The following is a 56533-nucleotide window of genomic DNA, read 5'->3' as shown; positions in this document are numbered from 1 at the left end:
CTCAGGGTTGTCCGGCGTGAGGGAGAAGGGGTTGGTAATGGGTTCGTTGCGCTTTTTGGATTCAGCAATACGATTGTTAAAACCGGAAAGATTGCGTACCCCCACATGGGACATGAGCCGGTACCGGCGTTCCATCTCAGCAACAGCCCAGTTAAGTGCATGGCCGGCCTGGCGCATGTCGGTAACGACAGGGGCCAGCAGGTGCGGGATGCCCTCGTAAATAGAGAGTTCCAGCATTTTGGGGTCAATCAGGATCAGGCGTACCTGGCTGGGATCGGCTTTGTACAGCAGGGAAAGGATCGTTGCATTGATGGCAACGGATTTACCGGAGCCTGTCGTGCCTGCCACCAGCAGATGCGGCATGCGCGCCAGATCAGCGACGACCGGGTTGCCTGCAATATCTTTGCCCAGCGCAATGGTCAGGCTGGATGATTCATCACTGTATACCTTGGAGCTGATGATTTCTGTGAGGCGGACAATCTGCCGTTTTGGATTGGGCAACTCCAGTGCCATATAGTTTTTGCCGGGGATGGTTTCGATCACCCGGATGGACACAAGAGAGAGCGCGCGGGCGAGATCGCGCTCCAGATTGACGATGGTGCTGCCTTTGACACCGGTGGCCGGGTCAATTTCATAGCGGGTAACCACCGGGCCGGGATGTGCTGTCACTACCCGTGCGCTGACACCAAAGTCGGAAAGTTTTTTCTCAATCAGGCGGCTGGTGAATTCGAGCGTCTCAACCGACACCATGTCCTGGGGGGGAGCCGCTTCATCAAGGAGAGACAGGGGCGGAAGCGCCTGGAGTTCCGAGAAAAGCACAACCTGCCTTTCTTTCTCCGCCCGATCGGATTTGGGAACTTCTGTAACTTGCGGCTCAATGTGAATGGGAGGCGCTTCCACCGCCTTGGCTTTTTCCTGTACGACGACTTCTTCCCGCTTGATGGTCGCTTCCTGCCCGATTTTACGATCCTGGCGGATGCGGTAAGCCTTGATGAAAATGGCAAAGAAGCCTTCCACCACGGTACCGATTCTCTCTGAAAGCTGAAGCCAGGACATCTGGAGAAAAAGGCTTAGCCCCAAGGCAAAGAGGATAAGCAAAATCAGGGTTGCACCGGTAAAACCGAGCTGATGCATGGCCTGAGTCCCCAGCAATTCTCCCAGTACGCCGCCCGGCGCACGCGGAAGCTGTACTTTCATTGAGTACAAGCGCAGGAATTCAATCGAAGCACTAGAGGCGATCAGAATCAGAAAGCCCAGATTGGGCATCAGGCGGTCTCGGAACCAGCCCGGCTTTGGGGTGTCTTTCAGGAGCAAAAGGCTGGCGATACGGCGATAGCCATGAAGGATGGCACGAAGCAGCCACAAGCCCCACCACCATGCAGACAGGCCGAATGTGAAAAGCAGCAGATCGGATATCCAGGCCCCGACCCGTCCGCCCATATTGTTTATTTTGTCGACCTGCACGGCATGGGACCAGCCCGGATCCGCTTTGGAATAGGTATAAAGAATGATGAAAAAGAAAAGGGTAAAGGCAATCAGTACAAACCAGCGTGCTTCAGTCAAAAGACGCACCAGCCTGCTGGGTGGTGCAGGGACCGGTTTGGCGGGTGCCTTGTTTCTTTTGTATACAGAAGAGGTTTTGCTCATGAATCCGGTTATTCGTTATGCTGACAGTATGTGTTGTTGATTCATGCCGGGTCGCCAGCCAAATCGGGTTGCTTTCAGGTTTACCAGCATGGCCTGCGGTCTGATTTATGACAGGAAATATCGTCTTTTATCGGGGCGTCAGGTGAGCTGTTTTGTATTCGTCTATAATCTTAACAAGTTTTGATCCCTGCGTATGAAAATCAGGGAATATTATATTTTGAAATCGCTGATTAACGTGTTTTGCGAACGAATTGCTGCGCTCTTCGGTACTCGCAAGCTTGTCTATCCCTAGATATGCCGCGCTTGCTGCGCTCCGTGCGCCTTGCACGTCATCTCGTAAAACACGTTAATCAGCGATTCCCTGCCTTTTAATGTATTTTGCACAAAATGAGTGCAAGTTTATAATTTTTTAAAGGTTTCCTGCTTATGTCAACAAAATTACATGCACCGGTTCTGATATTGGGTTCCGGACCCGCTGGCTATACTGCTGCAGTTTATGCTGCACGCGCAAACCTCAAGCCGGTACTGATTACCGGTATGCAGCAGGGAGGGCAGCTCATGACGGCATCAGATATTGAAAACTGGCCGGCTGATCCACTGGGCATAAAAGGACCGGATCTCATGCAGCGTTTTTTGGAGCATGCCGAACGTTTTGAGACCCGGATCATTTTTGACCATATCCACACGGCAAAGCTGGATGAAAAGCCGTTTCGCCTGATAGGAGAAATGGAAGAGTACACCTGTGATGCACTGATTATCGCCACAGGCGCTTCAGCCAGATACCTGGGATTGCCTTCAGAAGAGACCTACAGGGGAAGAGGAGTATCCGCCTGTGCTACCTGTGACGGCTTTTTTTATCGTGACCAGGAAGTGGCGGTGGTCGGTGGTGGCAATGCGGCGGTGGAGGAGGCGCTTTATCTTTCCCATATTGCCTCGAGGGTGACGCTGATTCATCGTCGGGACAAATTCAGGGCGGAGCCGATCCTGATTGATCGCCTGATGCATCGTGCAGAGCAGGGTAAGGTAGAAATTCTTTATAATTCAGTGGTTGATGAGGTGTTGGGTGACAGCACAGGGGTGACTGGTGCGCGGATTCGCTCTACAACGGACGGGACGACGAAAGACATCGCCTTGCACGGGCTTTTCATTTCGATCGGGCATTCCCCCAATACCGGCATTTTTCAGGGGCAGCTGGAAATGACGAATGGCTATATTGTCACCCAGGGTGGCCGTGACGGCATGGCAACTGCAACCAGTATACCGGGCGTTTTTGCTGCGGGAGATGTCCAGGATTATATCTACCGGCAGGCGATCACGAGCGCAGGGTCGGGCTGTATGGCAGCGCTGGATGTCCAGCATTATCTTGAGAGTTTTGACTGACAGGGCAGGTGACGATGTCTTCTCCCATCAAGGATTTTTCCGATCTGAAGTCCCTGCATAAAACGCTGAAAAAGAAAAAGGAAGCGGAAAAGCGGGAAGAGGAAGCGCGTCGTCGCAAAGAGCGGGAGGTTGAGCGGGAAGCCAGTCTTTTCCGTGACAGTATTGGCGATGTGGTGCCGCTGGACGCCAGTGACCGGGTGGTGCCGCAATCCCCCAAGCCTGCGCCAATTCCCAACCAGCGAATTGCCGATAACAAGGCAGCGCTTCATGAATCCATTTTCGATGAATTCAATGTGGATACCCTGCTGGAAACCGATGCCGACCTGAGTTACAGAAAAAATGGTATCGCACAGGAAGTGGTGCGCAGGCTCAGGCGCGGCCACTGGATTATCCAGGATGAGCTTGACCTTCATGGACAAAGGCGTGATGAGGCGCGTGAAAGGCTGGTTGAATTTTTGCGACGATGTACCCTCAAGGGGTTTCGCTGTGTGAGGGTAATTCATGGGAAAGGGCTGGGTTCTGTCAACCAGGAGCCGGTCCTTAAAAAACTGGTTCATGGCTGGCTGGTGCAAAGAGAAGAGGTCATCGCTTTTGTGCAGGCAAAGGGGGTTGACGGCGGCTCAGGCGCTCTTCTCGTTCTGCTTAAAGGCAAATAAGCCGTTACACTGGTATCAAATCGCCGTTAAGGCTATACTTTCTTCTTGTTTTTTATCGCGCCTTCTTGTTCTCATCCGGGACGGGAAAAGCCGATGATGTTGACTACAGGAATGAATATGCGTTTATCCGTCAGTAAAATTGTTACTTCGATTGTCATTGCAGTGCTTGCGGTTACCGTTTTGTCCGGTTGTGAAAGCGGGGAGGAAACCATTGCGAAGCTCGTCGTCAAGGCTGAAAAAGGTGATGTGAATGCCATGGTAAAGATTGCCGAGCTTTATTGTGGCGGTGTCAACCTCGAGCAGGATGATCAGGTTTGCGGCATCTGGATGAGGCGCGCAGCGGAAAGCGGCCACATGAGAGCGCAATACATGCTGGGCGGTATGTACGAACTGGGATTGGGTATGCGTACCGATCCGGTACAGGCTTACCGGTGGTACAGCATTTCTTTCGAGCAGGGATATCAGATGTCCGGCACTGCGGCAAAAAAAGTGGAAGCCAATATGGTCGCGTCACAATTGGCCCGGGCGAAGGAACTGATTAAAGAGAGTAACGAAGCCAAGGCGGCAACCGGCCGTTATTTTGTGGCGGATAGCAAATAATTCCCGTTTTACCGGCAAATCAGATTGCTTCCAGCCCGGTTTCCCCGGTACGGATGCGGATGACCTGTTCCACTTCCTGTACAAAAATCTTGCCGTCCCCGATTTTGCCGGTCCGGGCTGATTTCAATATGGCTTCGATTGCCAGTTCCAGCATACTGTCATCCAGCACGATTTCAATTTTGACTTTTGGCAGAAAATCCACGACATATTCTGCGCCGCGGTAGAGCTCGGTATGTCCTTTCTGGCGGCCGAATCCCTTGACTTCTGTAACGGTCAGGCCATTGATGTTGGCGTCTGAAAGGGCTTCGCGCACTTCATCGAGTTTGAATGGCTTGATGATGGCTGTAATTTTCTTCATTCGATCTCCGTAAACTGTCTTTTTCTGGCTGGAAAGGCGTTATATACAGCGATTGTAAATCAATCGCTACCGGTCGCGGTATCTGGATGTGATGGGATGCCGCCAGTCACGTCCGAAACCGCGAGGCGTAATCCGGATGCCGACAGCTGCCTGGCGGCGCTTGTATTCATTTCTCCGGATGAGAAAAAGAATCCGCTCAACCACTGCCGGGTCGTAACCAGCCTCGATAATTTCTGCCAGGCTTTTTTCTTCTTCCATGAACATCTGGACAATGGCATCCAGTATGTCGTAAGGCGGCAGCGAATCCTGGTCACGCTGATCCTGTCTCAGTTCGGCAGAGGGCGCTCTCGTCAGGATGCGATCCGGAATGATGTCCGAAACGCTGTTGCGATAGCGGCACAGGCGGTATACCAGTGTTTTGGGGACATCACGAATAACGGAAAAGCCGCCAGCCATATCACCATAAAGCGTGCTGTAGCCGACGGCCAGCTCACTCTTGTTTCCTGTTGTCAGTACGATGCTGCCGGTTTTATTGGAAAGTGCCATCAGGATCGTGCCCCGGATACGGGCCTGTATATTTTCCTCGGTGGCATCTTCCGCCAGCCCTGCGAACCGGTAGGAAAGGGTACTCAGGAAAGTTGTGAAGCAGTCATTGATGGGGATGACATCGTAAAGAATGTTCAGGCGGGCGGCCATTTCGCCCGCATCCACGATGGATATATCAGCGGTATAGGGAGACGGCATCATGACAGCCCTTGTCCGTTCGCGGCCAAGGGCGTCCACGGCAATCGCAAGTACCAGGGCTGAGTCCACGCCCCCGGAAAGGCCAAGGATAATGCCGGGAAAACCGTTTTTTTCGACGTAGTCGCGGGTGCCCAGCACGAGTGCGCGATAGACTTCTTCTTCTGTTGAAATGGTTTTTTCCTGGCGCGCAGGCTGGAGCTTCCCTCCCTCAAATGAAAGGAGCTCAATGTCTTCATCGCAGTGGCATAAATGGGCGCACAGCTGTCCGGTATGATCCAGCGCAAACGAGTTGCCATCAAATACCAGTTCATCCTGCCCTCCGACCAGATTGGTATAGATGACCGCCATCCCCTGTCTGGAAACGTTTTCCCGCAGGATGTCATAGCGCTTTGACAGCTTGTTCATGTTGTAAGGTGAGGCATTGGGAACCAGCAGCACATCGGCTCCCGCCTGTTTTGCACGTGCAGGCGCTTTTTCAGACCAGACATCCTCGCAGATGTTGATGCCAAAGCATATGCCTTTTACGGTAAAAACAACAGGTTGTTCTCCTGGCGTGAAATAGCGCTTTTCATCAAAGACAGAGTGATTGGGAAGCGCGGCTTTGCAGTAAGTGGCAACAATTTTTCCTTTTGACAGGATGGAACAGGCGTTATACCGCCCGCTGCCGGTGACAAGGTGGTGGCCGACAAGCACATGAAGATCCGGTATGTCAGCCAGATCACTGGCAAGGGCGGCCAGGGCTAAGGCCGTGCTGTCATAAAAACTGCGGTTGAGCAGCAGGTCTTCCGGGGGATAGCCTGTGAGGGACAATTCGGGCGTAACGACGATGTCAGCGCCGGATGCTGCCGCACGTCATGAAAATTCAGCGATACGCATGCGGTTGCCGTCAATGTCGCCGACCGTGCTGTTTATCTGGGCGATTGCTACTTTTGGAGACATGTTTTGCCAGTCCTGTTTGCTCATGGTTTTGTATTATTGCACGGGAGGGTTCTTTCCGGTGGAAAGACAGAATGGATATGCGTGTCCCTGTCAATTTGTCAAATAAAAGCGGTACAATTACCTGTTTGATATATCCGGATTTGATATGCAATACATTTCAACCCGCGCTTTTCGTAAAGAAGCGGAGAAGCGATCATTTTTACAGATTCTGCTGGAGGGGCTTTCCCCTGATGGCGGCCTTTACATGCCTCTAGCCTATCCCCGGGTAACGGATGAGGAACTGACTGCCTGGCGTCGTCTTTCCTATGCGGATCTCGCCTGTGAAGTGTTGAAGAAATTTGCAACCGATATGCCGGAAGCCGATCTCAAGGCACTGATTCACAAAACCTATACTCCGGAGATATACCGGAATGTGCGTCCGGATCAGGATGCGGCAAAAATCACGCCTTTACGGGTACTGGAAGAAAAGGATGGCAAGGTTTTGGCACTGCTTGGCCTTTCCGGTGGCCCCACACTGGCGTTCAAGGATATGGCCATGCAGCTTCTGGGCAATTTCTTTGAATACGAGCTGGCCCGTCAGCATGCCGAACTGAATATCCTGGGAGCCACCTCAGGCGATACAGGCAGTGCTGCCGAGTATGCCATGCGGGGGAAAAAGGGTATCCGTGTTTTCATGCTTTCTCCTCACGGGAAAATGAGTGCTTTCCAGACGGCGCAGATGTTCAGCCTGCCTGATCCCAATATTTTCAATATCGCCATTGAGGGCGTTTTTGATGACTGCCAGGATATCGTCAAGGCAGTCTCGAATGATCTGCCGTTCAAGTCCCGCCAGAAAATCGGAACGGTCAACTCCATCAACTGGGCAAGGGTGGTGGCACAGGTTATCTATTATTTCCGGGGTTATCTGGAGGCAACGGAAAGCAACAGCCAGAAAGTCTCCTTTACGGTGCCCTCGGGCAATTTCGGCAATATCTGCGCCGGCCATATTGCGCGCATGATGGGATTGCCGATTGCCAAACTGGTCGTGGCAACGAATGAAAACGATGTCCTGGATGAGTTTTTCCGCACGGGGGTTTACCGGGTGCGCAAATCAGCCGAAACCCTGCATACGAGCAGCCCATCAATGGATATCTCCAAGGCATCCAATTTCGAGCGCTTTGTCTATGATCTCCTGGGTCAGGATGGCCAGCGGGTCAATGCGCTTTTCCGCCAGATTGAAAGCCGGGGATATTTTGATCTTTCCGGCAGGCCCGGAAGCGATGGCGACGAGTTTCTGAAGGTGCCCGCATTCGGTTTTGAATCCGGCCGCTCCACCCACCAGGATCGGTTGGCTACCATCCGGTTTGTCAAGGAGGCCTATGGCATCGTGATAGATACCCACACCGCCGATGGGGTAAAGGTGGCAAGGGAGCATCAGGAGGCGGGTATACCCATGATTGTGCTTGAGACCGCGCTTGCTGCCAAATTCAATGAAACCATCCGTGAAGCACTGGGAGCAGATGCCGAGCGTCCGGCAGGATTTGAGAACATTGAGGCATTGCCGCAGCGTTTTATCGTCATGCCGGATAAGGCAGACGAGGTCAAGCACTACATAGCGGAACATACCGGCCTGTAGATTTTGTTGTTTTTTTATCATTAAAACAGGGGATATTGATGCCGGGTAAGGCAAAACCCGTGTTTTTGTCTGAAACTGTGTGCTGGTTCGTGATTCTGACAAAAGCCTTTCAGGGAATTCAATGCTATCGACTGACGAAGCCTTAGCGCGTCTTATGGATGCCGTGCCTCCTGCACTGGAGGGGGAAGTGGTGAAAACGCATAATGCCAATGGAAGGGTTCTGGCTGAGGATATCTTTTCCCGTATCAATGTTCCCAATGCCGATAATTCTTCCATGGATGGTTACGCAGTCCGTGCCGAAGACTGCGCAAGCGGGGATGCTTCGCTGAAAATCACCCAGCGTATCCAGGCTGGCACAACCGGCAAGCTCTTGAGAAAAGGGGAGGCCGCACGGATATTTACTGGCGCTCCCGTTCCGGAGGGTGCTGATGCGATTGTGATCCAGGAAAACTGCGAATCCGATGGGAAAACGGTGACGGTCCGGCATATACCGAAGCCGGGCGAGTGGATACGCAAAACCGGGGAGAGCATCAAAAAAGAAGACAGGGTCCTGGAAAAAGGGACACGCCTCAAGGCCCAGCATCTCGGGCTGGCAGGGTCTGTCGGTTATCTTGATCTTCCTGTCGTGCGTCGTCCGCGCGTTGCCTTTTTTTCCACTGGTAATGAAATTGTCATGCCTGGCGAGTTCCTGAGGCCTGGCCATGTTTATAATTCAAACCGCTATCTGCTGCGCGCATTACTGGAAAATTTCGGATGTATTGTCACCGATTACGGCAATGTGCCTGATGAGTTGTTTTCCACCCGAAAAGCGCTTTTGGATACGGTGGATCGGCACGACCTGATTCTGGCTTCAGGCGGGATGTCTGTTGGAGAGGAAGACCATGTCAGGGAAGCGGTTGAGGCGCATGGAAAAATCACGCTTTGGCAGATAGCCGTCAAGCCGGGCAAACCGATGGCGTATGGGGAAATCATCCGCACCAAAAAAAACAAGAGTGCTTACAAACTGACGCCTTTTATCGGTTTGCCGGGCAATCCGGTTTCCAGTTTTGTTACCTTCCTGATTTTTGTCCGGCCTTTTCTTTTGCGCATGATGGGCGTTCAGGATGTAAAACCGCTTGCTGTCAGGATGCGGGCTGATTTTTCAATGGGCAAGGCTGAAGAGCGCAACGAATTTCTCCGGGCAAGGATCAACGATGAAAACGGCCTGGAACTTTTTGAAAATCAGGGGTCCGGCGTGCTGTCATCGGTGACCTGGAGCGATGGACTGATTGATAACCCACCCGGCAATCTCATCAAAAAAGGGGATATGGTGCGGTTTCTTCCTTTAATCGGATTGATGCATTTATGAATATCGAGCTTCGTTTTTTTGCCAGCGTCCGTGTGGCGTTGAATAGCACGGCTGAATCGGCCAGTCTGCCTGATGATGTCAGGACGGTTGGTGATGTGCGGGAGTTCCTGGCCGCAAGAGGAGGCGTCTGGGCGGATGTGCTGGGGCCGGACAAGGTATTGAGGATGGCCTGCGACCATAAAATGACAGGGCCGGATACCCCCATTACCGAAGGGTGTGAGGTGGCTTTTTTTCCACCGGTAACCGGAGGATGAAGCGGAGGTTTAAATGACCCTAGCTGTTTAGTCCCGGCATTTGATGGCTAGGGTTTAGAGTAAAACGATGTGGCTGAGTTGTCCAGATTTTGCAAATAAATTCATAAGGCGTAAGCCCTTTTAAAGACTTCAATCGGCGGGCGAAATTATAGGCATTCATGAAATTCTGGAGATAGTTTTCAAACTGCTTGTGATCGTCATAATGATATCGATTGACAGTCGCTTGCTTGACCGTGCGGTTCATTCGTTCAACCTGGCCGTTGGTCCATGGATGCTTTACCTTGGTCAGTCGGTGCTCAATGCCGTTTTCCCTGCAAACACGATCAAAAATATGCTCAAAGGCAAACCGATCCTTTTCTCTGTTGGTGAATTGAATCCCGTTATCCGTCAGGACAGTATGAATGGCATAAGGCAAAGCCTCCTGCAGGTTGCGTAAAAACTGTGCCGCCTGCATTTTTCCTGCTCGCTGGTGCAATTCCACATAGGCAAACTTGCTGGTTCGGTCTATTGCTGCAAACAGATAAAGCCGACCTTCAGCGGTTCGTACTTCGGCTATGTCGATAGGGAAGCAGCCAATAGGATAAGTCTTGAATTTCTTTGGCACTGGTTTGTCGCCCTGAACTTCTGGCAAGCGGGATATGCCATGACGCTGTAAACAGCGATGTAATGAAGATCGGCTCAGGTGAGCGATAGTGGGTTGCAGGGCATAAAGGCAATCATCAAGGGGAAACAGGGTATGCCGCCGGAAAGCCACAATAATGGCTTCCTCTTCTACGGACAATACGGTTGAAGAAGGATTTTTCGGGCCAGTGGGCAAATCCTTGACGGTTTCCCGCCTGCGCCATTTCGCCACTGTCTTGGGGTTGATGCCATAGCGCTTTGCTAACGCCCTCACGCTCTCTTGACTATTTTGTATTGCTCGACGCACAGCCTCTGTTGTTGTGGCGCTGCTGTGTAAAATCTGTCTCATAATATTTCCTTCCATTCAGATGACATGATTGTGCCATCAAAGGCCGGGACTAAACAGCTAGAGGCTGTTATCAAATATGCCGAGACTATTCCATTCACCGTAAAGAGATGAATAAGCAAATCAGGCAGGCGCAGACAGGGAGGATGGAGGGCAGAGATGCAGAACAGAAGATGGTGCCCGGGACCGGAATCCGAACTCCAGTGTTTACGCGGGTTTCTAGCGTGTCATCCGTGAATTTTCCGTAATAAATTTCATGTTTTTTTCATGCTGGCATCAAATATCTTGGGGGGTGGCGCCATGAAAAGACTTATCCCAATTGTACGTGTCTTGAGCCCGATCGGAAAAGGCTTAGGATGATATCAAAATCGACTTGTTTTTAGCGTATGGGGCATACTCTGAAAGCCGCTCTATACCTGTCTCTCCGGCGCATGTGACAAACATTCGGATAAACATTTCGTCCCCTCTTGACAGCGCGGTATAACAGTAGGGCGCACTGCAAAAACGGTGCTTTTTTACTTTATATCAAGGAGGACACATGTCCAATTTATTTGATGAAAACAGGAATAACCACCTGTTCGACAATGCTGAAGACCATTTCATCAGCAAAACCGGTTTCGATATCACTGGCCATACCAGTGCCTGGCAGCAAAATGCCAGCCAGATTGCTGGCATCACCGCTACTCCCTTCCCAGAACCGCAAACACAGCAAAATCCCGATTACAGCCTTGACGGCAGAGGAAAAAATGGCTTTCAGGCAGACAATACACTGTATCCCGTAAAAATTGATTTCCCTGTACCAGCAACTCCGGTTAAATCCGTTCAAAAGAAACCGGACAGCACCAGCTATAAGTGGGGAGAAAACTGGTTTGAGAGCAACCAGAACAATGCCAATACCGATAATTCCGCCCACAATGCAGAAGTCAAAGCATTCACCAAAATGGAACGGGGTGACGATGATCCGCAATGGTTTGAAGAGGCAGAGCGCCTCGACAAAATACTTTTCGAGCCCGATTACACTCGGCTGACAACTGTACCTTCCGCAGACAGCTGGGGAAACCTGAACCCCGACAACAGCCCCTCCTTTCGTGCCGTGAATTACGGCATGGAAAACCTTGAAAAAGACAATGCCAGAATCAAACGTGCCCGGGAATTGGAACAGATACTGAAATCAACCGCACAACAGGCACGAAACCAGGATGAAAACGCCACAGGATGGGGGAAATACCAGAATGCCTACCACGCAGCCGCGCACGAAGGCGCCTACTCGTATGAACAACTGGAAAACATTGCCCGGCTTTATGGCCAGCCTATCGGCAAGGTTGCAAACCAGTTGGGACTTGGTTTGGCAGCGGGAGTGCTTGGTTCTTTTCCCGCGAAAGGAGTGGATTTCTTTCCGCAGTCACTGAATTATCTTTCAAATTTGAGTGGGGGTGATAAGGTGATGGATACGCTTGCCGACAAGCGCAACGAAATCATGGATATACAAAATGCGGCAGAAAATGATGGCGATCTGTTCAAATCCAATGGCATGTACACTGCAACAGGAGCCCTGACAAAAACGGGTAGTGAAATGATGGAGCGAGCGCCCGATGCGGCCTTTTTTTCCTTGGCAACAAGAGCATGGGGAGGCAAGGCTGTTGCTTCTTTTGCCATTCCTTTTGATGTGGCAAGCAGCTATCTGAAAGAACATCAACGGTTTATTGAGGAACTGGACAGCATGCCTGCTGAAATGCTGGCGAAAAATGAAGAATTGGTCGCAGACTACGAAACGTATAAATCACGCGGCATGAGTAATGCTGAAGCCATGCGGAAGGCAAAGAGTGCAGTTGCCAGTAGCAAAGCAAAAAGAAAGGCGGCCTCAACAGCTGTTGCCAATATGCTGGCCTACGGATTTTCCACCGCAACTGCAGGCCGCAACGATTCTTTGATGTTGAATATCGGGCAGAATGCTGCGCTGTCGAAAATGAGTGAAATTGCTGCTGATTACATTCAGAGGGCGATAGAATTCGGCAACATCGTGCATCGTGGAGATACAGCCTATTAAAAAACCGCTCGTGTTCATTGCAGGGACAAAGGCCGGATAACATTGCCCGGCCTTTGCTTTGGTAATGCAAAAAACTATGGCATGATTTCTTTTTTGCCGTGCCTGCTGCTGCGTGCAGGTATCCCTTAAAACGACACAGGAGATGTTATGGACAGTGCTATCAGAAGGAGCCGTTTTTCGTTGAGTCGTTTGCTTTTTAATATAAGCGCCATCTGTTTTTTGGGAATGGTTGGCATGGTTCATGCAGACAATCTGTCTGAAGGAGTGAAACACTTCCAGGCGGGTGATTACAAAAAAGCCTTTGAATTTCTGCAAAAATCCGCCAATCAAGGTAATCCAAAAGCCCAGATTGGACTTGCCAAGCTCTATCGTGAAGGAAAAGGGGTTAACAAAGACCTGAAAAAGGCCACGTACTGGACAGGAAAAGCTGCTGAGCAAGGTGAAGCCAATGCACAATACAATCTTGGCCTGGCCTACGAAGACGGCAGGGGCATCAAAAAAGATGAGGCAAAAGCTGCTTCCTGGTACCAAAAAGCGGTAGACCAGGGGGATACGAGTGCCATGGTCAACTTGGGGAGCATGACCCGTTTTGGAAGGGGCGTCAAACAGGATTATGCCAAAGCAAAGACCCTGTTCCGCGCGGCAGCCGAAAAGAATAACGCCATGGCCCAGTTCAACCTGGGTTCGATGTATTCCCATGCGCACGGTGTGAAACAGGATTATGTCGAGGCAAACAAGTGGTATGAGCTATCCGCGAAACAGGGATATGCGCCGGCACAATTCAATCTTGGTTTGCATTACATACGAGGGCAAGGGGTAGGCAAGAATCCTGAAACAGCCGCAGCATTGTTCCAGAAAGCGGCAAACCAGGGACTGGCAGATGCACAGGTACTTCTCGGCGAAGCTTATGAACTCGGCAACGGGGTAAAGCAGGATCGCGAGGAGGCTATCAGATGGTACAAGAAAGCTGCTGATCAGGGTGACAAGGATGCCATTGCCAAGCTGAAGAAGTTATAACTTAAAGTAAGACGCTGGCAGTTTGATTCACGCAGGAGACTTTAATTCCGTGATTCTTACGTGATTTTTCCGTGATGAGAGGGCGAGAAATCGCTAAGAGAGAGTTTCCAGCAATCCGGTCGCGCTGCAATCTGTTGATTTTAATTGGCTTTTTTGTCCATGGTGCCCGGGACCGGAATCGAACCGGTACGCCATTACTGGCGAGAGATTTTAAGTCTCTTGTGTCTACCAATTTCACCACCCGGGCACACCGAGCATGGATTGTAGCATCAGCAGGGGACGAAACACAAAAAGTTTGTATTGCCCACTATCTCTTTTCTTGCGAAAGCCAACAGGTCATAATGCGGGTATAGTTGCTTTTATCTGCAACAAGAAAGGGAGACCCTGATGCGTGACCCTTTGCCATTACCATCGCCCGATTTTTCCGTGAGTATGCGGGAAGTCACCTGGCTTGAAGTCGGTGGGCGCACCCTGCGCGCCATCATTTACTATCCGGGCGGAAAAGGCCCGTTTCCTGCGGCTGTCTGCGTTCACGGTGGCGCGTGGGTGTCGGGTGACCGCACGTCAACCCATGGCTTTGCCAATCTTATTGCCTCGCATGGCGTGGTTGTCATGGCCATCGATTTTCGCATGCCGTCCGAATGGCCGTATCCGGCCGCGCTTGAAGATATCAACTATGCCATTCGCTGGCTCAAGCACAATGCCGCCCAGTACCGCATTGTCCCGGAGAAGGTGGGCGGTATTGGTGTTTCCAGTGGCGGACACCTTATTCTCTTGTCTGCCCTGTGTCCGCATGACAGCCATTACAGCGCTATCCCCATGGACAGTGACAAGGATGCCAGCCAGGCATTTGTCATGACATGCTCCGGGGTGCTGGACCCGGTCGCGCGTTTTCGCATGGCGGAAAAAGCGGGCGAACTCGAAATCCTCATGTGCCATCGCGCTTTTTTCGGCGATGCTGCCATGATGGATGAGGGCAATCCGGCAAGGATACTGGAAGCGGGCGAGGCAACCAGCCTGCCGCCTGCCTGTTTTTTCCAGGGCGGCGACGATGTCCGTGTTCCCCCTGGTACGGCTGAGCGTATCGCTGCTCTGTACCAGGCTGCCGGGGGGCAGGCCCAGGCGACAGTCTATCCGGGCATGGAGCACTCCCTTGTCTCCTGGTGCAAGGAAGAGCTTGATGACATGATGGGCAAAACTATGGCGATGATCCGCAGCCTGTCAGGGTAGCACGCGGATACGGCACCGTACCCTGCCAGGAACAAAGGGCGCAACCGTATCGGGCTCGACGGGATGACGCCGGGTGACGGTGTGTCTGCCGAAAGTGGCCTGCTGCAAGGCGGCTTTTTCCTGTCTGCCGTCGTTGCCGGTTCAAAATTGATTTTGGCCGACTCTAAACCGCGAAAATTGCTCTGCGTCAATGGTCAAAACGCATGACAGCGGTTAATCTGGCACTGAGGGGGCTGGACGCTGGTGCCGCAGGCACAACAAGGCAGCGAGCCAGTAAATGATGCCAAACAGCCTGTCTGCCGCATGTCCCGGGCCAGCCTGCTTTTTGGGGAAACCAGTTTCAGGGAGTTACAGTATGGGAACAATGAAAGCGCTCGTTTTTGTCGGACCAGGAAAAATCCGGCTGGAAGAAAAACCTATCCCCAAAGTCGGCCCGACCGATGCGCTGGTGCGTATTACCACGACGACTATTTGCGGTACTGACATCCACATCCTGAAGGGTGAGTATCCGGTAAAACCCGGCCTGACCATTGGTCATGAGCCGATCGGCGTCATTGAAGAGCTGGGTTCGGCTGTCGAGAGTGTATACGAAAAGGGGCAGCGTGTTGTCGTGGGGGCCATCACTCCGTGCGGCCAGTGTTTCACCTGTCTGGATGACCGCAAATCGCAATGCCAGGGCGTTGCAGCCGGTGGCTGGCGTTTTGGCAACACCATTGACGGATCGCAGGCCGAATACCTGCTGGTGCCATACGCCACGGCAAATCTTCAGCATATCCCTGAGGGGGTTTCTGACGAACAGGTGCTCATGTGCCCGGACATCATGTCTACCGGCTTTGCCGGTGCAGAAAACGCCAATGTGAAGATCGGCGACAGCGTGGTCGTCTTCGCGCAGGGCCCGATCGGCCTGTGTGCCACAGCCGGTGCCAAGCTCAAGGGAGCCACGCTGATTATTGCCGTGGACGGCATCAAGGAGCGTCTCGTTATCGCCAAGAAAATGGGCGCGGATATCACTATCAACTACAACCATGTCGATCCGGTGGAAGAAATCATGCGTCTTACCAAGGGGCAGGGGGTTGATGTTGCCATTGAGGCGCTGGGTACGCAAGGCACCTTCGAAAGCTGCATGCGCGTACTGAAACCGGGCGGCACCCTTTCCAGCCTGGGCGTCTACAGCGGCAAGCTGTCCATCCCGGCAGACTCCTTTGCTGCCGGCCTGGGCGACCACAAGATCATCACCTCGCTTTGCCCGGGCGGCAAGGAGCGCATGAGAAGACTTCTCAATGTGGTTCGCAGCGGCCGCGTTGACCTTCAGCACCTGGTCACGCACGAATACAAGCTTGACCAGATCGAGGAAGCATACGATCTTTTCATGAGCCAGCGTGACGGGGTCTTGAAAATCGCGATTAAGCCCTGATATAGCACTTATGCCGCCGGCGGCATAAGGCCGGAGCGAAAAGACAGCAATCCGGTTTGAGCACTTTCAAACCGGATTGCTTGCTTTTATTGCAAGCTGTACAGTGACGGCAAAGCAGATTTATCATGTATTCATACGCCGACTTGAAAAGAAGGCAAAACTATTATTTTATCCCGCTCTTATGGCAGGGAAATCACATCAGAAAAAGGAACAAGCATGTTGGACAGGCCATCTATTACCGTAACAGCCGATGATTTTGACTACCTGGAGCAACTCCTGGATTTGCCAAAATACCGGAATATCCCTGCCAGGAAAGACCTGCTAGAAGAATTGCGGCGTGCCAGCATCGTCGAGCCTGGCGAAATCGGTGCGGATATCGTTACGCTCAATTCGACCATCCGTTTTGTGGACGACAAATCCGGTGAGCAGTACGAAATGACCCTCGTGTCACCCGAAGAAGCCGATAGCGACAAAAACCGCATCTCCGTTTTGGCCCCTGTCGGCATTGCCCTTTTGGGGCTCTCTGTCGGGCAGACCATCCAGTGGCAGATGCCGGGCAGGCAGGAAGCGCTTTTGCGTGTGCTGGAAGTGACAAGACACGCTTGAAAGACGTGTCATTTCCTGCGCAAACTGGCATAAAATACTAAACAGGAAATCAACCATCGCAAAAAGGGGAATACGATGTCAGAGCAAAAGTCAGAACAGAAAGTCGCCCTTGTCACCGGCGGTAACAGGGGCATCGGCTTTGAAATCTGCCGCCAGCTGCTGGATGCCGGCTGCACCGTTATCCTGGGTTCCCGCGTGCCTGTTCGCGGCAAGGAAGCCGTGGCCGAGCTGAAAAATGCCGGTTATACCACTATCCGGCACATGCACCTTGACATGAATGACCCCGAAACCTTCATCGTGACCCGTGATGAGATCGAGAAGGACTATGGCAGGCTCGATATCCTGGTAAACAATGCCGCGATTTCCATTGATGGCAAGCGCAAGATCGATACCGTGCCTGTCAGTGTGATCCGTGACACCTTTGAGGCCAACTTCTTCAATCTTATCGAACTGACCCAGCTGCTTTTGCCATTGCTGAGGAAAAGCCCGGCAGGCAGCATCGTCAACCAGTCCAGCATCCTGGGTTCGCTCACCTACCACAGCATGCCGGACTCCCCCATCAAGGACGCCAAGGCCTTTGCCTACAATGCCAGCAAAACGGCCTTAAACGCCTTTACCGTGCATCTGGCCGATTTGTTGAAAGATACGGCTATCAAGGTCAATTCCGCCCATCCCGGCAATGTCCGCTCCGACATGAACCCGGAAGGCGAGCTCAGTGTGGAAGAGGGGGCAAAGACAGCCGTTGAGCTGGCGCTCTTTGCTGACGACGATCCGACAGGCGGCTACTTCTACCGCGAGCATATCCTGCCCTGGTAAAGGGGCAGGCGCCAATCAGGGCGTTTCAGGCGGAAAAAAATCCCCCAGCCGCCTGATCTGCCTGCCGTCACTGTCAAAATTACCCGCATCCAGCCATGCCATGAAGGCAGCCCGGATGTGAGGCCAGCGCTGATCCGTGATCGTAAACCAATCCGTATCGCGGTTGCGTCCTTTTGTCACGATCGCGTTTTTGAAGGTGCCTTCATAGACAAAGCCAAAACGCATGGCGGCGGCCCGTGAAGGGGCGTTTAAGCCATCACATTTCCACTCGCAGCGGCGATAGCCCAGCGCGTCAAACGCATAGGAGAGCAGCAGGAAAATCACTTCTGTTGAGGCCGATGTCCGCTGCATTCGCGGCGAAAAGTTTACATGCCCGATTTCCAGCACACCGGAGGCCGGATCGATCCGCATGAGCGCAACCGAGCCAACAGGTTTTCCGCTTTGGCTGTCAAGCACGGCAAAATGAACAAAGCCCTCACTTCCGGTGAGTCCTTCCAGAAAAGCCCGCATCGCTTTTAGCGTATCGGGTCTGTCGTAGGGCAGGTAGGTCCAGTTGCGGTCATCCGCAGCAAGCTGGTGCGCAGCAAAAAGCCCCTCGGCATGTTTTTCCGCATCCAGTGGAAGAAGACGGCAAAAACGCCCGGTGAGGGTGTGCGGTACAGGCATGGCTGCCGGTTTCCAGTCAGGCAGGCTTATCCCGATGGGCTGGTTGTATTCGTTGACAGGCATAAAGGCGGGTTTCCCTTCGGTTTGCCTGGGGCAGGCTAACACTAAACAACCTGCTGCAAAGCCGTTATGTCCCACATGGCTGTGTTGCCTCGAAAAATCTGAATTTGATGGTGATTAACTACGCCTGTATCCAGATTTTCCTATGCGCCTTGCCCTTTGAAACAAAACGACTTTTCGCGAGCGGTGGTCTAGCGTTAACATGCCCAAGCTTTGCAAAATACCCATTCTACACATCCATGCACATTTCACCACCCGTGCGGCATCCCGTTTTTTGCGGGAACCTCGAAAAAAGGTGCGTGTCTATCCATCGTAAGAATCCAGCCTGGAAAGGAGGGGACATGACACATACCAGACCGACAGACGAGTATAACCTGTGGGATCACTATCTGCTGGCGCTTCGCTCTGGGGGAAATTTTACTGGGCGTTCCAATCGGCGCGAATACTGGGGGTACCTCTTCTTCTATACGCTGTTTTTTTTGGCCTGGTCCGTGCTGTGCCGGACCATTGGCGGTGTTTACCAGGATACGATGATCGCCTTTTATCAGTTGCTTTTCTTCATTCCCGCCACGGCGCTCCTGTTCAGGCGGCTTCATGACACCGGCCGAAGCGGCTGGTATCTGCTGCCGTTATGGCTGCTTGTCGCCGTTGCCATCCTGTTGCAGGCAAAGGTTTACACACCGTACGATTCCATGACCGTGGCGCTGTATCTCTTTGGCGTGTTTTCCGCCATTGGCAGCCTGTGCCTTTTTATCATTGCCGGTTTTTTCAGGAGCGACCCCGGGCTGAATGAATATGGCCCTGACCCCTGGCGCAGCCGCCATATCGCCAAAAGCCGGAGAATGCATACCGTTGAGATATAAGATGCCGGAAAGGCAGGTACATCCCATCGCTTTTATGGAGCGTCACGGGCAGGATTCGGTATAATCGGTTTTTAGTCGTAACCGAGAGTCAGTCATCCCATGCCAGCAGCACCCGAATTACTCCTTCCCGCAGGCTCCGTCGCCAAGATGCACAAGGCCTATGATTTTGGTGCCGATGCCGTCTACGCCGGACAGCCCCGCTACAGCTTGCGTGCGCGCAACAACGACTTTTCTTCGCTGCAAATGCTCGAGCAGGGCATTACCGAAGCCCATGCCCGCGGCAAGCTGTTCTATGTCGCCAGCAACATCTATGCGCACAATGCCAAGCTCAAGACCTACATGGCCGACATGGAGCCTGTCATCGCGATGAAACCCGACGCCCTCATCATGGCAGACCCCGGCCTCATCATGATGGTGCGTGATAAATGGCCCGATATCCCCATCCACCTTTCCGTGCAGGCCAATGCCATCAATTGGGCCGACGTCAAATTCTGGCAGCGTATCGGCTTGACCCGCATCATCCTCTCACGCGAGCTGTCACTGGATGAAGTCGAGGAAATCCGCCAGCAGTGCCCGGATATGGAGCTGGAGGTATTCGTGCATGGTGCGCTTTGTGTGGCGTACTCCGGGCGCTGCCTGCTTTCCGGCTACTTCAACCACCGTGACTCCAACCAGGGCACCTGCACCAATTCCTGCCGCTGGAACTACACCGTGCACAATGCCGAAGAAAACGAGGAGGGCGATGTGCTGCCTGTCTTCATGGCGCAGATCATGGATGAGGCCAGCACCTCCTTTCCCGCACTCGGAGAAGGGCCGCGACATCCGCTGGCAGACAGGGTCTACCTCATCGAGGAAGGCAAAAGGGCCGGACAGCTCATGCCTGTTATCGAGGACGAACACGGCACCTATATCCTCAATTCCAAAGACCTGCGTGCCGTTGAGCATATCGAGCGGCTGGTCAGAATCGGGGTGAACTCCTTAAAGATCGAAGGCCGCACCAAATCCATCTACTACGTCGCCCGCACGGCACAGGTCTACCGCAAGGCCATTGACGACGCTGTTGCCGGACGCCCCTTTGACACCAGCCTCTTTGGCGCCTTGCAGGGGCTGGCAAACCGCGGTTATACCGATGGCTTTTACAAGCGCCACCACACGCAGGAATACCAGAACTACCTCACCGGCGCTTCCGAACTGCACAACAGCCACTATGTAGGCGACGTGGAAAACGTGGAAAACGGTTGGGCCACCGTTACCGTCAAAAACCGCTTTTCCATCGGAGACAAAATCGAAGTGCTCCATCCGGGCGGTAATGCACTGGTGACACTCGAAAAAATGACGGATGTCGAAGGCGCGCCGCTGACCGTGGCGCCCGGCAGCGGACATATCGTCAAAATTCCTCTTGAACCGCAGTGGGACAAGGCGCTCCTTGCCCGGCTGCTTTAAAAAGAGAAAAACCACCCGACATGCGACAGATCGTACTGGATACCGAAACCACCGGGCTTTCCCACAGCGAAGGCGACCGCATCATCGAGATCGGCGCCATCGAGCTAAAAAGCCGCCAGATGACCCAAAACAATTTTCACCACTACATCAACCCCGAGCGCGATTCCCACCCGGACGCGCTGGCAGTGCACGGCCTGACCACCGATTTTTTAAGGGACAAGCCCAAATTTGCCGAGATAGCCCAGGCCTTTTGCGATTACATCCGCGGGGCAGAACTCATCATCCACAATGCGCCCTTTGACGTCGGCTTTCTCAATGCCGAGCTTGCCCGGCTCAACCTGCCAAAAGTACACGAGCTGGCGACCAATATCATCGATACACTTGCCATGGCGCGGGAAAATTTTCCCGGCAGGCGTAACTCTCTTGACGCCCTGTGCGAGCGCTATGAGATCGACAACACGCACCGCGACCTTCATGGTGCCCTGATCGATTCGGCGCTCCTGTCAGACGTGTATCTCACCATGACGCGCGGACAGGAGTCGCTGGGCATTGACCTGGCTTCCCAGATGGATGAATTTGACAGGAACGACCCGGCCTTTGCCCTTTCGGATGTCATCGTCAGGAAAGCCACCCCCGAAGAAGCCGCCGCACACGAAGCCTACCTCGACGATGTCGGCAAAAAACTCAAGGAACCCGTCGTCTGGCGGCGGCAGGAAACCACCTGAAACCCTTATTGGATTTTCCCCCTGAACGCGCGGGTGCTCTTCTTTTGTGAGAGCCAGTATCCATGAGCCTTACAGGCTGCTCATGACAAACAGCCTCCTACCCCCTTGACAGCGTGTATAACAGAAGGAGCCAAACGGCATGGCAAAAAAAGCATACCGTCCTGCTTAACCCTCATGGCCTGATGCGCCATAACTCCTCTGGAAAAACACAATGGGAAAAGAAAATGAAAACGATCATCTGTACGGGCTGCCGGTCCAGAAAAACGACGACTGGCGCATAACCGACAGTTGGGACGACCACAGCGCCACGTTGCAAAGCCAGCCACTTTATACCCCGGCACCTGCCGCACCGTACAAAGCAGATGCCGCTGCATGGCAAAACATCCATCAACAGCAACGCGACAGCGAAAAACAGGCACGCCAAAACCAGAACGCCTTTTTCGGCGTCCCACGCCCCCACGAAACAGAAGCCGCCGCCGCGCCCTACAAAGCACCCCCGGACAGCGACAAACTCACCTGGGGCTGAAGCGGCAGGCAAATGCAAAAAATTGCCAGCGGTCAGGACAGCACAGGATTCAACGCCGCCCTTGCTGGCATGCAACAACTCGAAGCCGACAACCGGCGTCTCAGCAATACCCATCAGCCGAAAGATATCACGTCATTCAGGGCCATACCCCAGACAAAAATAGAGACATACCCTGCGGGAACAAACGAGGAGGCACCCTCATCCCTGCCGCGCATGGCCGATCTGATACCTGAGACGTATGACAGCGAAGCCCTGAGATACAGCGCGTTCTCAGCGCCGGATCAGACACCTTATCGCGCGATGGGTCAACTGATGCAGCCTGCCAGCGATAAGTTCAGAACAGACGTCGTAGAATCCATAGGCAGACAAATCGTTAGATAGTGTCTACATGAGATATAAGAGATAAAACTCCCTCTGTTTGCCAGATGGCAGATGTTATGAAGCGATGATCATTATAGGAAGACCACCCTTTAACAGGAGATTCCATGAGACCAGCGTACAGACGCCACGACATATCCGACCAGGCCTGGGCTTTACTTGAGCCCCACCTTCCAGGACAGCCTGGTCAATGGGGCAGGATAGCCAAAGATAACCGCACCTTCATTAATGCTGTATTCTGGATATTACGCACAGGCGCCCCCTGGCGTGATCTTTTGCCGGAGTACGGAAAATGGGGGAGCGTTCACCAGCGCTTCATCCGCTGGCGCGACAAGGGCATATGGGAGCGCCTGCTGGAAATCCTGATAGATGAGCCTGATTTTGAATGGCTTCTGATAGATGCAAGTCACATCAAGATTCACCCGCACGCGGCGGGGGCAAGAGGAGGCAACCAGGGCATGGGGCGCACAAAAGGGGGCTCAACTCAAAAATACATCTGGCCGTGGATGCGAATGGTATGCCGGTCAGATGTCTTGTCACATCGGGTACCGTTGCAGATTGTACGCAGGCTTCACGGTTAATGGATGGGATATCCCCTCGCCATCTGGTGGCGGATCGGGGTTATGATTCAAACGCCATTCTTGACCATGCAAAATCCCGCAACATCATACCGGTCATACCCCCGAAAAGAAATCGCAAGGAGAAAAGAAGCTACGATCGGCAGATTTATCAGAAGCGTCACCTGGTGGAAAATGTCTTTCTTTATCTCAAACGCTGGCGGGGTATTGCCACAAGATACGCAAAAAATCTCGCGACATTTGCTGCCGCTGTGCAGGTGCGCTGTATCGCCCTTTGGTTGAATGCGTTAACCATACTCAAGTAGACGCTATCTAGCGCAATCCGAAACAAACAGCCAGTGAACCCGGCCGAACAGGACCTCGTCAACATCGCTGGCAAGTTCACCGAATCCGCTAAAAATACCTACACCAGGGAAAACCTCATCAATGCCGCCGATGCCATCCACCAGGGAGAAACCAGGCATAACGAGGCGGCCTACCGCCACCCGCCAAGGTCTGATGATGTGCTGACCAGCTTGCATGCAGCAGATACATGGGGCGTGGAAGAAACCATAGCCAACCCGGACAGCAATACCACAAAAGGCTTTGAAAACAGCCTGAGAGGCATTAACCTCTCCTTACAGGAACTCCGCCTCATGGGCAACAAACTCATTGATCCCGACGGCAGACACCTTGATACCAAAGGCCTGCAGCAATGGGTAGACCAGGAAAACGCCTGGCTCAACAACAACAAAGTCATCGAACTCATTGACTTCAGAAAACTCGACTGGCGAAAAGACCCGGAAAAATTCATCGAGCTGGGCGGTAAATACTTTCGCGAATCCCTCCTGAGCACCCACCTTTTCGGCTATGCAGTTGATGTGATCAAGGGACAGGGCGTGGCAGGCGTTGGCGAATTTTTCGGCACCGTAGCCGGAATAGCCAGGTTTTACAACAAGACAGACGAACTGATGGGATCGATCCTGGCTGGAGGAGCACTCGCCTCAGCAGACATCTGCTGGGACAGGGTGGTGGACGGGCTCTCCCACCATCTTCCTCCTCTGTCAAGGCAGGCGCTGCTCTTTGCCAACAGTGTCATGAGCGAAGAGGTGAAAGCGCGGGCCTTTGAGTGGATGAAAGCGAAGTTCCTTAAAGATCGTAAAAGCAATGAATATCAAGTTCAAAGCAAAACTTCACGGATTTCAGGAAAAGGTGTTAATGAAACAGGCCAAAGAAGCGATGTACCTGATTTGCGTGAAAGTGAGCTTGACCCGATTACGATTCGAGATCAAGGCAGCCGTCGCTAGAATTGCACCAAATCGTTCCCATCCGTGGTTTTTCGGGATAAGCTTTGGCTTATCCCGAACTACATAAAGGATTAGCATGAAAACCATCCTGAAAACGTTTCTGGTTTTGTGTCTTTGCACCATTGCCAATGTGGCTTTTTCCAATGGTTCTACAAATGCAGATCAGCTCTTTGATCAGGAAAAGTTTCAGGAAGTATTGCAAATTTACCTGCTGCCAGAGCACAATCAGGATTCCAACAACCAGAACAGGATAGGGTATATCTACCTGAAAGAATTCAAGGATGAGAAAAAAGCCTTTCACTGGTTTATGAAATCAGCCGAACAGGGTGATATGTATGGACAGTACAACTTGGGACAGTTGTATAAACAGGGGATCGGGGGCAGAAAGGATTACCAGCAAGCCTTTCAATGGCTCAGCAAGGCGGCTGAGCAGGGACATGCTAAAGCCATGGCCACTCTTGGCAATCTCTATGCAGATGGGCTTGGTGTCGAAAAGGATGAAGTAAAAGCGGTAACGTGGTATGTTGAGGCCGCCAAAAAAGATGACCGGGATGGTCAGTGCAATGCGGCGGGTATCTTTACGCACGGTACGGTTATCAATACGAGTTATCACAATGCACGCCTTCTGCTTGAATGGTGCTTGAAGAGTGATCCTGACGACGATTGTTGTCTTGAGCGCATGGCGGTGTTGTATTCAAAAGGCTGGGGCGTGAAACAAGACCGGAAAAAAGCCCACGAACTCAGGACCAAAGCGGCGACCAACGGCAATGCCGTTGCCATGTATATGCTGGCGGGTGATTTCGATTACGGTATTGGTGTTGAGAAGAATCCCAAAGCGGCACTGGAGTGGTACCTTAAAGCGGCCGAAAAAGGAGAAAGCTATGCCATGTATCGCCTGTACGAAGTCTATGAATACGGCAAGCTGGGGCAGTCAGTGGACAAGACACGGGCAACAGCATGGAAAGCCAAAGCTGAAGCGGCCATGAAAGAAGAGGGTGTGACCCGTAATGAGTTAATGGACAGGATGCGCCTCAGGATGGAAGCAGAGTCGCCGACATAATATGGCACTAGGCATGAGCGCCTGTGAGGTTATCATTCTCCTAAAATAAAAACCTGAGCAGCCGCTTCACCAGGCCCGGCTTCATCTTTTTCATCATCCAGTTTTCCCCGATCCGCTGGGTAAGATAGCCCATCGTGGGGAAAGAGTGCATCGTCATCATCAAGTCATACAGCCCGATATCGTGCTGGATGGCCAGTGCCCATTCATTGATCATCTCGCCTGAATTAGCCCCCACAATACTCACGCCATAAATCTGGCCTGCAGAAGAGCAGTAAACCCGCACATAGCCTTCCGTCTTGTTTTCGGCAACAGCCGCATCGTAGTCGCTGTATTTTGTCTCAACGACTTCGTAGTCCACATGCTCCGCATCCAGCTCGGCGGAAGTCCTTCCCACATGGGAAACCTGCGGTTCGGTAAACACCGTCCAGGGCACCGGGTACTTCAGGTATTTTTTCTTCAGGGGCGGCATCATCATCGTATTCATGAAGGCCAGCATCCCCTGGTGCATGGCAGCATGTGAAAGCAGGTATGAGCCGTTGCAGTCGCCAATGGCATAGACATGCTTGTTGGTGGTGCGCAGGTAGTCGTCAACCGTGATGCCTTTCCTGCCGTAGTCCACATGGGCGTTTTCCAGGTGCAGCGAGGAAAAATCATAGCTGCGTCCGGCTGCCACCATCAGCTTTTCCGATTCGATCTCCAGTCCTTCGCGCGTATGGACAACAATATTGCCATTCTCCCGGCGGCTTACCCGTGTGATGATCTGTGCGTTGTAAACCTCGATCCCGAGTTTTTCGCAGCCCTGCTGGAGGAGTTCTCCCGCCTCTTTCTCCCCGTTGGGAAGGAGCCAGGGGCGGTCATGCACGATGGTGCATTTGCACCCCATCCGGGCAAAGGCCTGCGACATCTCGCAGCCGATGGCGCCGCCGCCGATAAAGGTCAGGCTTTGGGGGATCGCCTCCAGCTGGAAGAGGTTTTCATTGGTGAGGTAGTCCACCTTGTCCAGCCCCTCGATAGGGGGAATAAAAGGGCGCGTACCCGTGGCAATGAAGATATCCTTGCCGGTGTATTCCTCGTCACCCACGCGGATGACGGTATCATTCACAAAAGCCGCAGGCCCTTGCCCCACCAGGATATCGGCTTTTTCCATGAGGGAGGTGAGCTTGTTTTCACGGATATGGTTGATATCCGCATTGATACGGGCAAAAGGCTCAGCCATCATCGGGTTTTTCTCGGAGATGGCCAACAGCGCCTTGGAAGGGATGCCGCCGGTGTTGCTGCTGTCGCCGCCCACATTGCGGCTTTCCACAGCCAGCACTTTCAGGCCCATTTCCGCTGCCATGCTGGTGACTGCCATACCGGCAGGCCCGAGCCCGATGACAACCACATCATATTTTTTCATTACGCGCCTCCACCAGAAACAGAAGGTTTGCCAATGTCCTGCTGCCAGCGCCGCTGTTGCGCGGTCTGGCTTTTACTGAGAGAAATTTACCCCATAAATTACCACATCAATTACCCTCCCAGCACCCGTTAGCATCATATTTTGTCTGAAACAGCGGGTGTTGAGAGAAGTCACAAGGCGACAAAAGGAGGTAAACACTGGCTTTCAGCCGCCTGCATCCAGCCCGCTTTGCAGCATGGTCCTGAAATTGCAGTCTTTTTGCCACATCCGCCGCTCATCATTGCTTTGGGCCAGCCGGGCAAGTGTTTCCGGTGTTTCGTCCATCATGCTTTGCAGGATACGCTCTGCCAGCTTTGCATCCGGATGGATGCAGCTGTAAAAGGCGACGATATTGCCGCGCTGAATGGTGATGGTCGGGAATTTGTCGATATCCAGATCGCCCATCATATCGGCATGGTCTTCGATATCGACCCAGAAAAAACGCGCATCCTGCCGCGAATCAGCCAGCGCTTCCATCTGGGGCAGGTATTCCCGGCAGGAACCGCACCAGCCGGCACAGAAACAGGCGACAACCCAGGTGTTTTCATCAAGTGACTCGAGCACCCTGGCATAATCCGACGGTTTGAGTGTGAGAAGGGACATATCAAGGATGAACAGGATGAAGGAGGGTGATTATACCTGAATTATGCCAGAGCCTTCGTCAGTTTTCCGGGCAATCGGGCAGGCCCTGACGGTCAACCGGATTGAGGGCAGGGGGATTACCTCCTTCCGGGTTTATTGCAGGTCACATTTGACCAAAGCACAGTCTGCCATACCTGGCGATTGACAAAAGCGCATCCTGTCGGCAAACTCGGTTTCAGCTTCCCTTTCCCGGATTGCCCTGATGAGATGGTGTCTCGCCTATGAATACTGAAATGTACCGGGGACGTTTTGCCCCATCACCGACAGGACCTCTCCATTTTGGCTCACTGGTCGCGGCTGCGGGCAGCTACCTGGATGCCTGCGCTTCCAATGGCGAATGGCTGGTGCGCATGGAAGACGTGGACAGGCCCCGCTGCCGTCCGGAGTATGACAGGGCCATCATGCTTTCTCTGGAAGCATACGGCTTTCAGTGGAATGGCTCCGTCATGCGCCAGAGCGACCGCACGAAAAGCTACCAGGCCGCCTTGGACGCGCTCAGGGGGAAAAACCTTGTCTATCCCTGCGCCTGCAGCCGAAAGGAAATCAGTGACTCGAATATCGCCCATGATGGCGCCCACATCTATCCCGGCACCTGCGCTGCCGGTCTTCCTCCCGGAGAAACGCCCCGTGCCTGGCGTATCAGGGTATCCGGGCAGACTATCCGTTTTGTTGATCTGGTGCAAGGTAGTCTGTCGCAGGATCTTTCAAAAGAAGTCGGCGACTTTGTGCTTTTAAGGGCCGATGGCTGTTTTGCCTACCAGATGGCTGTGGTTGTCGATGATGCACAGCAGGGCATTACCCGAATCGTGCGGGGGGCAGATCTCCTTGACTCCACACCGCGCCAGATTTACCTGCAGCATTGCCTTGGCGTGAGCTTTCCCGAGTACGCCCATTTGCCCGTTGCCGTCAATACGACAGGGGAAAAGCTCTCCAAGCAGACACGGGCCAGGGCACTGGATGACAAAAACCCGGTACCGGCACTGCTGGCGGTTTTTGAATTTCTGGAGATGCCATCGCTCAAGGGAAATGACACCAGCCTGGACGACCTGTGGAAAGAGGCTGTCCGGCACTGGTCGCTGGATAATGTACCGGCGGTTCGCACCATCCTGAGCAGGGAGATGCGCCAGGACGAGCCGTGACAATACCGCAAATGCCCTGTTTTTGGGGTAGATTAAAACCCCCGATCCTGTTTCATGCCAATGTGACGGTACAATTAAGGGGCTGCTGACAGACCCGGCCAGGTTCGGTTTAACGCGAGGAAAATGATGATCGTAAACAGTGATAAAGGTATCAGGGCCATACTTGAAAGTGTCCAGACCATAGCAGCTGTCGGATGCACGCCGCACCATGGCGCAGGCAACATGGTGCCGATGTACCTCATGACAAAAGGGTTTAATATTATCCCGGTGAACCCCGAACACGAGGAAGTCATGGGCATGAAGTGTTATGCGTCCCTGCACGATATTCCGGAAAAAGTCGACATGGTCGATTGCTTTATTCCATCGGATGCCGTTGCCGGTATTGCCAGTGATGCCATTGCCATCGGTGCAAAAGTGTTATGGATGCAGCTTGGGGTTATTAATGAAGAGGCGGCAGCGCGCGCATCGGATGCCGGGCTCAAGGTTGTGATGGACCGCTGTCCGCACATCGAGATCCCCCGCCTTTTTGATGGTGACTGACAGTTGGGTCCTGCTAACATAAAGAAACCTGTTGCAAAGCCGTTATCTCACAAATGGCGGCATTGCTGCAAAAAATCTGAATTTGACGGTGATTTACACCGTCGGTATCCAGATTTCTCGCTGCGCCTTGCCCTTCGCAACCTATCAGCTTTTCACGAATGGTATCCTTGTGTTAACAGGGCCATTGCCCTTCAAAAAGGAGTCATTCATGATTATTGATGATGATGTCGGTATCCGGGAGATATTCCAGACCATCAAAACCGTGGCGGTCGTCGGGTGTTCGCCCAATGCCGGCCCGAAAAACTATGTGCCTTCCTACGTGAAAGAAGAGGGCTACCGCATTATTCCGGTCAATCCGCTTTATGATGAGGTACTGGGTGAAAAATGCTACCCCTCATTGAAAGATATCCCGGAAAAAGTTGATATGGTCGAGTGTTTTCGCCCATCCGGGGACATCCCCCTCATCGCCGAAGATGCCATTGCCATTGGCGCCAGGGTATTGTGGATGCAGCAGGGCATCATCAATGATGAAGCTGCAAAACGTGCATCGGAAGCCGGACTCAAGGTCGTGATGGACCGCTGTCCCTGTGCGGAAATTCCCCGCCTTATCCCTGGACGGGAAATGAGCTGGCGGGATTTCAAGGCAAAATTCAATCCCAAAACCAATGGCTGATGTTTCCTGCACAGGCGGGGACATTCACCTGGATCATGTCCTATGAGCTGGGAGTCCTTTACCGAAGCCGAATTGTGGGAAGTGATCATTGAAGCCGAAGCCTGCATGGATATCCCGGCAGGCAGGCTGTGGGATGTCACCCGTATCGAGCCTCAAAAGTGGCAATGCACTCCCTGGGGAGAGACCGGTGGCGGTTTCTGGGTCGTTGGCCTCGCGGGCTCGCTGGTACTCTGGTACAACGATATTGAAGAAGGGTTCAATCTCTCGCCATGGACACAGTACGGCATCATCGGAGAATACCGTTGCAGTCAGGATGAACTCGAACATGCCCTGCAAAACCTGCTACGCCTCATCGAAACAGGAGAAGGCTTCCGTTACATGGGGCCACCCATCCCGTTTGATGTAAAGTACCCAGTATAACGCTGCTGAGCCGCCGACATGCACCGGAAAAAGGAAAAGGCGCCATCCTGGTGGATGGCGTCTTTAGGCTGGTGGGGTACTTTCTCTGCTTGTTTTATATAGGCGCTGCCCTCATTAAATTGCCTGCTGCAAAACTGCTTTTTCTCGCCTGCCTTCGTTGTTGAGCCAAAATTGAACTCGACGTATGTCTAATACGCCTTCGTCCAATGTTGCCCCGTCGCCTTGGCAGACAAGCAAAATCAGCTTTTCGCTTACGGCAATTTAATGAGGACAGCGCCTAACTACCGTAGAAAGCCAGCCGGAAAAGCTCACGCATCTCGTCTGTTGAAACAGGCCGTGGATTGGTCCCGCTACACGGGTCACCCACTGCACCGGCAGCCATTTCATCGAGATTGTGGTTAAAAAAGTCTTCGTTGATACCGTATTCCATCAATGTCAGCGGAATGCCCAGCCGCCGGTTCAACTCATTGATGCGCAAAACGAGCGATTTGACCAGGTCTTTTTCATTCGTACCGGGCAGCCCGGTACGCCGGGCAATATCGGCATACTTGCCGGGTGCTTTTTCCGCATTGAACGCAATGACATGCGGGAGGAAAATGGCATTGGCACATCCGTGCGGGATATCCAAAAGCTTACCGCTTTTATGCGACATGCTGTGGACAATCCCCAAAATGGCATTGGAAAAGGCCATACCTGCCATGCACTGGGCAAGATGCATCTTTTCACGGGCCTTTTTGCTGCCGGCATAAGAACCCGGCAGGTAAGAGTTGATTATTTCGATCGCCTTCATCGCCAGTGCGTCCGTCAGGTCTGTCGCCATGGTGGACACATACGCCTCGATTGCATGGGTAAAGGCATCCATGCCGGTGTGGGCGGTCAGCTCGGGCGGCATGCTCACCACCAGATCACAGTCGACAATGGCAATATCCGGAGTCAGGTTGTAGTCCGCGATAGGGTATTTCACCAGCGTCTCGGCATCCGTGATCACGGAAAAGGAAGTGACTTCCGTTGCGGTGCCGCTGGTGGTCGGGATGGCGACAAAGCGGGCTTTCTGGCGCAGCGGTGGCAGCGTAAACGGCACCACGGCTTCCTGGAAGGTGTGTGACGGATACTCATAAAAAAGCCACATCGCCTTGGCAGCATCAATCGGAGAGCCGCCGCCTGCTGCAACGATCAGGTCAGGCGAAAATTCTGCCATCTGGCGTGTGCCTTCTGCCACCATCGTGGTAGTGGGATCGGTACCAGCGACTTCAATGACCTGCGTGGCAAAGCCCGCTTTTTCAAGATGGCCCAGTATGCGGTCCATTGCACCGTTTTTCCTGATGGAGCCGGCGCCCACGACCACACTTGCCTTGTTACCTTTCAGGTTTGCCAGCTCTTTGATCGTGCCGGAACCGTAAAAGACAGTTCGAGGGATGATAAAGCTCGACACAATATCTCCTTTTTCTGTTCTTATAGCTTTTGTTTTTAGGGGCAATTACCAGTTTACGATCAATGTTGTCTTTTTTATATGCTTTTTTTTCTACAATGTTTGCCTGATCCTGCAAGGATGTGCATAATTACCCTGTTTCTTCCTGATTTTTCCTATCATGAGCAAAAGCAAGCGTATAGCAATAGAAAATAACAATATGGATCAATTGGCCGACGTCATAAAAAGGCACACCTCTGATGAATACCTCAATCAGACGGCGATTCCCGGCCTGCGGTTTTTGAAAGTTTCCAACCCGGAACACTCCCTTCCGGAGTTCAACAATCCTTTTCTTTGCCTGATCGTGCAAGGCGGAAAGTCCGTGATGATCGGGGATGCGGTGTACTCCTACCAGAAGGGCGAGTACCTCCTTTTTGCCCTGAATATGCCCTTTGTCGGGATGGTTGCCGAAGCCTCGGCAGAGGAGCCCTTGTACTGCCTGCACCTTGATATCGACATGCCGCTGATTGCCGAGCTGCTCATGGATGAGCGGCTCAGGATTGATTTCACCAAAGATACGACAACGACAGGCGTTTACCTGGACAAGGCAGACGGTAATCTGTCCAATGCGCTTTTGCGGCTGGTGTCACTGCTGGATACGCTGCGGGAAGCGGCTTTTTTAGCGCCCATGTACATCCGGGAAATCCATTACCGCCTGTTGCGCTCCGAACAGGGCCGACAGCTTGCCTCGCTTTCCATGCCCAGCAGCAATATCCGCAAGATCGGGCGGGTCATCTCTTACATCAAGGAAAATTTCCAGGACCCCCTGCGCATGGACGACCTGGCCAGCATTGCCGGCATGAGTGTTTCCTCCTTTCACCAGCATTTCAAGCGGTTTACCATTTCCACGCCGTTGCAGTTCCAGAAACAGCTGCGCCTGATGGAAGCCCGGCGGATCATGGCCACGGAAAACATCGATGCCACGGCAGCTGCTTTCAAGGTGGGTTACCAGAGCCTTTCCCAGTTCAGCCGCGAGTATCACCGCATGTTTGGCAATTCCCCGTCACGCGACATCAAAAATATCCGGGATTCCGCATTGGGAAATACGTTGCGCAACAATAAAGGGCTGGCCTGACGCCGTGCAGGCCCTGCTGGAAAACAGCAGATTATCCGGCGGTTTTCAGCATGTTAGGCAGCCAGAGCGGGTTGTTGGGTTTCACCAGTGATTTTTCCGTTTCCCCTGTCTTTTGCGGGTTGTCCCGATCATCGCTGTATTGGATTTTCTAGGTGTAGAAAAACAGTTCTGTGCCTGTCTGGGCACGCATCACATGCGTGATTTCCTTCACCGCGCCGCTGGGGTAATAGTCATACGCAATATACTGGATCGGCATAGTGACCACCCGGTTGACCCGGTAGGCTCGGCTTCCATTCTCACCCGTGCTGATGAGGGCGCGGAAGTAGCTTTTGGCGAAGGGCGCCTTATCCAGCGAAAATTCCGTCATTTCCCCCCCTTTTTTCCGGTAGACAGATACTCCCGGCTCCCTGTCCAACAGGCGCATGGCCGAGAGCGTTTTCTCATCCGTGATATTTTCCCTGTCCACCAGGTGCCTCAGAAGGATTTTCTTTTTAAAAACAATTTCCTTTTTCCCATCCGGCAGTGCCAGCGACTCCAGCAGGTAGCCGTGAAAGGGCCACACACCGCCCTCGGGCCGTGCAAAATGGCTTGCCACAGAAACCGGAATCGCTTTTTCAGCCGTAAGCCAGGGTTTTGCCGGATTGGCCATCGTCGTATTGGTCGGTGCAGCCCAGTCGCCAATCCAGTACCACCGGTTTACCTCAATGTTGCCGCTTTCAATGCGGTCGATCATGCGCAGATTTTCCGGGGAGGCGGTGGTTTGCATGGCCTGGCCGGATACCGCATTATTTCCATCCGCTGCGCATGCCGCATGGAGGAAAAAAGCCGGGAGAACGGAAAAGAAGAGAGCAGGCAAAAGAAACGGGCGAAAAAAGGCTTTCATGGCGTCTCCACGGCAAATGAATCATTCCGGACGGCGGGGCTTGCTGCATTCTAGCATGTCCCTTTCAGGGGACTGGCAAGGCTGATCGAGATCACCTTAAAACCTCATTCACAGGGTAAAATAGTCACATGCCAACCATCATTGCATTTGAGACCTCATCTGATACCGCTTCCGTTTCCCTGATGAAAGCGGACGGTTCCATCCAGACCTGTGCAAGCCAGGGGGTGACAACGCATTCGCAGACCATCCTGCCCATGATCCAGGCACTCCTGGCAGACGCAAAGCTGGCCGTGGCAGATTGCGATGCCATCGCTTTCGGATGCGGTCCCGGTTCCTTTACCGGCGTCAGGACAGCCTGCGGTGTGGCCCAGGGTCTTGCCTTTGGCGCTGCTCTGCCACTTATTCCCGTTGTGAGCCTCATGGCCATGGCCGAGGCCTGCCGGATAGACCATCGGGCGACCGATGTGCTGGCCATACTGGACGCCCGCATGAAAGAAGTGTACTGGGCACAGTACCGCCATGATGAAAACGGGTCCTGGCAGACGGTTATTGCGCCGCGCATCACCCCGCCTGAAGCTGTCATGCCTGAGGGGCGGCCTGACGCCTGCGGCAATGGCCTCATCGCGTATGCCGATGCCCTTGATTTGCTTCCTGTTGCTGTCAGGCACACAGATATCATCCCTGGCAGCACTGCCGTTGCCATCCTGGGCAAAGCCGCATACCAGCGGGGAGAAACCATCTCCGCGCATGATGCCAGCCCGCTTTACCTCAGGAACAAGGTAGCTTATACCACCGAAGAGCGTCGCATCATGAAAGAAGGGGTGGGGGCATGTTGAGAAAACACGCCATCGACACCTACGAGGAAACGGCGGGCATGATGCCTGGAGCAGACATTCCCATGATATTCCGGCAGATGCACATTGATGATGCTTTCGAGATCCATGCCATCGAGACCCGGATTTTCCCTTTTCCCTGGTCCGAGGCTGGCTTTGCCAATTCCGTTGCCTGGGGCTACAACTGCCAGGTCATGTGCGAGGAAGCAAACGGCAGGATAGCCGGCTACTTCATTCTCATGACGTCCATCGATGAGGCCCATCTCCTGACCATCGGCTTAAAAGCCAGCATGCACGGCATGGGCTATGGCCGCATGCTCCTTGACCGCGCCCTCCAGACCGCACGCGAGCATGGCATGGTATCCATGCTGCTGGAAGTGCGCCCGTCCAATACCGGCCCGCAGGAGATGTATAAAAAATACGGTTTCAGGGAAATCGGCATCCGCAAAAACTACTACCTCGATGTGGACAATACCCGCGAGGATGCCATTGTCATGAGGATGATGCTATGAGCAGCTTAAAGAGCAGGGCGCGCATCTTAGAGGAAATGGGTATTGGCCCGGAGTGGCAACTGCGCGGCAGGGCAGCCGCACCCGAATCCGTCCCTGAAACCGTCACCGTCACACTCGATGAACCATCACCCGTTTCCCGGGCGGAAACAGCCCCTGATCCCCTGGCAGGTCCTGAGCCGGGGTCTGATGCCTGGCTGGCGCCAACATACCCTTCCGAGATCCTGCCTGAGCCACAGGACATTGCCAGTTGGGAAGCGCTGGTTGAGACAATCCGGGGCTGCACCCGCTGTACCCTGTGCGAAACGCGGACCAATACCGTGCCCGGTGTGGGCGATACCAGTGCTGAATGGCTCTTTATCGGCGAAGGTCCCGGCTACCATGAAGACCAGCAGGGCGAGCCCTTCGTGGGCCGCTCCGGCATGCTGCTGGACAACATGATGGCTGCGCTGGGCATCAAACGGGGCAGCAACGCCTACATCGCCAACATCGTCAAATGCCGCGCCAGCGACGAGCGCAAAAAGGACAGGCCGCCCACCGAGGAAGAGGCCGCCATGTGCATGCCGTATCTCCAGTGGCAGATCGCGAATATCAGGCCCAAAGTCATCATCGCCCTGGGCAAGACAGCTGCCGTTGGCCTTTTGAACACCGACCGCGACATCACCATGGCTGCCATGCGCGGTAAAGTACACCGTTTGCCTGTGGCTGGCAGCGAAGTGCCACTGATTGTCACCTACCATCCCGCATACCTCCTGCGCACTCCGATGGCCAAAAAGCAGGCCTGGGCTGATCTGTGCCTGGCGATGGAAACCATCGACACGGCCGGCTGAAAGCGCACGTCAGGGTAATGGCGGACATGAAAAACCATGAACGATGGCCGCTGATTTTATCAACCTGACAACAGACAATCTCTTCACCGAGCATCTATGCTGTATTATCCGCAGCAGAGAGTCCTATCCGGGTATTGAGGCCAAACGGCAATGGCTTGCCGACAGGCTCAAAGAAGGCCATGTTTTTAGAAAACTGGATGAAAAGGCGACAGTTTTTATTGAGTATGCACCGCTTGAAACCGCCTGGGTTCCCGTGACGGGGGACAACGGGTTTTACGTGTATTGCCTGTGGGTACTGGGAAGCCACAAGGGAAAAGGGCAAATCCGGCATCTGTATGCTCGGGGCAGACAATTTATTACGATAGGCAATGCCCCTTTATCGGGCAAAACATCGGGATGATAAAGCAGTATTGCGAAACGAATGACGTTCCTGCCGATTTCATTGAAGTGGATACCCTGCAAAAAGCAAAGGCATTGCCTTGTGTTTTCAATAACTGGGCGGTGTTTTACGATGGACGTTTCAGGACAGTGAATCTGCTGGATGTCGCTTACCTGAAGCGAATGCTCAAAAAATAACTCCTCGCCAGGGTTGCGTACCCGTGTTTTCAGGTTCATGTGGCTGGAAAAAGTTCCGGTTTTTCGTGCGAGAGGACGTGGCCCCTTCACTCAATCCGGCTTTGTGATGAAGCCCAGCTTTTTGATCCCCGCCCGCTGGGCGGCGGCCATCGCCTTGACCACGCTGCCGTATTCGGCATGCGTATCGCCCCGTATCTGGATTTCCGGCTGGTCTTCCTGTGCCGCCAGTGCTTCAAGGCGTGCATCGAGTGCCGCTTCCGTGAGCGCTTCCCCGTCCCAGAGAATCGTGCCATCTTTGGCAATGGCTATCGTGACCGTGGAGAGTTCAATGACGTTGGGTTGGTTTTGCGCTTGCGGAAGCTCCAGCGTGACCGTATGCGTCAGCACAGGCACCGTCAGGATGAAAATAATCAACAGCACCAGCATGACGTCCACCAGCGGCGTCACGTTGATTTCACTCATCACTTCATCGTCATTTTCCAGTCCGCCGCCAAAAGCCATTCTATGCCCTCCCGGCGATATTTACCGGCGCTTTCGTATCCGTTGCCTCAAGAGGGGCGCCTGTCAGGAAATACGCATGAAGCTGCCGGGCAAAGCGGTTCATCCGGCCGATTGCCCGCCGGTTTGCCCGTACCAGCGCGTTGTAGGCCAGCACAGCGGGAATAGCCACTGCCAAGCCTAGCGCTGTCATGATAAGCGCTTCGCCTACAGGCCCCGCCACCTTGTCGATGCTGGCCTGGCCTGTCGCGCCAATACTGACGAGGGCATGGTAAATCCCCCATACTGTGCCCAACAGGCCGATAAAAGGCGAGGTGGAGCCCACAGACGCCAGGATGGACAGGCCGCTTTGCAGGCGCAGGGTGTTTTCATCAATGGCACCGCGCAGGCTTTCCGTCAGCAGGTCCGGCAGGGAAATCTGGCTCTTGAGGTTTTCTCCCCGTGCGCTGTGGTGGCGCATCGTCAGTTCGCCCTCGGTTGCAAGATAAAGGAAGGGGTTGTCCTGTCCTTCACGGGAAAGTGCGGCAATACCCTCATCAAGATCGCGGGCCGCCCAGAAGGCAGCGGTTTCATCAGCCATTTTGCGAAATGCGAGGGCCCGCATGGTCCGGGTGACGATGATATACCAGGAGGCGACAGACATCACCAGCAAGAGAAGGGCAATTCCCTTGATCAGCAGGTCACCCTGGTTCCATAGCGCAATGAGTGTCATGTCGGCTGAAAAGTAAGGGCAGTAGTAAAAACAAAGCCATCATATCAGGATCAGGCGCATCACTGAAGATTTGGGGTAACCCTGATTGGCAGTATAGTGGCAATTTACGGCCTGTCACTTGCGCAGGATAAAAGCAGCACATGCGGCCAGCCGGCATCATGAGGGAACGGAAAGCGCCAGCCTTATTCTTGCCGACATGCCTTTCATGCATTACGCCGGGGCAGGCAGGACGAAAATGGATATGGAAATGCTGCACGTGAATGAACTGTTCGACAGCGAGGAAGACATCCTGATCGGCGGTGGCGAGATCCGGTGGGATGCCCTGGGAGAAAACAGTGACGGGGCATTGGGCTCAGCCCTCATTAATTTGCCTGCTGATACAGGGCGGGGAACTGTTCTGAGGGGCGGGCCGTCAACGCCCCGTCTGCACGTGCCGTATCGCATCCGGCTGGCCGTTTCTCGCCGCGATCTCATACCAGTAGCGGGCCATGTGTTTGTCCCGTTCCACCCCCAGGCCATTCTGGTAAATAAACGCCATCCGGTACTGCGATTCCACGTCTCCCTTGTTGGCAGCCAGCCGGAACCATCTTAACGATTGCCCGTAGCTCTGGGTAATGCCGTCACCATCAAAGAGCGTGAGGCCGATCCGGTAAAGCGACGTGGTGTCGGCGTAAAGTGCCATGGTTTCCGGCTGGAAGGTTTCGCACTGCACATGCGTGGGCTTCACGCAGGCGTTTTCCAGTTCCTTCAAGCGTGCTATCGCATTTGCATTGCCGATACCGGCGCCAATGATATACAGGCGGTATGCCTCGTTCCAGTTCTGCATGACGCCCCGGCCCTTTTCATACATGCCTGCGAGATTGAAGATCGCTTTCACATGTCCGCTGGCCGCCGCAGTCTGGATAAGGGCAACAGCAGACTGGTATTCGGGTCTGACGCCTTCGCCCATCGGATAAAGATAGGAGAGGTCATACTGCGCAAATGCATTGCCCTGCTGTGATGCTTTGTTTAACCATACCCAGGCCAGGTCCGTATCCTTTTTCAGGCCACGCCCCGTCAGGTAGGCGTGCCCGATCCAGTACTGCGACAGGGCGTCATTCAATTCATTGGCTTTTCTGAAGACTTCAGGTGAGAGCTTCGGGTCGGACAGCGCATTGATCTGCGTTGCCGAGTCCTGTGCATCCATACGGGCAATCGCACTGGGGCTGCCCAGCGTTACCGCGCTCTGAAGCCAGCGGCGGGCTTGCCCCGGATTTTTCTCTACCCCCTGGCCGTTTTCATACAGCACGCTGATGCCATACTGCGACATGCGGTCTCCCTTGTCCGCGAGGATTTTTCCCCAGTGAAATGCCTTCTCATAGTCGCGTTTGAGCTGGCTTCCATCCGTATACAGGGCAGCCAGCATGTACTGCGCACGGGAATGTCCCTGTTCGGCAGCACGAAGCAGCCAGGTTTCAGCCATTTTGTAATTCCGTGTGACCAGCGTGCCGTCGAGATAGGTGATGCCGAGCAAAAATTGTGCGGACGCATCGCCGTTTGCCGCTTCCTCCTCAATGGTCTGCGCCTGCACCGGAAGCAGCACCAGCGAAAAAAGCAAAAGCAGGGTTTTCAGCAGGGAAGCAAGGCGATAAGAAGCGATGGGCATGCTGATCCTCCTGGGTGAGACGGGCAAGGACAATGGATGAGGCTCAAGATAACATACCGCCAGGCCATCAGAAAGGGGAAAAAGCAAAGTGTTTTGCAAAATCCCGTATGTCAGCCGTGGTGACGCGACGGCAAGCTTAGTCCGTCAGGGAGAATTTCACTGCCTGCGTATACCAGTAAGGGACAGGCGTATCGCCCTGGCGGGCAGGGAGGTAACGCCATTTTTTCACCGCTTCCATCGCGGCATTATCCAGCCTGGAATAGCCGCTGGATTTTTTCAGCCGGACATCAGCCACTTCGCCGGTGGCAAGCACATGGACAGAAAGCGATACCGTTCCTTCTTCACCCATACGGCGGGATGCAGCAGGATATTTCGGTTTCGGGTTGTAAGCGCCGGGCGCGTCCACCCGTGGCGAAAAGAAAGCGCCGCTTCCGCCACCGCCACCAGCCCCGCCTGCTGCACCGGTATTGTCCGCCTTTGCCGCGGCATCCCCGGTGCCGTGCGTGGATGCGGTGCGGCTTGCCCCGCCGGCAGTATTGGCCGAACCGGTTTTTTCCGCGGTTTCAGCTGTTTTGCTTTCTGTCGAATGCTTTTTTGTGACCTGCTGCTCAGTGCGTCTTTCCGTTTTCTGGACGGCAGGGGCGGCACCTGCCAGGCTTGCAGCAACGCCGGAAGTTTGTCCTTCTCCTGATGATGACGCATCAGACAGCAGGATACCCATCATTGGGGGGGTAATGGCAGGGGAAGAGGGTGCGTTTGCCATCAGCATCCAGGCCACCAGCAGCGCATGCGTACCGAGTACGCCAGCCAGCACCGGCCAGGAAAGGCGGGTGCGAAAGCGCCTGTCATCAGAATAAAGCGGTGAAACCGGCATCCTTGCTCCCGCGCCCTGTGTTTATCAGTGTTTGTGCTCGCCAATCAGGTAAAGTGAATCCTTGACCTTCTGGTTGGCGGCATGCCAACGTATGACGGCAAACATTGTGGCCGCAACAAAAAGGCCGAAAATCACGATGATGGTATGAATATCCAGGTCCAGCATGATCATGAAGCCGTACATCATCAGCATCGTCACGATCGACAGATTTTCATTGAAATTCTGCACCGCGATCGAGTGGCCTGCGGAAAGCAGCACATGGCCGCGATGCTGGAGCAGGGCGTTCATCGGAACCACAAAGAAACCAGCCAGAAGGCCAATCAGTATCAGGAGCGGATAAGCCACCCAGATCGACGTGACCAGTGTCATGATCATCACGACAAAACCCATGGCCATACCCAGCCACATCACATTCAGTGATTTTTTCAGCGGTATCAGGCGGGCAGCGCCAATGGCGCCGGCAATCACGCCGATTGCAAATATGCCCTGTAAAAAGGCGGCCTTGTCCAGTGTGAGCCCCAGCGCATCACCCGCCCATTTGAGCACGATAAACTGCAGGGTGGCCCCGGCGCCCCAGAAAAGCGTGGTCACCGCCAGTGAAATCTGCCCCAGCTTGTCTTTCCAGAGAGTCGTGAAGCTGTGGTAAAAGCCCTTGAAGAGCAAAATGGGGTTGCGTGGCTGCCGCTCATAACGCGCGCCCGTATCGGGTATGCGCAGGTTGAATGCCGCCGCAAGCCCATAGATAAACATGACGATCATCAGTGCAGCCGTTGAGCGCAATTCCAGGAAGGGGAAGGCGTGTTCCAAAAGCCAGGTCGACACCGTGAAATTGATCAGGATGCCGCCCAATACCGTACCCAGAATGATCGAGGTTACCGTCATGCCCTCAAGCCAGCCGTTTGCCATGACGAGTTTTTCAGGTGGAATAAACTCCGTGATAATGCCGTACTTTGCCGGGGAATAGGCTGCCGCGCCAAAACCCACCACGCAGTATGCCAGGAGGGGGTGCACACCAATAAAAAAGAGCGAGCAGCCGAAAATTTTGATGGCGTTCGTGATGAACATCACCCGTCCCTTGGGCATCGAATCGGCAAAAGCACCGACAAAGGCAGCAAGGCCGACATAGGAAAGAACGAAGAGCTGCCGGAGCATCGGCGTCATCCAGTCGGGCGCATGGATCTCGGCTAACATTGATATGGCGACAAGCAGCAGGGTATTGTCAGCGAGCGAAGAAAAAAACTCCGCCGCCATGATGTTATAAAAACCGGGCCTCATGGATTTTCTGGATTGGTATTAAGAAGTCTGCCTGAAGTTATAACACGAAAGTTGTGCAAATCCGAATTTTTTCCCGGGGAAATAGATGAGATTTATTTCATATGCTGGAGTAAAATGGCATCTTGTTTCTCACCAAAAGCAGGGCGTACTTACTGTTAAAAGCCGGAAAATCATGTCCAGACCACTCATTGCTTACATTGATATAGCTGCCATGCAGCACAATCTTTCCGTTGTCCGCAAAGAGGCACCCCGTTCCAGTATCTGGGCCGTGGTCAAGGCCAACGGATACGGCCACGGACTGGAGCGGTGCGCGAGGGCTTTTATCGAAGCGGATGGCTATGCCTTAACCGAAATCGAAGCGGCTGTGCACCTGCGTGACCTGGGCTACAAAAAGCCGATTTTGTTGCTGGAAGGCTTTTTCAGCGAGCATGAACTGCCCGTCATCGCCCACTACGATCTCGAATTTGCCGTCCATTCCGAAGAACAGATTGCCATGCTGGAGTCCAAGGTGGGGGCGCCACGCCTGAAAGTCCATCTCAAGATGAACACGGGCATGAATCGTCTCGGCTTCAAGCCAGACCAGTACCGCGCCGCCTATGATCGCCTGAAAGCGCTGCAGTCGGTGCAATCCATTTCGCTCATGACACACATGGCAAACGCCGAGATCGCCGCACATCCGCAACTGGCGGTTGCCGAACAGATGCGCCGCTTTGAAGAAGGCGCCAAAGGCATGGACGAACCGAGAAGCCTCTCCAATTCGGCGACCCTCCTTTTGCACCCCGAGATTTTTTCCAATTGGGTGCGCCCCGGCATCATGCTCTATGGCGGCACGCCCGGCGGAAAAACCGCAGAAGCATTTGGCGTAAAGCCTGCCATGACACTCACCAGCGAACTCATTCAGATACTCGATATCGACAAGGGCGAAGCCATTGGCTACGGTAGCCAATATGTTGCGCCGCACCCGATGCGCATCGGGGTGGTGGCGTGCGGCTATGCCGATGGTTACCCGCGCAGCGCCCCGGAAGGCACGCCCATCCTTGTTGATGGCATCAGGACGCGCCTGGTGGGTCGCGTTTCCATGGATATGATCACCGTTGACCTCACCTCGATCCCTGATGCCCATTTCGGCAGCGCGATCGTGCTCTGGGGAGACGGGCTACCCATCGATGAAGTGGCCGAAGCCGCAGGAACCGTCGGCTACGAACTTATGTGCGCACTTTCCCTCAGGCCCCACATCGTGGAGCGCTGATGGCCAAAGCCAAAACGAATTACACCTGCACCGAATGCGGAGGCACCAGCAGCAAGTGGGCAGGACAGTGCAGTGCCTGCGGGCAGTGGAATACCCTGGTCGAAACCGTCATCGAAAAAGCCGCCAACCGTTTTTCCGGACAGCACAAGGGACTGGCCGGTGCGGCACCCGTGCAGAATCTGGCAGAAATCGACGCACAGGACGTGCCACGCATCATCACCGGCATCGATGAATTTGACCGGGTATTGGGCGGCGGGCTGGTGCCGGGCGGTGTCGTCCTCATCGGCGGAGACCCCGGTATCGGCAAATCAACGCTGCTTTTGCAGGCGCTGGCCAATCTTGCCCAGCTTCACAGGGTGCTCTATGTGAGCGGCGAAGAATCCGGGGCCCAGATTGCGCTCAGGGCAAAACGCCTTGCGCTGCCGACGCGTGACCTGCAATTGCAGGCCGAAATCCAGCTCGAAAAAATCCTTGCAACCATCAGCGACCAAAAGCCCGATATTGCTGTCATCGACTCCATCCAGACCCTCTATTCCGACGCCCTGACATCCGCACCCGGATCTGTCGCCCAGGTAAGGGAAACCGCCGCACAGCTGACCCGCATGGCCAAGCAGACCGGTACCAGCATCATCCTCGTCGGTCACGTTACCAAGGAAGGCTCTCTGGCCGGGCCGCGCGTGCTCGAACATATCGTCGATACCGTGCTTTACTTCGAGGGAGATGCCCATTCCAGCTTTCGCCTCGTCAGGGCATTCAAGAACCGCTTTGGCGCCGTCAACGAGATCGGCGTTTTTGCCATGACAGAGACGGGCCTGAAAGGCGTATCCAATCCTTCCGCGCTCTTTTTGTCACACCATGAAAAACAGGTGCCGGGCGCCTGTGTCATGGTCACCCAGGAAGGCATGCGCCCGCTGCTGGTCGAAATCCAGGCGCTCGTCGATGCCTCACCGCTGCCCAATGCCCGCCGTCTTTCGGTGGGGCTTGAGCACAACCGCCTGGCTATGCTGCTGGCTGTGCTGCACCGGCATGCAGGCATTGCCGCCTATGACCAGGACGTCTTCATCAATGCCGTCGGGGGTGTGCGAATCACCGAACCGGCAGCCGATCTGGCCGTGCTGCTGGCCATCCATTCCTCACTGCGCAACCGTCCCCTGCCCAGGGGGCTCGTAGTATTTGGTGAAGTCGGCCTGGCAGGTGAAATCCGTCCCGCGCCACGCGGCCAGGAGCGCCTGCGCGAAGCCGTCAAGCTGGGATTTTCCACCGCCATTATCCCGAAAGCCAACGCCCCCAAACAGAAGCTGGAAGGCATGACCATCATCGCGGTCGAAAGGATCGACGAGGCGTTGCAACGTCTCGGTGAAATTCAATAAGACTGGCTAATCTCCTTCGGGGTTTTTGCCTTTTTCTCTTCGGCTTCAAAAAATCATCAAAAACTGCGTGTGGGACCCACTCCATAACCCGCACTGACACTCGCTTTCCGAGCGACAGGACAAACATTCGAACAAACCGTCAGAAGGACCTTGACAGCAGGGTATAACGGTGTTGTACAAGTGATTCGTGCTCATGTAACGGGGTTATTGGGACATGGCTTGTCACAGGCCGTGCCGGAGTCAGCCAGAAAACCGTCAGTTGAATTCGGACAGAATCTGTCTTTAGGTGCACTTGGCGAAATAGCAGCAGAATACATCATGCAGGCCGCAGAAAACGGCAATGTTGTTCATGAGGGTGATATCGCCTGGTAGCTTGTTGAAGCATTCATCAGCGGGCCGGATGGCATATGGCATGCTCATCCGGCCTTTTTGTGTTCAGCATGAAAATATGGCAAGATCATTAACGGGAAGCGTCCGTTTTCAGCAACCGACAAATGAAACAGGAGAGCAATATGTTTGCATCGGCAAGCGCGAGAATCACCGGCCAGGTTGGTGCCCGCGTACTGAAAATCGTCTGTGCCGCTTTCATGGTGTACGCTTTTTTCTTCAGTACCCCCGCTTATGCAACCCTTCTTGATGAGGGTGTCACCTATTTCCAGCAGGGCGACTATGAAAAAGCCTATCCCCTGTTACTCAAAGCCGGACGAGAAGGTGATTCGGATGGTTATGTCGGTATAGCCACCATGTATCGGGATGGGCTGGGTTTATCCAGAGATTTGTCCAAGGCGGCAGACTATTATCTCAAGGCTGCTGAACTGGGTGATGCAGGGGCACAATTCAATGTCGCCCTGCTGCACCAGAAAGGGTGGTGGGGCGTCAAACAGGATTATCAAATGGCCGCAGGGTGGTACCAGAAAGCGGCTGACCAGGGATTCGCCGATGCACAGGCAAACCTTGCGTATCTCTACCGGAGCGGCGATGGCGTCAAGCGCGATTATAAAAAGGCTTATGACCTGCTCATGAAAGCGGCCAGCCAGGGTAACGCCATGGCGCAATTTAATCTCGGAGCTATGCATGATCACGCTGAGGGGCTGAAACAGGATTCTGTTGAAGCGGTCAAATGGTATCGCCTCGCATCAGACCAGGGATATGCCGAAGCCCAATATAACCTGGGACAGGCTTATTACGATGGCTTGGGTGTCAAGCAGGATGACAAAAAGGCGCTGGAATGGTATCTCAAGGCCGCAGTACAAGGTGATGCCAAAGCACAGAACAATGCAGGTGCTTTCTACAAGGCCGGGGTCGGCACAGAAGAAAACCCCGCAGAAGCCTTCAAGTGGTTCGGAAAGGCGGCGGCACAAAACCTGCCCATGGGGCAGTTCATGCTGGGCTATTGTTATGAAACCGGGTACGGGGTAAAAGCGGACAAGGACAAGGCCAGAGCGCTTTACAGGAAGGCTGCCTCACAGAGCAACAAGGAGGCGCAGGAGAGGCTGAAGGAGTTGAAGTAAGTTCTTCCACTCCTGTTTCATACAATACCCAGAGGAAAAAGGCTTATGGAAAAAGAGGTGTGTCTGCAAGCCCCTAATCCTGCATCCAGGGCAGGCCGCGATAGCGCCAGCCATTGGTTGAGCCGCGCTGCCGGTTTTCGTCCAGCGTACCTTCAAATCCCTCATCCAGATTATAAGCAGCGGTATAGCCTGCGCGTGTCATGGCTTCTGCCGCGCCAACCGAGCGCTGGCCGCTTCGGCACAGCAGGATAATCGTTTTATCCTTGGGCAGCGTTTTTTCGATTTCATTGATAAAGCTGGGGTTGCGGATCATCGAAAGACCGCACATCCAGGGCACATGCGTGGAATTGGCCACCCGCCCGACAAACTTGTATTCCTCGAGCGTACGGACATCCACAATGACCGCTTCACCAGCTTCAGCCAGTGCCCAGGCTTCTTCCGGGGTGATGGCACCGGCGCACATCAGGTTTTGCGCGGCACCGCGCTCTCGGGCTCTAGCCAGAATCGTCTCTTTTGTTTCATCAGAAACAGACGGTTTTGGGGATACGGCTTCATTCATAAGAGGTGAACCAGAAGAGGTGCGTGTTTCAGACATACAGATTTTACCTCGGGCTTATTCCTGTCAAACCTGTCCAGGGTAATGGCTTGTATTTCATGCATCCTTGGCATTGTTAAACACAGGTTAATAATTTAACAATTGAAATTAATGCAATATTATCATAAATGCATGATTTTCATTTTCGTCGGATGATGACGAAAAAACAATCAGACTTTGGTACTAGACCCTGCCTTCATTAATTGGCCTGCTGCAAAGCTGCTTTTCCCCGCCTGCCTTCGTTGCCGTGCCAAAATTGAACTTGCCGTATGTTCAATACGCCTTTGTCCAATGTTGTCACAGCGCCTTGACAGACAAGAAAAATCAGCCTTTCGCGAACGACAAATTAATGAGGGCAGAGTCTGGATTGCCGTTTGTTAATACAAACAGGTAACGGGCATTTGTCAGGCTAAGCCTACCCCCAATCTCCTGCCAGCACACAGGCGGCGGCCTGTACGCCGCTTCTGGCAGCGGATTCCAGCGTGCCGGGGTATTCAGAGCGGACATAATCACCAGCAAAAACCAGGCCAGGCAGCCCGCTTTTCATTTCCGGGCGGACAAGCGCAGGCTTGCAGACAAAGGTTGCCTGCCGTTCGGATACCGTTTGCGCCCATAAGGGGAAAGCCAGCTGCGGCATCTTCAATTGGTCTGCCAGCTGTCGGGCGACATCTGCTTCCAGTGCCTGGCGGGTAAGGGATGAAGTGGAAGAGGATGTGCTGATCACCACGGCAAAAATACCGGCGTGCGCGACATCCAGCCAGCCCCGGTCAAACACGAATTGCCCCCATTTGCCTGATTGCGCATCATCTTTGAGCGCAAAAAAAGCGCGAGGCAGCCGGGTATCAGGCGAATAGCCGAAATAGCAGGTATGGATGGGTTCAAATTCCAGCGCGTCAAAGCGCACCATATCCATCTGGCGGGAGAGCAGGGTCGATGCGGCAGCGGCAGAAGTCGCCACGACAACCGCATCAAAAACCTCACTATCCACTTCCCATCCGGCAGGGGTTTGGCAAAGCGAACGCACCGTTTTTCCTTCAATCACCGTGCTGCCCCGCTGGCGGACAAATGCCAGTGCCGGGTCGGGGAAAAGTGCTGAAAAATCCAGCCTGGGGATCAGCATGTCCGATGCGGCGCGTCTTGCACCGATACTGTCGCGCAGAATATTCAGAAAAATCTGTGCGGAAGCCTGTTCCGGCAGCGTATTCAAGGCTGAGATGCAAAGCGGTTTCCATAAAAGCCGGTACAGCCGTACCGTCTGGTCAAAACGCTCTAAAAGCGTGGTGACCGCGCAATCTTCATTGAGTGTCCAGTTTATCCAGCGTGCTGCCGAGGTAAAGCGGGCAAGCGCTATCTTATCCGCCATTTCCAGGCCATCAGCCCTGAGAAGGGCGCCCAGCAAATGAAGCGGCGCAGGCAGGGCTGATGTCACAAAAGCCATGCCATCCGTTCCTGGCGGGTAGCACATCTGAAGCGGCAGGCGCAGAAGGGCGGTATCGGGATTGACCCCCACCTTTTTCATCAGGCGCAGCGTCTCGGTATAGGCGCCAAGGAGAATATGCTGGCCGTTGTCCAGCGTCCTGCCGTCAGCCTCCACGCGCCGGGCGCGCCCGCCGGGTGTCGTGCGGGATTCAAAGACCGTAACGGCGGCGCCTGCGTCTGCCAGCGCTACCGCCGCAGCACATCCTGCCCAGCCGGCGCCAATGACAGCAACCTTTTGCTGGTCAGTTACGGACATACGCTTTCCAGGCCAGCCACAGCTTGTTAAGCGGCGAGAGCGAGGTGCGCTTTTCAAGCACCCTGAAACCGCCTGCCTCTATCTTGACCAGCAGCGCCCGGTAAATTTCTGCCATGATGAGCCCCGGTTTCTGGGCCTTCCTGTCTTCGCGCGGCAAAAGGGCAAACGCTTCATCATAGGCCGCATGTGCCCGCTTTGCCATGAATGCCATGTACCGGGCAAAGTTTTCCGTGTGCTTTAAGTTCAGGATATCGTCTGTGCTCACGCCAAACTGTGCCATTTCATCCTCCGGCAGGTAAATCCGCCCCAGCCGGACATCATCCCCCACATCCCGGATAATATTCGTCAGTTGGAAAGCCAGTCCCAGTTTTTCCGCATACACCATCGTCTGCGGCTGTGTCGCGCCGAAAATATTCGCAGCAAGCAGGCCCACAACGCCTGCCACGTGCCAGCAGTAAGAAGAGAGTGCCTCAAAATCCGGGTATTTTCTCTGGTTTAAGTCCATCTGCATCCCGTCAATCAACGCATGCAGGTGTTTTCCCTGGATGTTGTACACCGGCAGGTGAGGGTAAAGCGCGACCGTAACCGGATGGGACGGCTGTCCGGCAAGCATCGCATCAATCTCGTGGCGCCAGTCGGTAAGCAATTCCTGGGCCAGTGCCATATCCTCACACTCATCCACTACGTCGTCAATCTCGCGGCAGTACGCATACAGCGCCGTAATCGCCCGGCGCCGCTCGGGGGAGAGGAAACGGAAGCTGGTATAAAAGCTGGAGCCACTCTCGGCCGCTTTTTTCTGGCAGTACGCGTCAGGAGACATGAAAGGCAAAAAACATCAACAAATCGAATGCTGCGATTATCGCGCAAAAACAGGGTTTCAACAAAACTGCTGTCCATGCCCGCTGTAGACATGGACAAGAGGAGCGTTTGGCGACAAAATAAGCAGCATTCATCATGCTATAGAGTGGACGTGGACCCGTCATGAAAAACATCCTGCGTTTCCCGGCTTTTGCCTTCCTGTTTGCCGTATTCCTGCTGCTACATGGCTGTGCCAGAAGCCAGGCCGCGCCCCAGTTGAAAGAAGGCGACATCCTCTTCCAGATAACCGACTCACCGCAGAGCAGGGCCATCCAGTTGGGCACCGGCTCCGAATACACCCATTGCGGCATCGTCCTCGAAAAGGATGGAAAACTCCAGGTATTTGAAGCCGTCAGCCCCGTCGGATGGGCACCGCTGGACCAGTGGATCAGGCGGGGCGTGAAGGGCCACTATGTCGTCATGCGGCTAAAGGATACGAGTGTGCTGACACCCGAAGTCATCAAGTCCATGCGGGTTGACACCGCCAACTTTGCCGGAAAAGACTACGATCTCCTTTTCCAGTGGTCAGACCTCAGGATCTACTGCTCCGAGCTGGTCTGGAAACTCTACAAGCGAAACGCGAAAATCGAGCTTGGTCCTATCAGGACCTTTGCCGATTATGATCTTGACCATGCCGCCGTACGGAAAATCATCAAGGAGCGCTACGGGAGGGATTTCAGGCTGGATGAAAAAGTCGTTGCCCCGTCGGATATCGTGAAGAGTGATTTGCTGGAAGTAGTAAAGGGGGGATAGGGCTGTAGCGCGACGGCAGGCGCGTTTTTTGTCCTTCGCTTGTGTTGTTTGCTACGATGGGATTAGCCCTCAATAGAACGTCATAAAGTGGGTGGCTGACCCACGGCAGGTTACTTTTTGTCTTGCCTGTACAGACAGCCGTCTGCGAAGCTCCAGTCCCTCCTTACAGCCCCGGCTGCGGCGTAATCGCGGACTATAGAAGAGAAGTGACACCACTGCGTGGTGTGAGATGCCTCTGCTGCGCAGACGGCATGGCAACAGAGCCGCCATTGGAAAAAGCAGGCATAGCGAAGAGTCGTAGCGTGTGCTGAGCCTTTGGCGAAGCGCACGAACACAAGCTGGCAAAAAAAGAGCACTCACCCTTGCCGTGCGTACCTCGTGCGCCGCACTGCGTTTGGCACACGCTACACATCCAGGCAGGGTAAGAGTAGCCACCCTTCTTATGATGCTATCTCGAGGTGTCTCTCATCGTAGACACGTGTCCTTGCGAAGGACAGCCGGTCGTCGCGCAAAAAAGATCACAGATCCTCATCTATCAGTTCCCCTCTGACAGCCATTGCCAGAAATTCCGTCAACGAAGGGGCAATTACCTTGACCTCATCAATATCCAGATCACCAAAATTCACGCAGGCAATGGCCGGACCGGCAGGGGTGCGGTAGTCCAGCAGAAAACAGATGGGGCCGCCATCCGAGCCAAAGGGCACAAATGCCTCTCCCAGGTAATGGTCTATCTGGTAATCCCGGCCCAGCAGATCAAATTGCTCGATTTTCCACAGATCGAGATAGATGCCGGAAAATTTGCCGCGTCCGCTGTCAGACCACCTGAAAAACGCCTTGAAGTCCGGCGGCAAAGGCAGGGTGCGCTGTTTTTCAAAAGCGGCAAGCGAATCGGGCGCGCCGTCGTTTTTCAGCCAGAAGGGTGAAACCGTCGCAATACATGCCGCTATCGTCATCCGGTTTTGCATCTGCCGAGATCACCTCACATGCGAACCCGGCACATGGTTGTGTCCATGTGCAGCCGCTGTTTCCCCCGGCTTTACCCCGAAAAGCTCGGTAAGGATACCGCAGTGGGGTGCGCCCTCCTTGCACAGGCACGGAGTATCGCCATGTATGGCCTCGCCTGAGGCCAGGATCATTTCCCGGCAGCTGCAGTATTTGCGCAGGTCTTTGAGCTGCTTTTCCAGCTTTTTCAGTTCCCGGATACGGTCGGCCACATGGCCGATATGCTCATCTAAAAGCGCATTGACTTCCGTGCAGTTGTCTTCTTCCGCATCGTTAAAGCGCAAAAGCGAGCGTATCTCGTTTAACGTCATGTCCAGCGTACGGCAGCGGCGGATGAAGAGCAGGCGCTCCATATGCCGTTCGTTATAAATCCGGTAATTGCTCTGGGTGCGGCTGCTGTTTGGGAGGAGGCCCTCACGTTCGTAGTAGCGGATGGTTTCCACCTGGGTGCCGGTGGCGCTTGCCAGTTCACCGATTTTCATGATTTTTTGGCCTCAGATAAAAAAATAATAAAACCATTCTACACCCACTTGACTTTGTAGTGGCTACAGGGTTTCTAATAGCAGCAAGTGAGGAAAAACCATGAAACACGAACACATCGGAAAAACAGCGCACGATCACGAACATGATCACGGCCACAGCCATGACCACGATCATGCCCATGAAGATACCCAGCCACCGCCTTCATCGTGCGGGGGATGCGGCTGTTCGGTTGCGGCGCTGGAGCCGCTGGCTCCGGTTCCGGCGGCACCAGCCGGTGGTGATGCCGAAGTCTGGAAGATTCCCAATATGGATTGCCCGGTCGAGGAAAAGGAAATCCGCCAGGCACTCGATGGCATTGAAGGTATCCACTCCCTCTTTTTCCACCTGTCTTCACGTTCACTCACGATCAATGCGACCGGGCAGGCAAAAGAAAAGGCACGCCAGGCGATCGAAAAAGCCGGTTACAAACCGAAATCCGTCCGGCAGGCTGGCGGGGAAGGGGGGCATGACCATGTCCATACGCCGGATACCGGTTACTGGAAGCTGGGCGTCGCGCTTGTTATTGCACTCTCCATCGAAATCCTGCATTTTTTTGCGCCGGATACAATGCCCTTCAAGGTACTGGGTTTTTCGCTGGCGGTCTCCGCCATTCTCCTAGCGGGCACCTCCGTTTATACCAATGGTATCCGGGCGCTGTTGCACGGACGTCTCAATATCAGCGCACTCATGGCGGTTGCGGTTACCGGCGCCTGCATTTTAGGGCAGTGGGCAGAAGCCGCCATGGTGATGGTCCTGTATGCCATTGCCGAGCTTATCGAAGCCCGCTCGGTTGATCGGGCGCGCAATGCCATCCACCAGCTGCTTTCCCTGACACCCGAGTCAGCCGAGCTGCGGTTGCCGGATGGGCACTGGGAAGTCGCCAGTGTAAAAGACATTCGCCCGGGGCAGATCATCCGTGTCAAGCCCGGCGAACGTATCCCTCTTGACGGCATGGTCGTTGCCGGTTACAGCGCTGTTAACCAGATGGCCATTACCGGCGAAAGCATCCCGGTTGCCAGGACAGGGGGAGATATGGTCTATGCCGGCAGTATCAATGAGTCCGGCATCCTGGAGCTGGATGTCACGGCACTGGCCAGTGATACCATGCTCTCCCGCATCATCAGGACAGTCGAAGAGGCACAGGAAGCCCGTGCGCCTGTCCAGCGGTTCGTTGATCGTTTTGCCGCCATCTATACCCCTGCCGTCTTCATCATTGCGCTTGCCATTGCCGTCATTATGCCCCTTCTCACCGACTGGACATGGTGGGATGCCATCTACCGGGCGCTGGTCCTGCTGGTCATTGCCTGTCCGTGTGCACTTGTCATTGCCACGCCGCTGACCGTTGTCAGCGGGCTGGCAGTTGCTGCCCGTGCCGGGATTCTCATCAAGGGCGGCGTCTACCTGGAAGAGGCGCGAAAACTCAAGGCCGTGGCGCTCGACAAGACCGGCACGATCACCGAAGGCAAGCCGCGGCTGGTTGCTGTGGAAAACATCGCTACCGATATCACGCGCGATGAGATACGCCAATGGACAACGACAATGACCTCCCATTCGACCCATCCGGTATCAAAGGCCATTTATGACGACATGAAGACTTATGCCAGGCCGGGCAAGGTGGAAAATTTCACCGAGATGCCCGGAAAAGGCAGCATGGGCACGATTGACGGCACAAAGCTGCGTCTTGGCAGCGTCCGCTGGATAGAAGAAAGCACACCTGTCACGCAGGCACTGGCAGAACGTCTTAACGCCCACGAAAAATCCGGCTATACCGTGACGCTGCTGGCATCTGACGAAGAAGTGCTGGCACTCTTTGCCGTTGCCGATACCATCCGGGTTAACAGCTGGGTGACGATTGAAGAGCTGGCCTGTCGGAAAATCACCCCGGTCATGCTCACCGGCGACAACACCCTGACGGCTGAAACCATTGCAGGGCAGGCTGGTATCAAAGAGGTTCACAGCAATCTGCTGCCGGATGACAAGCTCAATGCCATTGCCTCTTTGCAGACAAAATTTTCCCATGTTGCCATGGTGGGAGATGGCATCAATGATGCCCCCGCATTGGCTACCGCCAATATCGGTATCGCCATGGGCGGGGCAGGGACCGATATCGCCATGGAAACCGCCGATGTCGTTATCATGAACGATGACCTGCGAAAGGTGATTGACCTGATCCGCCTGTCGCGCCGTACTTTCCGGATATTGTGGCAGAACATCAGTATTGCGCTGGGGATCAAGCTGGTCTTTTTCGCCCTCGCGCTCACCAGCTACGCCAGCATGTGGATGGCTGTCTTTGCCGATGTCGGGGCTACCTTGATCGTCGTTTTCAACGGCCTCAGGCTTTTACGCTGGAAAGACACCTTTTCCGTATCGTGACAGCGATGTCGCGCAGGATGCAGCGACGGCGCATCGATAAAAGTCACTCTGGCTCGGTACAGACGCGCGTTTTCCGGTAACCGATGCCTTGTCAACCACATGGCGGCTGTTACAAAACAGCCGCTATTTTCATTCACGCATCCTTCCGCTTTAGTGAGATAATCCTCCTGACAAATCATACGGAAAGATTCATGAACGAAACTCTGCTATATGCGCTGCTGTTTTTGGCTGCTGTTGCCGTTATCCTGCAGATCATCAGCCTGTTCAAAAACCGCCATTCACCAGACGACAGCGCTGGCGGCCTGCAGGGGTTGCAAAACAGCATCACACAGGCACTCCAGCAGCAAAATGAGCGCACCGAGCGTGAATTGCGCGAGCAGATACAAAGCACGGCCCAAAGCAACCGCCAGGAACTTTCCGGCAGCCTTTCCCAGTTCCAGCAGGCCATCACCAGCCAGATAACAGGCACCGCCACCCTCCAGAACAGCCATATTACCGCTTTTTCCGCCCACCTGGAGCAGTTGGGCAAGGGCAATGCCGAGCAGTTGGAAAAAATGCGCAACGACCTGGGCCAGCAGGCGCTGGTCGCCCGCGAAGAACAGTCAGCCAGCATCAAGCGCTTTTCCGATACCCTCCAGCAAACGCTCAACCTGCTTTCCGAGTCCAATACCCGCCGCATGGCAGAAATCCGGACCACACTCGAAGACAAAATCAAGGAACTGCAAAACGAAAACGCCAAAAAACTGGAAGAAATGCGGCAGACCGTCGATGAAAAGCTTCACGCCACATTGGAGCAGCGCCTGGGTGAGTCTTTCAAGCTGGTTTCCGAGCGGCTTGAAAAAGTCCATGCGGGCTTAGGTGAGATGCAGCAACTGGCTCTCGGCGTGGGCGATCTGAAGCGGGTCCTGACCAATGTCAAAACACGCGGCACATGGGGAGAAGTCCAGCTGGAAATGCTCCTGCAGCAGATCATGACGCCTGACCAGTATGAAAAAAACATTGCCACTGTGCCGGGGTCTGACGCCCGCGTGGAATTCGCCATCCGGCTGCCCGGAAAAGACGACGACATGCCCGTGTGGCTGCCGATTGACGCCAAATTTCCCAAGGAGCAGTACGAGCGGCTGATACTGGCAGCAGAAAATGCCGATGCGGAAGGCGTCGCTGCTGCGGGCAGGGAGCTTGAGCGTACCCTGCGCCTGGAAGCCCGGACAATCGCCGAAAAATACCTTTCCCCGCCGATGACCACAGACTTTGCGCTGCTCTTTTTGCCAACCGAAGGGTTGTATGCCGAAGTCATGCGCCGTCCGGGCCTGGCTGATGAAATCCAGCGCAATCACCGCGTCAGCATTGCCGGTCCCTCCACCCTGGCGGCGCTCTTGAATAGCCTGCAAATGGGATTTTGTACCCTTGCGCTTGAAAAACGCTCATCCGAAGTATGGCAGATACTGGGTGCAGTCAAAACAGAATTCGGCAAATTCGGCGATGCGTTGAGTGCGACCAAGCGCACCCTCGAACGCGCGGCAAGAAATATTGAGGATGCCGAAATGCGAACCCGGCAGATGAGCCGAAAACTCAGGAAAGTCGAAGCGCTGCCATCGGGCCAGGCCCAGCAGTTGCTGGAAACAGATGAAATGCCTGATCTTGAAAATGATTGAGCCGATTTTTACAGGTAATTAATTTTAAAAGGAAAGTAAGAAAAGTTTTTATTTTGATAATAAATAAGAACTTTGCTGTTGGGCAACTATTTTCCGGAAGAAATACTATAATGCGGAAATAATAAAAAATACCGACAGAACACCGACCGGATTTTTCAGACCATGCAGACACAAAAAACCATCGATAGAAAACACCTTTCAGCCAGGATAGCCCTGCTGTTTGCGCTGTTTGGCCTGTTGTGGATCGCTGTGTGGCACATGACCCTGTCATTTCTGGTCGAAAATGATGTCAGGCGGGTATATGGCCTGATGATCGGCGGGGCGCTGTATGTCTTTATTACCGCGCTGTATGTCTATCACCTGACATCGCGGCTCCCGGCACTCTACGGTCTTTCACGCTACCGTCCGTCACCGGTGGCTTTCATGCTGTTGCATATGGCTTTCGGCTCTGTCTGGCTGCTCACCTTCCAGGTATTCATCGCGTTTCTGATTGACGACTACCTGACCCGTACCCGGCTGTTGTCCTCATCCGGTGTTCTTTTGGTCTGCTGCCAGGCCATGAGCATTTATCTCTTCCTCGAAAACATCGCGGACAATGCCGATGATGAAAATTACGAGTTTACGCACGTCAGGGGAAATGTGCGGAATCTGTTGCAGCTCTTTTTACCCGTTTTTGCCCTGGCGGCATTTGTGCCGGTCATCTGCTTTGCCGCACTGGAGGTTTTTTCCCCGCGGCTCAAAAAAGATGCCTTCGCCGAGCTTCAGGGCAGTGCCCGGCACCGGGTCACCCATATCCAGGGCTGGCTGGAAGAAAGACAGCAGTCCAGCGTACTGACGCTTTCACAGAACAATTTCACCAATAACGTGGAAAAATGGCGGTATACCGGCAGTGCCAATGCCTTCAACCTGGTGGAAGGCCAGCTTGAAGCCCTGCTTCAGGCCCTGGAATACCAGTCCATCGTGCTGTTTGATGAAACCGGCAAAAAACTGCTGGCGCTGGGGGAGCCGGTTGAAGAAACCGCTGAACTGAAAAGCCGCCTGCAAGCCGCTCCCCGGAAACGCCCGGATTACCGGCGCGGTGGCGGGAAAATAAAAATTCCCGCAAACGCAGACGGCCATACGCGGCTGGATTATATTATCCCGATCTTTTCACAGGCCCACTCCAATCGCCTGCTGGGTACCGTTCTTCTCCAGGTCAATCCGGATAACTATATCTCCACTTACCTGACGCACTGGCCGGCAGACCTGACCACTGATACCCGGCTGGCAAGGGATGGGGATCAGGGTATTACCATGTATTACCTGGATGAGTCCGAATTCGGGGATTCGCGCATCCACTATATCGAAGCGCCAAAGGACAGCGTGGTGATCGCCGCTGCACGGAGCGGACAGCCGGAAGGTGTCATGAGCACCACCAATTCAAAAGGCGTTAATGTCCTTGCCGCCTGGGCGCCCGTTCCGGGCACAAACTGGTACTTCGTTGTCACCAGGGATGTCCGGCAGGTTCTCGCCCCGCTCAGAAACCTTAGCTTCTGGATCGGCAGCATTGCCGTTGTGATCCTGCTGGTTGCCGGTGGCATCCTTTTCCTTATCTGGCGCATGCAGCAGCGGGCCCAGAAAGTCACACACCGTCTGCGCGAAGAGCAGATACTGGGCA

Annotated in this window: 56 protein-coding genes, 1 tRNA gene and 1 pseudogene (2 of these 58 cut by a window edge); 38 read left to right on the top strand and 20 right to left on the bottom strand. The window is 54.0% G+C overall.

All coding sequences use genetic code 11. From position 1 onward, the window contains the following. Nucleotides 1–1647: the 5' portion of a DNA translocase FtsK gene (locus tag NB640_RS01205; RefSeq protein WP_269309322.1), read on the bottom strand. It extends 675 nt beyond the left edge of the window; the window shows 1647 of its 2322 coding nt (coding positions 1–1647); its start codon is at nt 1645–1647; its stop codon lies off the left edge, out of view. Nucleotides 1648–2073: 426 nt separating this feature from the next. On the opposite strand from NB640_RS01205, the gene trxB reads away from it, so the two are divergent. From trxB to NB640_RS01190, 3 genes are all read left to right on the top strand, one after another. Next, nucleotides 2074–3027 (top strand): thioredoxin-disulfide reductase, encoded by a 954-nt coding sequence (gene trxB, locus NB640_RS01200; protein ID WP_269309321.1) that lies wholly within the window; start codon nt 2074–2076, stop codon nt 3025–3027. A 14-nt stretch (nt 3028–3041) separates the two neighbouring features. Beyond that, nucleotides 3042–3683: a Smr/MutS family protein gene (locus NB640_RS01195; RefSeq protein WP_269309320.1), complete on the top strand. Its 642-nt coding sequence runs from the start codon at nt 3042–3044 to the stop codon at nt 3681–3683. A 117-nt stretch (nt 3684–3800) separates the two neighbouring features. Further along, nucleotides 3801–4283 carry a tetratricopeptide repeat protein gene (locus tag NB640_RS01190; RefSeq protein WP_269309319.1) on the top strand — a complete coding sequence of 161 codons (483 nt, stop codon included), beginning with the start codon at nt 3801–3803 and terminating at the stop codon, nt 4281–4283. Between the two features lie 19 nt (nt 4284–4302). Here NB640_RS01190 and NB640_RS01185 read toward each other — a convergent pair whose 3' ends face one another. Together NB640_RS01185 and NB640_RS01180 are read right to left on the bottom strand one after the other, a co-directional pair. Continuing rightward, nucleotides 4303–4641 carry a P-II family nitrogen regulator gene (locus tag NB640_RS01185; protein ID WP_269309318.1) on the bottom strand — a complete coding sequence of 113 codons (339 nt, stop codon included), beginning with the start codon at nt 4639–4641 and terminating at the stop codon, nt 4303–4305. A gap of 66 nt (nt 4642–4707) precedes the next feature. After that, a pseudogene (locus NB640_RS01180) lies at nt 4708–6324 on the bottom strand (NAD+ synthase). Between the two features lie 145 nt (nt 6325–6469). Between NB640_RS01180 and thrC the strand changes: the two are divergent. The 3 genes from thrC (at nt 6470) to moaD (ending at nt 9541) form a co-directional block, all read left to right on the top strand. Beyond that, entirely contained in the window at nt 6470–7939 is a 1470-nt protein-coding gene (thrC, locus tag NB640_RS01175) for a threonine synthase (protein ID WP_269309317.1), read from the top strand. Nucleotides 7940–8060: 121 nt separating this feature from the next. Next, nucleotides 8061–9287, top strand: a complete 1227-nt coding sequence (locus NB640_RS01170; protein WP_269309316.1) for a molybdopterin molybdotransferase MoeA — start codon at nt 8061–8063, stop codon at nt 9285–9287. Continuing rightward, complete coding sequence (gene moaD / locus NB640_RS01165) at nt 9284–9541, top strand: molybdopterin converting factor subunit 1 (protein WP_269309315.1); 258 nt, start codon at nt 9284–9286, stop codon at nt 9539–9541. Before NB640_RS01170 ends, moaD begins: the two co-directional genes overlap by 4 nt. Nucleotides 9542–9560: 19 nt before the next feature. Here the strand turns inward: moaD and NB640_RS01160 are convergent, their stop codons facing one another. Continuing rightward, nucleotides 9561–10511 (bottom strand): IS481 family transposase, encoded by a 951-nt coding sequence (locus NB640_RS01160; protein ID WP_269309314.1) that lies wholly within the window; start codon nt 10509–10511, stop codon nt 9561–9563. Between the two features lie 535 nt (nt 10512–11046). On the opposite strand from NB640_RS01160, the gene NB640_RS01155 reads away from it, so the two are divergent. Continuing rightward, nucleotides 11047–12555, top strand: coding sequence for a hypothetical protein (locus NB640_RS01155; RefSeq protein ID WP_269309313.1), 1509 nt, complete (start codon nt 11047–11049; stop codon nt 12553–12555). 234 nt (nt 12556–12789) lie between these two features. Continuing rightward, on the top strand, nt 12790–13572 hold the full coding sequence (locus NB640_RS01150; protein ID WP_269309312.1) for a tetratricopeptide repeat protein: 783 nt from the start codon (nt 12790–12792) through the stop codon (nt 13570–13572). 160 nt (nt 13573–13732) lie between these two features. Here NB640_RS01150 and NB640_RS01145 read toward each other — a convergent pair. Next, nucleotides 13733–13819: transfer RNA gene (locus NB640_RS01145), tRNA-Leu, on the bottom strand. Between the two features lie 140 nt (nt 13820–13959). On the opposite strand from NB640_RS01145, the gene NB640_RS01140 reads away from it, so the two are divergent. From NB640_RS01140 to NB640_RS01125, 4 genes are all read left to right on the top strand, one after another. Continuing rightward, nucleotides 13960–14802 carry an alpha/beta hydrolase gene (locus NB640_RS01140; protein ID WP_269309311.1) on the top strand — a complete coding sequence of 281 codons (843 nt, stop codon included), beginning with the start codon at nt 13960–13962 and terminating at the stop codon, nt 14800–14802. A gap of 355 nt (nt 14803–15157) precedes the next feature. Next, complete coding sequence (locus tag NB640_RS01135) at nt 15158–16216, top strand: NAD(P)-dependent alcohol dehydrogenase (protein WP_269309310.1); 1059 nt, start codon at nt 15158–15160, stop codon at nt 16214–16216. Between the two features lie 216 nt (nt 16217–16432). Next, nucleotides 16433–16822: a nucleoside diphosphate kinase regulator gene (gene rnk / locus NB640_RS01130; protein WP_269309309.1), complete on the top strand. Its 390-nt coding sequence runs from the start codon at nt 16433–16435 to the stop codon at nt 16820–16822. A 75-nt stretch (nt 16823–16897) separates the two neighbouring features. Then, a complete protein-coding gene (locus NB640_RS01125; RefSeq protein WP_269309308.1) occupies nt 16898–17638 on the top strand; it encodes an SDR family NAD(P)-dependent oxidoreductase in 741 nt (246 codons plus the stop codon). 15 nt (nt 17639–17653) lie between these two features. Here the strand turns inward: NB640_RS01125 and NB640_RS01120 are convergent, their stop codons facing one another. Continuing rightward, a complete protein-coding gene (locus NB640_RS01120; RefSeq protein WP_269309307.1) occupies nt 17654–18367 on the bottom strand; it encodes a GNAT family N-acetyltransferase in 714 nt (237 codons plus the stop codon). Nucleotides 18368–18705: 338 nt separating this feature from the next. Between NB640_RS01120 and NB640_RS01115 the strand changes: the two genes are divergently transcribed. From NB640_RS01115 to NB640_RS01075, 8 genes are all read left to right on the top strand, one after another. Then, the gene (locus tag NB640_RS01115) at nt 18706–19227 is read left to right on the top strand and encodes a DUF805 domain-containing protein (RefSeq protein WP_269309306.1); all 522 of its coding nucleotides are present in this window, start codon (nt 18706–18708) and stop codon (nt 19225–19227) included. A gap of 99 nt (nt 19228–19326) precedes the next feature. Beyond that, nucleotides 19327–20670 carry a prephenate-dependent tRNA uridine(34) hydroxylase TrhP gene (gene trhP, locus NB640_RS01110; RefSeq protein ID WP_269309305.1) on the top strand — a complete coding sequence of 448 codons (1344 nt, stop codon included), beginning with the start codon at nt 19327–19329 and terminating at the stop codon, nt 20668–20670. A 20-nt stretch (nt 20671–20690) separates the two neighbouring features. Further along, on the top strand, nt 20691–21395 hold the full coding sequence (gene dnaQ, locus NB640_RS01105; RefSeq protein ID WP_269309304.1) for a DNA polymerase III subunit epsilon: 705 nt from the start codon (nt 20691–20693) through the stop codon (nt 21393–21395). Nucleotides 21396–21606: 211 nt separating this feature from the next. After that, the gene (locus NB640_RS01100; protein ID WP_269309303.1) at nt 21607–21921 is read left to right on the top strand and encodes a hypothetical protein; all 315 of its coding nucleotides are present in this window, start codon (nt 21607–21609) and stop codon (nt 21919–21921) included. A 12-nt stretch (nt 21922–21933) separates the two neighbouring features. Next, on the top strand, nt 21934–22302 hold the full coding sequence (locus NB640_RS01095) for a hypothetical protein (protein ID WP_269309302.1): 369 nt from the start codon (nt 21934–21936) through the stop codon (nt 22300–22302). Nucleotides 22303–22406: 104 nt separating this feature from the next. Beyond that, a protein-coding gene (locus tag NB640_RS12990; RefSeq protein ID WP_408637931.1) for an IS5 family transposase occupies nt 22407–23182 on the top strand; the annotation gives its coding sequence in 2 pieces (ribosomal slippage) (nt 22407–22779 and nt 22779–23182; 777 coding nt in all). A gap of 33 nt (nt 23183–23215) precedes the next feature. Beyond that, a complete protein-coding gene (locus NB640_RS01080; RefSeq protein ID WP_269309301.1) occupies nt 23216–24163 on the top strand; it encodes a hypothetical protein in 948 nt (315 codons plus the stop codon). Nucleotides 24164–24239: 76 nt separating this feature from the next. Further along, nucleotides 24240–25223 (top strand): tetratricopeptide repeat protein, encoded by a 984-nt coding sequence (locus NB640_RS01075; protein ID WP_269309300.1) that lies wholly within the window; start codon nt 24240–24242, stop codon nt 25221–25223. Nucleotides 25224–25263: 40 nt separating this feature from the next. Here the strand turns inward: NB640_RS01075 and NB640_RS01070 are convergent, their stop codons facing one another. Continuing rightward, a complete protein-coding gene (locus NB640_RS01070) occupies nt 25264–26622 on the bottom strand; it encodes a dihydrolipoyl dehydrogenase family protein (RefSeq protein ID WP_269309299.1) in 1359 nt (452 codons plus the stop codon). 204 nt (nt 26623–26826) lie between these two features. Continuing rightward, nucleotides 26827–27264, bottom strand: a complete 438-nt coding sequence (locus NB640_RS01065) for a thioredoxin family protein (protein ID WP_269309298.1) — start codon at nt 27262–27264, stop codon at nt 26827–26829. A gap of 260 nt (nt 27265–27524) precedes the next feature. Here NB640_RS01065 and gluQRS point away from each other — a divergent pair, with 260 nt between their 5' ends. The 4 genes from gluQRS (at nt 27525) to NB640_RS01045 (ending at nt 30075) form a co-directional block, all read left to right on the top strand. Next, entirely contained in the window at nt 27525–28442 is a 918-nt protein-coding gene (gluQRS, locus tag NB640_RS01060) for a tRNA glutamyl-Q(34) synthetase GluQRS (RefSeq protein WP_269309296.1), read from the top strand. Nucleotides 28443–28565: 123 nt separating this feature from the next. Next, on the top strand, nt 28566–28982 hold the full coding sequence (locus tag NB640_RS01055) for a CoA-binding protein (protein WP_269309295.1): 417 nt from the start codon (nt 28566–28568) through the stop codon (nt 28980–28982). Between the two features lie 208 nt (nt 28983–29190). Then, nucleotides 29191–29655, top strand: coding sequence for a CoA-binding protein (locus NB640_RS01050; protein ID WP_269309294.1), 465 nt, complete (start codon nt 29191–29193; stop codon nt 29653–29655). Between the two features lie 42 nt (nt 29656–29697). Next, entirely contained in the window at nt 29698–30075 is a 378-nt protein-coding gene (locus NB640_RS01045) for a hypothetical protein (protein ID WP_269309293.1), read from the top strand. 277 nt (nt 30076–30352) lie between these two features. Here the strand turns inward: NB640_RS01045 and NB640_RS01040 are convergent, their stop codons facing one another. After that, nucleotides 30353–31507: an iron-containing alcohol dehydrogenase gene (locus NB640_RS01040; protein WP_269309292.1), complete on the bottom strand. Its 1155-nt coding sequence runs from the start codon at nt 31505–31507 to the stop codon at nt 30353–30355. A gap of 157 nt (nt 31508–31664) precedes the next feature. Here NB640_RS01040 and NB640_RS01035 point away from each other — a divergent pair, with 157 nt between their 5' ends. Next, nucleotides 31665–32618: an AraC family transcriptional regulator gene (locus tag NB640_RS01035; protein WP_269309291.1), complete on the top strand. Its 954-nt coding sequence runs from the start codon at nt 31665–31667 to the stop codon at nt 32616–32618. 148 nt (nt 32619–32766) lie between these two features. Here the strand turns inward: NB640_RS01035 and NB640_RS01030 are convergent, their stop codons facing one another. After that, the gene (locus NB640_RS01030) at nt 32767–33501 is read right to left on the bottom strand and encodes a hypothetical protein (protein ID WP_269309289.1); all 735 of its coding nucleotides are present in this window, start codon (nt 33499–33501) and stop codon (nt 32767–32769) included. 128 nt (nt 33502–33629) lie between these two features. On the opposite strand from NB640_RS01030, the gene tsaB reads away from it, so the two are divergent. From tsaB to NB640_RS01005, 5 genes are read left to right on the top strand one after another with little or no spacing between them, the layout of a single operon-like run. Then, nucleotides 33630–34337, top strand: a complete 708-nt coding sequence (tsaB, locus tag NB640_RS01025; protein ID WP_269309288.1) for a tRNA (adenosine(37)-N6)-threonylcarbamoyltransferase complex dimerization subunit type 1 TsaB — start codon at nt 33630–33632, stop codon at nt 34335–34337. Continuing rightward, the gene (gene rimI, locus NB640_RS01020) at nt 34331–34846 is read left to right on the top strand and encodes a ribosomal protein S18-alanine N-acetyltransferase (protein WP_269309287.1); all 516 of its coding nucleotides are present in this window, start codon (nt 34331–34333) and stop codon (nt 34844–34846) included. The genes tsaB and rimI overlap by 7 nt, the downstream gene beginning before the upstream one ends. After that, the gene (locus tag NB640_RS01015) at nt 34843–35673 is read left to right on the top strand and encodes a uracil-DNA glycosylase (RefSeq protein WP_269309286.1); all 831 of its coding nucleotides are present in this window, start codon (nt 34843–34845) and stop codon (nt 35671–35673) included. The genes rimI and NB640_RS01015 overlap by 4 nt, the downstream gene beginning before the upstream one ends. 43 nt (nt 35674–35716) lie before the next feature. Continuing rightward, nucleotides 35717–36073, top strand: a complete 357-nt coding sequence (locus NB640_RS01010) for a hypothetical protein (RefSeq protein ID WP_269309285.1) — start codon at nt 35717–35719, stop codon at nt 36071–36073. Next, nucleotides 36070–36249, top strand: a complete 180-nt coding sequence (locus tag NB640_RS01005; protein WP_269309284.1) for a YoaP domain-containing protein — start codon at nt 36070–36072, stop codon at nt 36247–36249. Before NB640_RS01010 ends, NB640_RS01005 begins: the two co-directional genes overlap by 4 nt. Before the next feature lie 90 nt (nt 36250–36339). Here the strand turns inward: NB640_RS01005 and NB640_RS01000 are convergent, their stop codons facing one another. The 5 genes from NB640_RS01000 to lplT form a co-directional block, all read right to left on the bottom strand. After that, complete coding sequence (locus NB640_RS01000) at nt 36340–36750, bottom strand: ExbD/TolR family protein (protein ID WP_269309283.1); 411 nt, start codon at nt 36748–36750, stop codon at nt 36340–36342. Between the two features lies 1 nt (nt 36751). After that, nucleotides 36752–37459: a MotA/TolQ/ExbB proton channel family protein gene (locus NB640_RS00995; RefSeq protein ID WP_269309282.1), complete on the bottom strand. Its 708-nt coding sequence runs from the start codon at nt 37457–37459 to the stop codon at nt 36752–36754. A gap of 412 nt (nt 37460–37871) precedes the next feature. Further along, on the bottom strand, nt 37872–39104 hold the full coding sequence (locus NB640_RS00990) for a tetratricopeptide repeat protein (protein ID WP_269309281.1): 1233 nt from the start codon (nt 39102–39104) through the stop codon (nt 37872–37874). A gap of 136 nt (nt 39105–39240) precedes the next feature. Further along, a complete protein-coding gene (locus NB640_RS00985) occupies nt 39241–39978 on the bottom strand; it encodes an energy transducer TonB (RefSeq protein ID WP_269309280.1) in 738 nt (245 codons plus the stop codon). A gap of 24 nt (nt 39979–40002) precedes the next feature. Beyond that, nucleotides 40003–41253: a lysophospholipid transporter LplT gene (lplT, locus tag NB640_RS00980; protein ID WP_269309279.1), complete on the bottom strand. Its 1251-nt coding sequence runs from the start codon at nt 41251–41253 to the stop codon at nt 40003–40005. A 172-nt stretch (nt 41254–41425) separates the two neighbouring features. On the opposite strand from lplT, the gene alr reads away from it, so the two are divergent. The 4 genes from alr to NB640_RS00960 all read left to right on the top strand — a co-directional run bounded on the left by alr (nt 41426) and on the right by NB640_RS00960 (nt 45383). Then, on the top strand, nt 41426–42502 hold the full coding sequence (alr, locus tag NB640_RS00975) for an alanine racemase (RefSeq protein WP_269309278.1): 1077 nt from the start codon (nt 41426–41428) through the stop codon (nt 42500–42502). After that, on the top strand, nt 42502–43872 hold the full coding sequence (gene radA / locus NB640_RS00970; RefSeq protein WP_269309277.1) for a DNA repair protein RadA: 1371 nt from the start codon (nt 42502–42504) through the stop codon (nt 43870–43872). Before alr ends, radA begins: the two co-directional genes overlap by 1 nt. A gap of 180 nt (nt 43873–44052) precedes the next feature. Further along, on the top strand, nt 44053–44244 hold the full coding sequence (locus NB640_RS00965; RefSeq protein WP_269309276.1) for a hypothetical protein: 192 nt from the start codon (nt 44053–44055) through the stop codon (nt 44242–44244). A gap of 140 nt (nt 44245–44384) precedes the next feature. Beyond that, a complete protein-coding gene (locus NB640_RS00960; RefSeq protein WP_269309275.1) occupies nt 44385–45383 on the top strand; it encodes an SEL1-like repeat protein in 999 nt (332 codons plus the stop codon). Nucleotides 45384–45456: 73 nt separating this feature from the next. Here the strand turns inward: NB640_RS00960 and NB640_RS00955 are convergent, their stop codons facing one another. The 3 genes from NB640_RS00955 to hpnD all read right to left on the bottom strand — a co-directional run bounded on the left by NB640_RS00955 (nt 45457) and on the right by hpnD (nt 48533). Then, nucleotides 45457–45978, bottom strand: coding sequence for a rhodanese-like domain-containing protein (locus NB640_RS00955; protein ID WP_269309274.1), 522 nt, complete (start codon nt 45976–45978; stop codon nt 45457–45459). Between the two features lie 415 nt (nt 45979–46393). Further along, entirely contained in the window at nt 46394–47713 is a 1320-nt protein-coding gene (hpnE, locus tag NB640_RS00950; protein ID WP_269309273.1) for a hydroxysqualene dehydroxylase HpnE, read from the bottom strand. After that, nucleotides 47700–48533, bottom strand: a complete 834-nt coding sequence (gene hpnD / locus NB640_RS00945; protein WP_269309272.1) for a presqualene diphosphate synthase HpnD — start codon at nt 48531–48533, stop codon at nt 47700–47702. The genes hpnE and hpnD overlap by 14 nt, the downstream gene beginning before the upstream one ends. A 161-nt stretch (nt 48534–48694) precedes the next feature. Between hpnD and NB640_RS00940 the strand changes: the two genes are divergently transcribed. Next, nucleotides 48695–49324: a YiiX family permuted papain-like enzyme gene (locus NB640_RS00940; protein ID WP_269309271.1), complete on the top strand. Its 630-nt coding sequence runs from the start codon at nt 48695–48697 to the stop codon at nt 49322–49324. 518 nt (nt 49325–49842) lie between these two features. Here NB640_RS00940 and NB640_RS00935 read toward each other — a convergent pair. Then, nucleotides 49843–50289, bottom strand: a complete 447-nt coding sequence (locus NB640_RS00935; RefSeq protein WP_269309270.1) for an SMI1/KNR4 family protein — start codon at nt 50287–50289, stop codon at nt 49843–49845. 9 nt (nt 50290–50298) lie between these two features. After that, nucleotides 50299–50808 carry a Cd(II)/Pb(II)-responsive transcriptional regulator gene (cadR, locus tag NB640_RS00930; RefSeq protein ID WP_269309269.1) on the bottom strand — a complete coding sequence of 170 codons (510 nt, stop codon included), beginning with the start codon at nt 50806–50808 and terminating at the stop codon, nt 50299–50301. 100 nt (nt 50809–50908) lie between these two features. Here cadR and NB640_RS00925 point away from each other — a divergent pair, with 100 nt between their 5' ends. The 3 genes from NB640_RS00925 to NB640_RS00915 form a co-directional block, all read left to right on the top strand. Next, a complete protein-coding gene (locus NB640_RS00925) occupies nt 50909–53221 on the top strand; it encodes a heavy metal translocating P-type ATPase (RefSeq protein ID WP_269309268.1) in 2313 nt (770 codons plus the stop codon). Between the two features lie 191 nt (nt 53222–53412). Continuing rightward, on the top strand, nt 53413–54876 hold the full coding sequence (locus NB640_RS00920; protein WP_269309267.1) for a DNA recombination protein RmuC: 1464 nt from the start codon (nt 53413–53415) through the stop codon (nt 54874–54876). Between the two features lie 162 nt (nt 54877–55038). Continuing rightward, on the top strand, nt 55039–56533 hold the start of the coding sequence (locus NB640_RS00915) for an EAL domain-containing protein (RefSeq protein ID WP_269309266.1). 3185 nt of this gene lie beyond the right edge of the window; only the first 1495 of its 4680 coding nucleotides appear in the window; its start codon is at nt 55039–55041; the stop codon falls past the right edge of the window.

Origin of the sequence: Oxalobacter vibrioformis (assembly GCF_027118995.1) — a bacterium.
Lineage (GTDB): Bacteria > Pseudomonadota > Gammaproteobacteria > Burkholderiales > Burkholderiaceae_D > Oxalobacter > Oxalobacter vibrioformis.
This window is presented reverse-complemented; position numbering and strand designations above follow the sequence as displayed.

What these genes read in the sequence shown, in the direction of transcription:
- trxB (WP_269309321.1), top strand. Translation starts at nt 2,074, where the DNA reads ATGTCAACAAAATTACATGCACCGGTTCTGATATTGGGTTCCGGACCC.
- NB640_RS01195 (WP_269309320.1), top strand. Translation starts at nt 3,042, where the DNA reads ATGTCTTCTCCCATCAAGGATTTTTCCGATCTGAAGTCCCTGCATAAA.
- NB640_RS01190 (WP_269309319.1), top strand. Translation starts at nt 3,801, where the DNA reads ATGCGTTTATCCGTCAGTAAAATTGTTACTTCGATTGTCATTGCAGTG.
- NB640_RS01185 (WP_269309318.1), bottom strand. Translation starts at nt 4,641, where the DNA reads ATGAAGAAAATTACAGCCATCATCAAGCCATTCAAACTCGATGAAGTG.
- thrC (WP_269309317.1), top strand. Translation starts at nt 6,470, where the DNA reads ATGCAATACATTTCAACCCGCGCTTTTCGTAAAGAAGCGGAGAAGCGA.
- NB640_RS01170 (WP_269309316.1), top strand. Translation starts at nt 8,061, where the DNA reads ATGCTATCGACTGACGAAGCCTTAGCGCGTCTTATGGATGCCGTGCCT.
- moaD (WP_269309315.1), top strand. Translation starts at nt 9,284, where the DNA reads ATGAATATCGAGCTTCGTTTTTTTGCCAGCGTCCGTGTGGCGTTGAAT.
- NB640_RS01160 (WP_269309314.1), bottom strand. Translation starts at nt 10,511, where the DNA reads ATGAGACAGATTTTACACAGCAGCGCCACAACAACAGAGGCTGTGCGT.
- NB640_RS01155 (WP_269309313.1), top strand. Translation starts at nt 11,047, where the DNA reads ATGTCCAATTTATTTGATGAAAACAGGAATAACCACCTGTTCGACAAT.
- NB640_RS01150 (WP_269309312.1), top strand. Translation starts at nt 12,790, where the DNA reads ATGGTTCATGCAGACAATCTGTCTGAAGGAGTGAAACACTTCCAGGCG.
- NB640_RS01140 (WP_269309311.1), top strand. Translation starts at nt 13,960, where the DNA reads ATGCGTGACCCTTTGCCATTACCATCGCCCGATTTTTCCGTGAGTATG.
- NB640_RS01135 (WP_269309310.1), top strand. Translation starts at nt 15,158, where the DNA reads ATGGGAACAATGAAAGCGCTCGTTTTTGTCGGACCAGGAAAAATCCGG.
- rnk (WP_269309309.1), top strand. Translation starts at nt 16,433, where the DNA reads ATGTTGGACAGGCCATCTATTACCGTAACAGCCGATGATTTTGACTAC.
- NB640_RS01125 (WP_269309308.1), top strand. Translation starts at nt 16,898, where the DNA reads ATGTCAGAGCAAAAGTCAGAACAGAAAGTCGCCCTTGTCACCGGCGGT.
- NB640_RS01120 (WP_269309307.1), bottom strand. Translation starts at nt 18,367, where the DNA reads ATGCCTGTCAACGAATACAACCAGCCCATCGGGATAAGCCTGCCTGAC.
- NB640_RS01115 (WP_269309306.1), top strand. Translation starts at nt 18,706, where the DNA reads ATGACACATACCAGACCGACAGACGAGTATAACCTGTGGGATCACTAT.
- trhP (WP_269309305.1), top strand. Translation starts at nt 19,327, where the DNA reads ATGCCAGCAGCACCCGAATTACTCCTTCCCGCAGGCTCCGTCGCCAAG.
- dnaQ (WP_269309304.1), top strand. Translation starts at nt 20,691, where the DNA reads ATGCGACAGATCGTACTGGATACCGAAACCACCGGGCTTTCCCACAGC.
- NB640_RS01100 (WP_269309303.1), top strand. Translation starts at nt 21,607, where the DNA reads ATGGGAAAAGAAAATGAAAACGATCATCTGTACGGGCTGCCGGTCCAG.
- NB640_RS01095 (WP_269309302.1), top strand. Translation starts at nt 21,934, where the DNA reads ATGCAAAAAATTGCCAGCGGTCAGGACAGCACAGGATTCAACGCCGCC.
- NB640_RS01075 (WP_269309300.1), top strand. Translation starts at nt 24,240, where the DNA reads ATGAAAACCATCCTGAAAACGTTTCTGGTTTTGTGTCTTTGCACCATT.
- NB640_RS01070 (WP_269309299.1), bottom strand. Translation starts at nt 26,622, where the DNA reads ATGAAAAAATATGATGTGGTTGTCATCGGGCTCGGGCCTGCCGGTATG.
- NB640_RS01065 (WP_269309298.1), bottom strand. Translation starts at nt 27,264, where the DNA reads ATGTCCCTTCTCACACTCAAACCGTCGGATTATGCCAGGGTGCTCGAG.
- gluQRS (WP_269309296.1), top strand. Translation starts at nt 27,525, where the DNA reads ATGAATACTGAAATGTACCGGGGACGTTTTGCCCCATCACCGACAGGA.
- NB640_RS01055 (WP_269309295.1), top strand. Translation starts at nt 28,566, where the DNA reads ATGATGATCGTAAACAGTGATAAAGGTATCAGGGCCATACTTGAAAGT.
- NB640_RS01050 (WP_269309294.1), top strand. Translation starts at nt 29,191, where the DNA reads ATGATTATTGATGATGATGTCGGTATCCGGGAGATATTCCAGACCATC.
- NB640_RS01045 (WP_269309293.1), top strand. Translation starts at nt 29,698, where the DNA reads ATGAGCTGGGAGTCCTTTACCGAAGCCGAATTGTGGGAAGTGATCATT.
- NB640_RS01035 (WP_269309291.1), top strand. Translation starts at nt 31,665, where the DNA reads ATGAGCAAAAGCAAGCGTATAGCAATAGAAAATAACAATATGGATCAA.
- NB640_RS01030 (WP_269309289.1), bottom strand. Translation starts at nt 33,501, where the DNA reads ATGAAAGCCTTTTTTCGCCCGTTTCTTTTGCCTGCTCTCTTCTTTTCC.
- tsaB (WP_269309288.1), top strand. Translation starts at nt 33,630, where the DNA reads ATGCCAACCATCATTGCATTTGAGACCTCATCTGATACCGCTTCCGTT.
- rimI (WP_269309287.1), top strand. Translation starts at nt 34,331, where the DNA reads ATGTTGAGAAAACACGCCATCGACACCTACGAGGAAACGGCGGGCATG.
- NB640_RS01015 (WP_269309286.1), top strand. Translation starts at nt 34,843, where the DNA reads ATGAGCAGCTTAAAGAGCAGGGCGCGCATCTTAGAGGAAATGGGTATT.
- NB640_RS01010 (WP_269309285.1), top strand. Translation starts at nt 35,717, where the DNA reads ATGGCCGCTGATTTTATCAACCTGACAACAGACAATCTCTTCACCGAG.
- NB640_RS01005 (WP_269309284.1), top strand. Translation starts at nt 36,070, where the DNA reads ATGATAAAGCAGTATTGCGAAACGAATGACGTTCCTGCCGATTTCATT.
- NB640_RS01000 (WP_269309283.1), bottom strand. Translation starts at nt 36,750, where the DNA reads ATGGCTTTTGGCGGCGGACTGGAAAATGACGATGAAGTGATGAGTGAA.
- NB640_RS00995 (WP_269309282.1), bottom strand. Translation starts at nt 37,459, where the DNA reads ATGACACTCATTGCGCTATGGAACCAGGGTGACCTGCTGATCAAGGGA.
- NB640_RS00990 (WP_269309281.1), bottom strand. Translation starts at nt 39,104, where the DNA reads ATGCCCATCGCTTCTTATCGCCTTGCTTCCCTGCTGAAAACCCTGCTT.
- NB640_RS00985 (WP_269309280.1), bottom strand. Translation starts at nt 39,978, where the DNA reads ATGCCGGTTTCACCGCTTTATTCTGATGACAGGCGCTTTCGCACCCGC.
- lplT (WP_269309279.1), bottom strand. Translation starts at nt 41,253, where the DNA reads ATGAGGCCCGGTTTTTATAACATCATGGCGGCGGAGTTTTTTTCTTCG.
- alr (WP_269309278.1), top strand. Translation starts at nt 41,426, where the DNA reads ATGTCCAGACCACTCATTGCTTACATTGATATAGCTGCCATGCAGCAC.
- radA (WP_269309277.1), top strand. Translation starts at nt 42,502, where the DNA reads ATGGCCAAAGCCAAAACGAATTACACCTGCACCGAATGCGGAGGCACC.
- NB640_RS00960 (WP_269309275.1), top strand. Translation starts at nt 44,385, where the DNA reads ATGTTTGCATCGGCAAGCGCGAGAATCACCGGCCAGGTTGGTGCCCGC.
- NB640_RS00955 (WP_269309274.1), bottom strand. Translation starts at nt 45,978, where the DNA reads ATGTCTGAAACACGCACCTCTTCTGGTTCACCTCTTATGAATGAAGCC.
- hpnE (WP_269309273.1), bottom strand. Translation starts at nt 47,713, where the DNA reads ATGTCCGTAACTGACCAGCAAAAGGTTGCTGTCATTGGCGCCGGCTGG.
- hpnD (WP_269309272.1), bottom strand. Translation starts at nt 48,533, where the DNA reads ATGTCTCCTGACGCGTACTGCCAGAAAAAAGCGGCCGAGAGTGGCTCC.
- NB640_RS00940 (WP_269309271.1), top strand. Translation starts at nt 48,695, where the DNA reads ATGAAAAACATCCTGCGTTTCCCGGCTTTTGCCTTCCTGTTTGCCGTA.
- NB640_RS00935 (WP_269309270.1), bottom strand. Translation starts at nt 50,289, where the DNA reads ATGCAAAACCGGATGACGATAGCGGCATGTATTGCGACGGTTTCACCC.
- cadR (WP_269309269.1), bottom strand. Translation starts at nt 50,808, where the DNA reads ATGAAAATCGGTGAACTGGCAAGCGCCACCGGCACCCAGGTGGAAACC.
- NB640_RS00925 (WP_269309268.1), top strand. Translation starts at nt 50,909, where the DNA reads ATGAAACACGAACACATCGGAAAAACAGCGCACGATCACGAACATGAT.
- NB640_RS00920 (WP_269309267.1), top strand. Translation starts at nt 53,413, where the DNA reads ATGAACGAAACTCTGCTATATGCGCTGCTGTTTTTGGCTGCTGTTGCC.